This window comes from Sphaerotilus sp. FB-3 (assembly GCF_023706025.1).
GTDB lineage: Bacteria > Pseudomonadota > Gammaproteobacteria > Burkholderiales > Burkholderiaceae_C > Sphaerotilus > Sphaerotilus sulfidivorans.
The window spans coordinates 1-55,130 of sequence record NZ_BQWE01000044.1; the positions used below are offsets into that span (position 1 = coordinate 1).

Sequence of the window (55,130 nt, forward strand, 5' to 3'; positions counted from 1 at the left end):
GACAAGCTCGATGTCATGTTTGCTGCCTTCATTACCGTGGCACTCGTGGCCGAGGCGCTTCGGTTGCGTTAACAGTGCCTAGCGAAACAGATCAACCGATCAACCGATCGACACATCAGCGGATCAGCCCGGCCTGCCGGGCCGCATCGCGCACCGGATCGAAGGCCTCGGGCGGCGCCAGCACGAAGCGGCGGGTGCCGTGGCTGCGCAGGATGTCCTTGCCGCCGGGCACCGCCTCCAGCGCCAGGAAGGCCGCCGCGATCGCGTTGCGGTGGCCTTCGCCGAAATCGCCGCGCACGCTCAGCGAGCGGTCGGCGCGGGGCTCGGTGCTCATCAGCACCCGCCACTGGCGAGCGTCGACGCGCGCGGCCGCGCTCCAGCCCTCCCAGGTGGCCTGGGAGAACGCCGCCGCGTCGACCTGACCGGCCTGCAGCGCCTGCAGCACTGCGTCCTCGCTCTGCGCATGGCTGACCTTGAGGTCGCGGCCGGGCTCGATCCGGGCCGCCAGCAGCGCCGCGCGCGGCATCAGGTGCGCCGCGGCGCTGCTGACCGGCCCGAAGCCGAGCGTGCGCCCCTTCAGGTCCTGCGGCTTGCGCAGGGCCGAATCGGCGCGCACGACGATGACCGAGCGGCTGCGCGCATCCTCGTCACGCTGCACCAGCGGCAGCACCTGGCCGGGCGCCTGCGCCTGCAGCATCACCAGCGTGCCGGCCGGAATCCAGGCCAGGTCGACCTTGCGGGCCAGCAGCGCGGCCGAGAGCTGCGCCTCGGTCTTGAACGGCACCCACTGGGCGCGGGTCTTCAGCCGCTTCGACAGGTACTCGCCCAGCGGCTCGAACTGCTCGGCCTGCTGCTCCGGCGTGCGGCCGTCGGGCGCCGCGCTGATGCGCAGCACGCTCTGCGCGGCGGCGGCGCCGGTCAGGCCGGCCAGCAGCAGGCTGGCGCCCCAGCGCAGCAGGAATCGGTTCATGGCGATCGCTCCTCGTGTCGGGCCGGTTCGGTTCGTCTCAGTGGGGAAAACGCAGTCCCAGCCGCGCCGCGGTGACCACCGCCTCGGTGCGCGAGCCCACGTCGAGCTTGCGGAACAGCGCCAGCAGATGCGTCTTGATGGTGGACTCGGCCAGATCGAGCTCGCGGCAGATGATCTTGTTCGACTGCCCGGCCGCCAGCAGCCGCAGCACGTCGACCTGGCGCGGCGACAGGCCGAGCCGGTCGATGATCTCGGCATTGCGCGCGTCCTGCGACACCGAGGGCACCGAGGCCACCGGCGCAGGCGCCACCGCGTTGTAGACCGCCGGCGGCAGGTAGACGCCCCCGCCCAGCACCACCCGCAGCGCACTCTCGACGCCGCCGCCCCGGGTGGTCTTCGGGATGAAGCCCGCCGCGCCCTCGTTGAGCGCGGCGATCATGGTCTCGGCGTCATCGGTGGCCGACATCACCACGATGGTCAGCTCGTCGGACACCGCACGCAGCTGGCGCAGCGTCGACAGGCCCTGGCTGTCGGAGACGCCCAGATCGAGCAGCACCAGCTCGATGTCGGGCTCGGCCTGCAGGCGCTCGAGCGCCTCGCGCACGCCGCTGGCCTCGCGCATCTCCACCTCGGGAAAACGGGCGGACAGCAGCATCATCAGGCCGGAGCGGAACAGCGTGTGATCGTCGACGAGGAGAGCCTTCATGCAGCGGCCAGCGAATCGGAGGAGCCCCGACTATAGCCAAGCCGGCCTGCGTCCAGCTTGCAGGCGCCTGTGCCGCCCTCCGTGCTGTCACCGGTGTGGTGACAGCGCGTCGGCTGCCTCGGCCAGGCAGCGGCAGCCGGTCAGCGCCATCGCGATCTCCAGCTCGTCGCGCAGCAGGCGCAGCATGTGCGCCACGCCCTGCGCGCCGGCCACCGCCAGCGCGTGCACCTGCGGGCGGCCCACCAGCACCGCAGACGCGCCCAGGCCCAGCGCCTTGAGCACATCGGTGCCACGGCGGATGCCGCCGTCGACCAGCACCGGCAGTCCGTCCGCCGCCGCGACGATGCGCGGCAGCAGCTCGGCGGTGGCCGGCAGGGTGTCGAGCGTGCGCCCGCCGTGGTTGGAGACGACCAGGCCCGCCGCGCCGGCCTCGCGCGCCAGCCGCGCGTCCTCCGGATGCGTGATGCCCTTGAGCAGCACCGGCAGCCGGGTGTGCCCGACCAGCCAGGCCACATCGTCCCAGGTCGGCATGGCCGCCAGCAGACCGTCGAAGAGCGCGCTCTGGCCGGGCTGCAGCGCCGGGGCCGGCGGCGGGCGCAAGCCCTCCAGATGCACCGCACGCACGCCCGGCGGCAGCCGGAAGCCGGTGCGGCGCTCGCGGTCGCGCGCGCCGCTGACGGGGGCGTCCACCGTCAGCACCAGCGCCTCGCAGCCGGCCGCTTCGGCACGGCGCACCAGCGCCAGCGTGAAGTCGCGATCCGGCTGGATGTAGACCTGGAACCACAGCGGCCCCGAGTCCGGATCGCGGCGCATGATGTGCGCCACCGCCTCGACCGGCACGCTCGACTGGGTGCTGAGCACCATGCCCGCCTGCAGCGCGGCCGCCGCCTGCGCGGTGGCGAGTTCGCCCTCCGGATGCGCCAGGCGCTGGTAGGCCACCGGCGCGAGCAGCACCGGATGCGCCAGCGTGCGCCCGAGCAGCTCGACCCGGGTGTGCGCGCCGGCCATCGGGCGCAGCACCCGCGACTGCAGCCCGATCTGCTGCCAGGCGCGCAGATTGGCCGCCAGCGTCAGCTCGTCGGCCGCACCGCCGTCGAAATAGGCGCGGGCCTGGGCCTCCAGCCGCTCGGCAGCAGCGGCGGCATAGTCGGGCAAGGCGACCGGCAGCGCCACCGGCGGCGTCACGGCTCGGGCTGGCTGACGAAGCCGACCTTGCTCAGGCCGGCCTTCGTCGCATCGGCCAGCGTCTGCGCGACATGGCGGTAAGGCACGTCCTGGTCGGCGCGCAGATGGATCTCGGGCTGCACCGGCTTGAGTCCCTCGGACTGGAAGCGCAGGGCCGCCTCCTCGCGGCTGACGCGCTCGCCGTTCCAGTAGCGCTGGCCCTCGGCATCGATGGCGAACTCGATCTTGTCGGGCACCGGCAGGTTCTCCTGGCTGGTGGCCTGCGGCAGCTGCAGCTTGACGGAATGCGTCAGCAGCGGCGCGGTGACGATGAAGATCACCAGCAGCACCAGCATCACGTCGATCAGCGGCACCATGTTGATCTCCGACACCGGGGCGCCGGAGGACTGTCGGTCGAAACTGGCGAAGGCCATCTCGGTTCTCCCGGTTCCGCGCGATCAGGCCGCAGCCGGACGCAGCGGGCGCACCGCACCGGCCTCGGCGCCACGATCGCGGCCGTTGTCGGCCAGCGTCGAGCCGGTCGACAGGAAGGTCAGCAGTTCGAAGGCAAAGGCGTCGAGCTTGGCATTGAGCACCCGGTTGCCACGGTTGAAGGCGTTGTAGGCGATGACCGCCGGAATCGCCACCGCCAGACCGATGCCGGTCATGATCAGCGCCTCGCCGACCGGACCGGCGACCTTGTCCAGCGTGCCCGCACCGCTCATGCCGATGGCCAGCAGCGCGTGGTAGACGCCCCAGACGGTGCCGAACAGGCCGACGAAGGGCGCGGTCGCGCCGACGGTGGCCAGCAGCGTCAGGCCGTTCTCCAGCCGGGTGGTCTCCTCGTCGAGCACCTTCTTGATGGTGCGGGTGACGAATTCCTGGCCGGTGCCGGCCTCCTGCAGCTTGGCCGCGCCGTACTTGGCGTGGTGGGCCTGGGCATGGATCGCATGCGCGGCCAGGTGGCCGAAGGGATCCTGCACGCCATGGGCGCGGATCTCTGCATCCACCTCGTCGAGCGAGCGGGCATTCCAGAAGAAGTTCAGGAACTTCTCGCTGCGGCGACGGCGGATGAACTGCGACAGGCCCTTGATGATGATCAGGGCCCAGGAGGCCACCGACATCAGCACCAGCACGCCCAGCAGCGCCTTGCCGACGAAGTCGGCCTGGGCGATGAAGTGGCCGAAGCCCATGGCCTGGGTGGCGGTGGCGGCAGCGGCATCGGCCGCCGAGGCGGCCAGCGTGGCGGCCGAGGCCGCGGTATCGGTCGTGGACGGGTTCATCGGAGCTTCCGTTTCAGTCTGTTCGTGTTCGGTTCGTGTTCATGTTTCCGGATGCGCTCGGGCGGGCGCCCTCACTCCAGCTCGAAGGCCAGAGGCATCGCGATCCAGAACTCGAAGGGCACGCCGTTCTCGGTGCGCGGCTTGACGCGGGCGGCCATCGCCGCACGCAGCGCCGCCTGGTCGAGGCGGGCATGGCCGGAGGAGCGCTGCAGCAGCACCTGCTTCGGCGCGCCCCGGGTGTCGATCAGCGCGCGCACGATCACGGTGCCCTCCTCCTTGAGCCGGCGCGAGGCCAGCGGGTACTCGATCTCGGGCACCCGCACCCAGTCGCTGTCGGTCAGCACCACGGTGCGCGGCGCCGCCGGTGCGGGCGCCGGCGGCGTCGGCGGTGCAGGAGGAGCCGGCGGTGCCGGGGGCGCGGGCGGCACCGGCGGCGCTTCCGGCGCGGGCAGCGGCGGCGGCTCGGCCGGTGGCGGCGGCGCGACGAAGGCCGGCTGCGGCACCGGCAGCGGCGGCGGCTTGGCCGCCAGCACCGGTGCGGGCGGCGGCGGGGTCTTCGGGCGCGGCTGGGGCGGAGGCGGCGGCTTCGGCGCCTCGGGCGTCGGCGCGATCAGGTCGACCATCATCGGCGCCATCTCGGCGGCGGCCTCGCGCACGGCCGGCACCTGCAGCAGGGCCCAGCCGGCCAGCAGATGCGCGCCCAGCATCGAGCCGACCAGCACGCGGCGCGCGCCCGGGCCCAGCGCATCGGGCGAGGCGCCGCCCAGGCGCAGCGGCGGCAGCGGTGCCGGCGAAAGAGGTGCGGTGGTATCCATCTCGTTCAGGTGTCAGCCCACAGGCGCAGCAGGTTGTGGTACGAGCCGGTCAGGCCGACCACGCCGGCATCGGTCTCGCCGACGGTGCTGCGCAGGTGCATCAGGTGGCGGTCCATGTCGTGCAGCAGGCGGCGCTGCTCGTCGCTGCGCACCATGCTCTCGACCCAGAAGAAGCTGGCGACACGGTGGCCGCGCGTCACCGGCTCGACCCGGTGCACGCTGGTGCCGGGATAGACGACCATGTCGCCGGCGGCCAGCTTGACGCGCTGCTCGCCATAGGTGTCGTCGATCACCAGCTCGCCGCCGTCGTAGTCGGCCGGATCGGCCAGGAACAGCGTGCAGCTGATGTCGGTGCGCACCCGCTCGGGCGGCAGGCCGCCGCGCGCCGGCACATAGCGCACCGCGTTGTCGACATGGGCGCCGTAGGTGTTGGTCCGCCCGCCGTAGCGGTTGAACATCGGCGGGAAGACCCTCTTGGGCAGCGTCGCCGAGAAGAACAGCGGGTGGCGGTCGAGCGCCGACAGGATCAGGCCCTGCAGCGCCTGCGCCACCGCGCTGCCGACCGGCAGCTGCTCGTTGTTCTTGACGGTCAGGGCCTGGGCGCCGGCGGTGACCGCGCCATCGCTCCACGGCGCATCGGCCAGCAGGCGCCGGGCCTGCGCGAGTGCCGCGGCATCGAGCACGGCGGGAATGCGGATCAGCATGGCGCCCGGCCCTTTCCGATCAGAACTTCAGCGAGCCGGTGACCTGGATCAGGCGGCCGGCGCCCGGCACGTAGTGGCCATTGGCATACAGCGAGTCGGCATACCGCTTGTTGGTCACGTTGCTGACATTGGCCTTGACGGTGAAGTCCTCGCTGACCTTGTACTCGGCCATCAGGTCGCCGGTGATGTACTTCGGCGCCGCCCAGCCGGGGTTGCGGTTCGGGGTCTGGCTGCTGCGGGCGTTCAGGCCGCCGCCGACACGCACCTTCGGGGTCAGCTGGTAGGTGGTCCAGACGGTGCCGCTGTGCTTGGGCGTCAGCGACGGACGGGTGCCCTGACCTTCCGAGCCGGCCACGCCGGCATCGATGTTGGCCACCGGCAGCCACATGTACGAGCCGAAGACTTCCCACGCCGGCGTCAGGCGACCCGACAGATCAAGTTCCAGGCCGGCGACATGGCGCTTGCCCGACAGCGTGACCAGCGCGCTGTCCGGATCGGTGTTGCGCTCATGCAGCTTGGTGGTGCGGAAGATCGCGAAGCGGCCGGTGAAGTTGCCGTCGGCCGAGGTCAGGTAGCCACCGAACTCAGCGTTGATCGACTGCTCCGGCGGCACCGCGGCATTGCCCGCGCTCAGCGAGTAGGCATCGCCCGAGGTGTTGAACGAGGTCGCGCCCGACAGGTGGAAGGACATGCGCTCGCTCGGCTGGAAGATCACGCCGGCGCGCTTGCTCCACTCCGAGACTTCCATCTTGTAGCTGGTGGTGGTGACCGGGCTCGGCGAGGCGGTCGGCACGGTGTGGATGTCGTAGTCGCCATCCAGTCGGTCGTAGCGGGCACCGACCAGCACCTTCCACATCGGCGCGACCTGCACCAGGTCCTGGGCATAGAAGCCCACGCCGCGCGAGATGTACTCGTTGCCGGTGCGGAAGCTGCGCAGGCTCTCGTCGACCCAGCCACTGCCGCTGTCGGCGCCGACGGTGGTGTTGGCCTTGGTCGGCACCACGCCGCCCTGGGCCGCGGTGACGGCAGCGTAGACCTTCTTCTTCTCCAGCGCGTAGTCGGCACCGGCGAGCACCTCGTGCTTGACGCCCAGACCCTCGAACTTGCCGCTGAAGTCGGTCTGCGCGTAGATGTTGCGCACGTTCTGCACCTTCAGCTGCGTGCCGCGGGTCAGCACCGTCGCATTGCTGAAGTTGGCCAGGCTGGCCGCGACGCCGCCGGGCTGCAGGGTCGCCGCCGCCAGACGCACGGTGGAGGCACGCTGGTTGCGGTCGTAGTCGCCGATGCGAACCTTGGTGTTCAGCTCCATCGTCGGCGAGAAGCGGTGCACATGACCGAAGCCGACGGTGGTGGCTTCGCCCTGGTTGCGGTCGCTGGTCATGCCGTAGTAGGCGCTCGGATCGACCGGCAGCATCGTGGTCGTGCTGACGGCGGACGTCGCGGTCGGGCGGATCCACGGCAGGCCGTAGTTCATGCCGTTGTCGTTGTCCAGATGGTAGAAGGACAGCGTGAACTCGTCCTTCTCGCCGATGCCGGTGCGGTAGGTGCCGGCCAGGCCGGTCTTGTTGATCGACGAGCCGGCGCCGTTGTTGTCGGCCTTGGTGTCCATCACGCCCAGACGCAGCGCCGAGCTGTCGCCAGTGCGGATGTTGAAGTCGCCCACCACCCGCAGGTAGCTGTGGCTGCCGACGGTCACATCGACCTGGTTCTCGTTGATCAGACGCGGGGTCTTGGTGACCTGGTTGACCGCGCCGCCGGTCGAACCCCGGCCGAACATCATCGACGCCGAGCCGCGCAGCACCTCGATGCGGTCATGGAAGAAGGTGTCGCGGTCATAGAAGGCCGGATCGCGCATGCCGTCGACGAAGACATCGCCGGTCGACTGCAGCGGGAAGCCGCGCAGGCGGATGTCCTCCTCGCCGCCTTCGGCCGCCAGGAAGCTGATGCCGGCGGTGTTCTTCAGCACGTCCTTCATCGTGTCGAGGTTGCGGTCATCCATCAGCTTCTCGGTGACCACGGTGACCGACTGCGCCACGTCGCGCAGTTCCTGCTTGCCCTTGCCGATGGTGGTGGTGGTGGCCTGCAGGCTGTCCTTGCCGCGCTCCTCGTCCTTCTTGCCCTTGACAGTGATCTTGCGCAGCGTCGAGACCTCGGCGGCAGCCGGCTCGGTGGCGGCGGCAGGCGCCTGCTGGGCCAGCACCTGCGGCGCCAGGCAGGCCAGGCCGAAGCCGGCGGCCAGCGCGCCCAGCGGCAGCGCCTGGGCCAGAGAAGGACGGGTTGCGGGAGCTGCTGGCGCAGCAACGGAACGGGAACGACGGCGAGCCATGTCGGGATCCTGATGCAGTGAAGTCGTTGGGGAGAGAGCGATGCATCGACGATCTGCCTGGCTCGCGGCTGGGTGTCATCGTCAGTTCATTAATGATAACGATTCTTATTATTTTGACTGCAACCCTTCTTGATCTTGTTGGAGTGCAGGGGTGCAGAAGGCAAAAACCGTCGCTACAAAGCAACAAGTCATCTCCACCAAAGAAATCGAGACCTGTGGACGTGCGTCAGATCACATCTGATCCAAAAAATAACGCTAACAAGAATCAGTCGTAAAAATATTGCGGCCGGATCGGTGCATGCTGCGCGCAGGTGCCCTTTCCCCCATGCAGTTCCCGCACACCATGCCCACGCCCCTGAACGCCTCCTCGTCGACCCGCAACGGACTGGAGATCCTGCAAGGCCGCAGCGGCTTCGTGCAGCTCGCGCCGGAGTGGCGGCGGCTGGTGGAGACGCAGACGCCGGCGCAGGCCAGCCCTTTCCAGCATCCGGACTGGATCGGCGCCTGGCTGGCATCGATCTGCACCGAGCCGGACGGGCTGCGGCTGCTGGCGCTGCGCCACCACGGCGAGCTGGTTGCGGTGCTGCCGCTGGTGCCGCATGCCTGCCCGCTGGCGCGGCTGCTGCCGCAGTGGACGATGATCCAGGGCCCGCACATGGTGCTGGCCGAGCTGGCCGGCGGCCCCTCGCGCTGGCCCGCGATGCTGCAGGCGCTGCTCAGGCAGCGCACGCTGCGCTGCAGCGCGCTGCAGCTGCCGGCGGTGATCCATGAACTCGCCCCGGCCGCCGAGGCCCTGCCCGCCGGCAGCACGATGCGCCGGGTGCTCCGCAGCGAATCGGCCTGGCTGGACTGCAGCGGCGACACCGAGCAGGCACTGGCGCGGGTGCAGCGCTCCTTCCGGCAGAACCTGCGCCGGCTCGGCCGTCGCGCCGACAGCCAGGGCCAGGTCGCGCTGGAAGTGGCCGACACGCCCGCGGCGCTGGAGGAGGCGCTGACGCATTTCCTCGACATCGAGGCCTCCGGCTGGAAGGGCCGCTGCGGCTCGGCGATCCGCGACGATGCGCGGCTGGTCGGCTTCTACCGCGCGCTGGTGCGCGACTTCGGCGCACGCGGCCAGTGCCGCATCCACCGGCTGACGCTCGACGGCCGCACCGTCGCGGCCCAGTTCGCGCTGCGGGGCGGGCGGCAGCTCAACCTGCTGAAGATCGGCTACGACGAAGCCTTCTCGGCGATCGCGCACGGCCATCTGCTGATGATGCGCATCATCGAGCGCAGCTGCGCCGACCCGGATCTCGACCGGCTCAGCCTGGTCACCCATCCGTCATGGGCACATCTGTGGAAGCCGCAGCTGGCCGAGGTCGATCACCTCACGCTGACCATGCCGGGCTGGGACGGCCGGCTGCTGGGCCGCCTGATGCAGTGGCGCGACCAGCGCCGCGCCCGCACGGCCGCGACTCCGGACGAGCCGGCGGCCAGCTCGGGCCTGCCGACCCGGACTCAGTTCGACGGCACCTGAGCCGCAGCCGTCGAGCTGGCCTGCTCCAGCCCGCGCACCAGACCGCTGGCGCTCGGCCGGTCGACGAAGACGCACTGCTTGCCGGTGCGCCGGCAGTGGTCCTTCACCCGCCAGTAGGCGTTGTGGCTGATGCAGCCGGCCTGGCAGATCACCAGATCGGCCGCCGCCAGATGCGCATCGAGCTGGCCGGCGGCATCCTCCTCGCCGCCGTCATGGTGCAGGAAACGTGCGCCGCGCACCTCCACCAGCTGCCGGTAGACCGGCACGCTGGCGGTGCGGCCGCCCACGCAGAGCACCGCCTTGTCGCGCAGATCCTCGGCGACCAGCACCGCACCACCGGGCGGGACCGCCGCGACCGGCACGGCCACCACCGGCGACGGCACCGGCCGGCTGGCATCGGCCCGCTCGGTCGGCCGTGGCGTCTGCCACTGACGACGGCTGTCCTGCAGCCGCATCTCCAGCTCGCGGATGCGTGCCTGCTGCTGCTCGATCTGGCGCGCCATCGCCTGGCGGCTGCGCAGCGAGGGGGACGCGTCCTCGAGCTGCGCGACCTGGGCGCGCAGCTCGTCGATGGTGGTGTCGCGGGTGATCAGCCGCGCGCGCAGCCGCACCAGCTCGGCCTGCTGGCGCTCGATCTGTGCCGACTTCTCGGCCAGCATCTGGGTGGTGCGCTGCTGCGCGGCAGCCAGCTCGCGGCTCAGCGTGCCGTTCTCGCGCTGCAGCGCGTCCAGGCGCTGCACGTCGGCGCGCACGCCCACGCCGGCCTGATGCTGCAGCATGTGGATGTCGCGCTGCACCTGTTCCTCGAGCGCGGCATCGCAGTCGGGATGGGTCAGCGTGACCCACAGCGCCGCGGCCACCTCGCTGCCCGCGCAGGCCTGGCGCCAGTGTGCGACCAGCGCCGCATGGCCCTTGATGGCACGCGCCTGGCGCACCGCCCGCTCGAAGCGGGTGTCGAGCTCGCGCTGCAGCCGCTCGGACAGCTCGCTGCGGCGCGCGCTCTCGGCGATGGCGCGGCAGTGCAGCTCGTAGTCGTCGACGGCCGCGCAGTCGGGCAGCACCGCCGCCGTCAGCCGGCGCAGCCGGTCGATCGTCAGGCAGGTGCCCAGCACCGGACAGAAGACATTGCGCGGCAGCTCCCAGAGCCGCCGGCGCCGCGACGAGCGCTCGACCGGCACGGGCTCCGTGGCCGCACCGGCTCTGGCCTGGACCTGGCGGGCGACCGCGCGGGCCAGGTCGGAGCCCGCAGCGTCATCGGACGCCGCGAAGCCGCGGCGCAGCAGATCGCTCAGCGGGGTGGAAGAGGAGGTCTGGCACATCGAATCGATCCTGCGTTTCTGCTCGTCTCAGTTCAGCTCGTCTCAGTTCAGCTCGTCTCAGTTCAGCTCTGCTCAGTTCAGCGCCTGCTGCAGCGCCAGGCGCCAGCCGCAGGGATCGCCCCGGTCCGCGCCTGCCGCCGGACCGAGACGCGCCAGCAGCTCGCCACCAGGCCCGCCCAGTTCCAGTCGCTGGTGCAGCCCCCGGGCGCTGGCATGGCCGACCAGCTCCAGACGGGCCAGCCGCATCTCGTCGAGCTGCCAGACCCGCGCCTCGCCCCGCACCGTCAGCCGCCGCCGTCGCATGCACAGCGCGACCTGCTCCGGCATGAAGCCGACCTGCAGGCGGGCGGCCTCGCCACCCACCTCGGCCTGCAGCGCCAGCCGTCGGGCCGACGCCGGCACCCGGCACCACCGCGCATCGACCTCGATGCGGCAGCTCGCGTCGCCGCAGCCGAGCCGGGCCGGACCGAAGGCCTCGATCCGGTCGAACAGCCCGGGCATGTCCTCAGGCAGCCGCACCGCGCGCAGCACCACCTCCTCAGGCCCTCTTTCCATCGCGACTCCTCGGACCGACGACAGGATTCATCGGGAGAAAAAAGCGCGGGCTGGCAGGAACCCGGCCGGGTTCCCTGGTGACAGGCTGGCTGGCGCAGACAAAAGGCAGGCGGACCGCCAGGACCGTTCTGCCACCCTCATTCGAGGACCGGCGACTCGTGTCGCCGATCCGGTCACTTCATCACTTCACTTCATCACTTCACTTCGTCACTTCACTTCGTCAGGATCAGCTTGCCCAGCGCGGTGACACGCAGCCGGTACAGCATGCCCTCATGCTCGATCTCGACCTCGCGGGCCGGGCCCAGCAGATCGCGGCTCGACAGGCGCGGCGCCGACGGCTGGGCCGGCCCGACACCCGAGCTGGCCAGGAGGCGGGCATCGGCGCGTTCGTGGGACATCGGCTGGGGGAGTGCGGAAGTGATCATGGATCGATATTAATGAGAACGATTCTTATGTGCAAGAAAAATCTCGCCAAGGCCTCAGCCGATCGTGCCCCCACCCGGCGGACGCCGGCGCGCGGTCCCGATGCCGGGGCGCTCCTGGCTGCAGCCGCCGCAGATGCCGAACATCGCCAGCCGGTGCTCCACCAGCGAGAAGCCGCGGCTGCGCGCCACCTCATGCTGCAGCGCCTCGATCTGCGGATCGAAGAACTCCTCGACACGGCCGCAGTGCACGCACACCAGATGGTCGTGATGGCCGCCGTGCTCGATCTCGTACACCGCCCGACCGGCATCGAACACATTGCGGCGCACGATGCCGACCTGCTCGAGCTGGCCCAGCACCCGATAGACGGTGGCCAGGCCGATGTCCTCCCCCTGGAGCAGCAGCCGGCGATGGATCTCGTCGGCGCTCAGATGCGCGCGCTCCTCGCGCAGCACATCGAGCACCTTCATCCGCGGCAGCGTCGCCTTCAGGCCGTGAATGCGCAGGTTGTCGTCATGGTTCATGCAGTCATGATAATCATTCCCATTAATAGCGAAAAGCCGTCGACAGCGATCTTGAATAGCAAATGGCTATCTGAAACAAAAAAACAGTCAATTGGCACTATGTGCCGGGTCGGGCCTAAGATTCATCCCGTCGGTGCTGCAGTTCCCGGCCGGTGCCGCCGGCACGCACCGCACCCAGACACCTGTCGATCCATCAACCCAGCTCGAGGAGCGCGATTCATGTCCCTGATCAACACCCCGGTCCAGCCGTTCAAGACCACCGCCTTCGTCAACCGCGCCGGCAAGGGCGAGTTCATCGAGGTCACCGAGGAGAGCCTGAAGGGCAAGTGGTCGGTCCTGATCTTCATGCCGGCGGCCTTCACCTTCAACTGCCCGACCGAGATCGAGGACGCCGCCGACAACTACGCCGCCTTCCAGGCCGCCGGCGCCGAGGTCTACATCGTCACCACCGACACCCACTTCTCGCACAAGGTGTGGCACGAGACCTCGCCGGCGGTCGGCAAGGCCAAGTTCCCGCTGGTCGGCGACCCGACCCACACCCTGACCAACGCCTTCGGCGTGCACATCCCGGAAGAAGGCCTGGCGCTGCGCGGCACCTTCGTGATCAATCCGGAAGGCGTCATCAAGACCGCTGAAGTGCACTCGAACGAGATCGCCCGCGACGTGTCGGAAACCCTGCGCAAGCTGAAGGCCGCCCAGTTCACCGCCGCCAACCCCGGCCAGGTCTGCCCGGCCAAGTGGAAGGAAGGCGCCGCCACCCTGGCCCCGTCGCTGGACCTGGTCGGCAAGATCTGATCCTGCTGCCGTGCCTGCCCCTCGCCGGGGCAGGCCTCGGGCGGGACCGGTTCTCGCTCCCGCCCGCTCGCCTCGATCCCCGGGGCCCCAAAAAAGACCTCAACCCCTCGCCGACGGACCCGAAGGATTGCAGAGCCTGCAGCCCTTCCGGCCTGACACGCCCGTACCCCACCCCCTCTCAAGGAGCACCCACCATGCTGGACAGCAACCTCAAGACCGCACTGAAGGGCTACCTCGAGCGCCTGGTGCAGCCGATCGAGATCGTCACCTTCGCCGACGACGGCGAGAACTCGCGCCAGATGCTCGAGCTGGTCGCCGACATCGCCTCGGTCGCGCCGGCCGGCCGCCTGAGCGTGCGCAGCGGCTCGACCGCCGGCGAGCGCCTGCCCTCCTTCCAGATCACGCGGACCGGCGCCGACACCGGCGTGCGCTTCGCCGGCCTGCCGATGGGCCACGAGTTCACCTCGCTGGTGCTGGCGCTGCTGCAGACCAGCGGCTACCCGGCCAAGGTCGAGACCGACCTGATCGAGCAGATCAAGGCGCTCGAGCCGGCGCAGGAGCTGGTCTTCGAGACCTACATGTCCCTGACCTGCCACAACTGCCCGGACGTGGTGCAGGCGATCAACCTGATGGCGGCGCTGAACCCGAAGATCCGCCACACCACCATCGAAGGCTCGATGTTCCAGGCCGAGGTCGAGTCGCGCCAGATCATGGGCGTGCCCTGCGTGTTCCTGAACGGCGAGATGTTCGCCAGCGGCCGCATGGAGCTGGGCGAGATCCTGGCCAAGATCGACACCGGCGCGGCCGACCGCGAGGCGAAGAAGCTCTCGGCCAAGGACGCGTTCGACGTGCTGGTGGTCGGCGGCGGCCCGGCCGGCGCGGCCGCGGCGATCTACGCCGCCCGCAAGGGCATCCGCACCGGCGTGGCGGCCGAGCGCTTCGGCGGCCAAGTGCTCGACACCCTGGGCATCGAGAACTTCATCTCGGTCAAGGAGACCGAGGGGCCGAAGCTGGCCGCGGCGCTCGAGCAGCACGTCAAGGAATACGACGTGGACATCATGAACCTGCAGCGCGCCACCGCCCTGGTGCCGGCGGCCACGCCGGGCGGCCTGATCGAGGTCAAGCTCGAGAACGGCGCCAGCCTGCGCAGCAAGAGCGTGATCATCTCGACCGGCGCGCGCTGGCGCTCGATGAACGTGCCCGGCGAGACCGAATACCGCAACAAGGGCGTGGCCTACTGCCCGCACTGCGACGGGCCGCTGTTCAAGGGCAAGCGCGTCGCGGTGATCGGCGGCGGCAACTCGGGCGTCGAGGCGGCGATCGATCTGGCCGGCATCGTGGCGCACGTGACGCTGATCGAGTTCGACTCGAAGCTGCGCGCCGACGCGGTGCTGCAGACCAAGCTGCGCAGCCTGCCCAACGTCACGGTCCTGATGTCGGCGCAGACCACCGAGGTGCACGGCGACGGCCAGAAGGTCAACGGCCTGTCGTACAAGGACCGTGTCAGCGGCGAGCTGCGCCGCGTCGATCTGGAAGGCATCTTCGTGCAGATCGGCCTGCTGCCCAACAGCGACTGGCTCAAGGGCACGGTCGAGCTGAGCCCGCGCGGCGAGGTCATCGTCGACAGCCACGGCCAGACCTCGGTGCCGGGCGTGTTCGCCGCCGGCGACGTGACCACGGTGCCCTACAAGCAGATCATCATCGCGATGGGCGAAGGCGCGAAGGCCTCGCTGGGCGCCTTCGACCACCTGATCCGCAGCAGCGTGGCCGGCTGACCCCCCTGCCCCCCCCTGGCTCGCGATGCCGGCGAGCCGACCGGCTGCAGGTGCGGCCGGGCAGAGAGCGCGCAGATCTGAAAGAACGTGACCCCGATCACGAAACGCTCAGACTGCCGGCGCACAGGTCGATAAGCGTGATGGATCCCCGGCCCCGTTCCGGGGGGTTCAGACGACCCGACCCTCTGCCCGAATCATGCCGAACCTAGCATCGCGGTCCATGAAAACCTCTCTTGCGCTGCTGATCGGCGCCCTGCTGCTGGGGGGCGCGGCCGCCGGCGGGCGAGCACAGCAGATCACCACGCTGTCCACCACCTCGAACCTGGTCCCGCAGGGCATCACGCTGCTGTCGCGCACACCGCAGCTGGTGCTGCGGGTACGCGGCTCGCTGGTGCGCGGGGTCGGCCCGCGCATGACGGTGCGCCTGAACGGCCAGCCGCTCGGCACCGTCGCGGTCGACCACACCGACTGGCGCGACCATGCCTTCACCGTGCCGGCCCTGCTCGCCAGCGGTTCGACGCTCGAGGTCGTCTTCGACAACGACGCGGCGGCCGGCGGCGAGGACCGCAATCTCTTCATCGCCTCGGTCGGCCAAGGCAACACCCGCTTCCAGCCCGGCCCGCTGCAGTCGGTCTATGACCGCGGCGCCGGCGCGCTGGCCTTCGACGGCCGGGAGGTGTCGGCCGGCCGCAGCGATCTGCCCTGGGATGGCGCACTGCGCATCACCTGGCCCGAAAGCTTGACCCCGCTGGCCACCACCGCGCGCCTGCAGCGCCAGCAGGCCGCCCGGCTGCTGCTGCAGGCCAGCTTCGGCGCCCTGCCCGGCGAGATCGAGCAGCTCGCCGTCACCGGACTGCCCGCCTGGATCGACCGGCAGCTGGCCCTGCCGGCCTCGGCCGACTTCGTCGGCGCGGTCCAGGCCCGCTACGACCTCGGTCCGGAACACCGGCCGCGCGGCGCGCAATACCACCCGCACCAGGTCGGACACCATTTCTGGCGCCATGCCAGCCAGGCGCCGGACCAGCTGCGCGCGCGCACCGCCTTCGCGCTGCACCAGATCTTCATGGTCTCGCAGCATGACGACAGCCTGTGGCTGCATGCACGCGCCTACGCCAGCTATCTCGACCTGCTGAACCGCCAGGCCTTCGGCAATTTCCGCGACCTGATCGAGGAGATCGCGCTGTCGCCGGCGATGGGCCTGTACCTGTCGCACATGCGCAACCAGAAGGAAGACCCCACCCGCGGCCGCCTGCCCGACGAGAACTTCGCCCGCGAGCTGATGCAGCTCTTCACCATCGGCCTGCATGAGCTGCGCCCGGACGGCAGCGTGGTGACCGACGCCAGCGGACGACCGGTCGAGACCTACGGCAATGCCGACGTGATGGCGCTGGCACGGGTCTTCACCGGCTACGGCTGGGCCTTCCCGGACAGCGAGCTGACCGAGGCGAAGCTGCGCGCCGGCTGGCCCGACTACAGCGCGGCCGGCGACCGGCGCATCGACCTGCAGCGCATGAAGGCCTATCCTGGACAGCACTCGCTGCTGGAGAAGCGCCTGTTCGCCGGCAAGCCCTGGGAGCGCAGCATCGCGGCCGGCGGCAGCGCCGCCAGCGACCTGAAGATCGCGCTCGACACCCTGTTCAACCATCCGAACGTCGGCCCCTTCATCGGCCGGCAGCTGATCCAGCGCCTGGTGCGCAGCGACCCCAGCCCAGCCTATGTGGGCCGCATCTCCGCGGTCTTCGCCAACAACGGCCGGGGCGTGCGCGGCGATCTGGGCGCGGTGGTGCGCGCCATCCTGCTCGACCCGGAGGCACGCAGCCTGCCGGCGGCCGGCACCGGCCACAAGCTGCGCGAACCGGTGCTGCGGGTGGCGCAGTGGATGCGCGCCTTCGAGGCGCGTTCGCAGACCGGCCAGTTCCGCATCGACACCCAGATGGATGCCACCGGACAGCGGGTGATGATGTCGCCCTCGGTCTTCGGCTACTTCCGTCCGGGCCATGTGCCTGCCGGCACGACGATGGGTGCGCAGAACCGCACGCTGCCGGAGTTCCAGCTGGTCAGCGAGACCTCGACCGCGGCCTGGGCCAATCTGGCGCTGCACATGAGCGGCGCCGGCCTGGGCTGGACCGGCTCGAGCGTCGACGTGAGCGCGCGCTATGACGCGCTGGCCGAGCTGGCCGGCCGCGGCGATCTCGAGGGCGTCGTCGACCAGCTCGATCTGCGCCTGTTCGCCGGCGGCATGAGCGCCGGCCTGCGCCAGACCCTGATCGACACCATGGCCGATGTTCGGGGCCATGACGCGACCAGCCATCTGAACCGCGTGCGCGCGGCCGTGCTGTTCGCGCTGGCCTCGCACGAGTACCTGATCCAGCGCTGAATCCAGCACGGAACCCCGCACTGAAGCCGATCGGCCGGAGATTTCCGCATGAGTTCTTCATCTCCCTCTTCCCGCCGCGCCTTCCTGCGCACGCTCGGCCAGCTCGGGCTGCTGGGCGGCCCGGTGGCGGCGGCGCGACCGGCCTTCACGCTCGGCCTGGCCGGCCTGGGCGCGATGGCGGCGCAGTCGTCGAGCGCCGCGCAGCTCGACCGACCCTATCGCGCGCTGGTCTGCCTGTTCATGAACGGCGGCAATGACGCGCACAACTGGCTGGTGCCGCTCGACAGCGCCGAGCATGCGGCCTACACCCGCGCGCGGGGCGATCTGGCGCTGCCGGCCAGCGCGCTGCTCGAGATCGCCAGCCGCAGCCAGCAGGCGGGCCGGCGCTTCGGCCTGGCGCGCGAGCTGCAGCCGCTGAGCACCTGGTACGGGCGCGGGCGCTGCGCCTTCGTCGCCAATGTCGGCCCGCTGAGCCAGCCGACCACGCTGGCCGATGTGCAGGCCGGCCGCGGACTGCCCGCCAAGCTCTACTCGCACAACGACCAGCAGGCGACCTGGCAATCCCTGCAGCCCGAAGGCATCGCGCGCATCGGCTGGGGCGGCCGGATGGCCGACCTGCTGGCCTCGGCCAACCAGAACACGGTGCTGACCACGATTTCCGCCTCTGGCCAGGCGATCTTCCTGAACGGCAGCGGCGTGCAGCCCTACCAGATCGACCCGGAGGGCCTGGTCGACGTGCGTGCGCTGCAGTCCGGCGCCTGGCTGTACGGCAGCGCCGGCGCGCAGGCGCGGCTCGAGGCCCTGCTGCGCAGCAATGGCAGCACCGACCTGCAGGCCGAGCACGCCCGGGTGACCCGCCGGGCGCTCGACACCGCGGCGCAGCTGCGCGGTGCGCTGGCCGGCACGCCGGAGCTGCCGCTGGGCGCGGTCACGCTGACCGACGGCAGCCGGCTCGATCTGGCGAAGGATCCGCTGGCGCGCCAGCTGCGCATGGTCGCGCGGCTGATCGCCGCCGCACCGGCGCTCGGCCTGCGCCGCCAGGTCTTCATGGTCTCGATCGGCGGCTTCGACACCCATGCGCAGCAGGCGGCGCGCCATCCGCTGCTGGGCGCGCGGGTCGCGCATGCGGTCGACGCCTTCCTGAACGGCCTGCAGGGCCTGGGCCGGCTCGACGATGTGCTGCTGTTCAGTGCCAGCGACTTCGGCCGCACCCTCACCAGCAACGGCTCGGGCAGCGACCATGGCTGGGGCGGACACCATTTCGTCGCGGGCGGCGGCATCCGGGGCGGCGACATTCTCGGCCGCTTTCCCACGGTCGCGCTGGGCACCAGCACCGATGTCGGCTCCGGCCGGCTGCTGCCGACCACCTCGCTGACCGAGTACGCCGCCTCGCTCGGGCGCTGGATGGGCCTGAGCCCCAGCGAGCTGCTGACGGTGCTGCCCGGACTGGAGCGCTTCGCCACCGCCGGGCCGGATCTGGGCGGAGGCTGAGCGCCGAGCCCGTGGTCCAGCCCGACAACCACTGGCAGCGCTGGCCTCGGCCGCGCTGAGCGCCAGGCTTCAGCCGGCGAAGCGCGAGAACACCAGCGTCGCGTTGGTGCCGCCGAAGCCGAAGCTGTTCGACATCACGGTGTCGACGCGACCGTCGCGGCGCTCGCGCAGGATCGGCAGGCCTTCGGCGGCCGGATCCAGCGTCTCGATGTGGGCCGAGGCGGCCAGGAAGTCGTTCTGCAGCATCAGCAGCGAGTAGATCGCCTCCTGCACGCCGGCCGCACCCAGCGAGTGACCGGTGATCGACTTGGTCGAGCTGATGAAGGGCACTTCCTCGCCGAAGACCTGGCGCACCGCGCCCAGCTCGGCCAGATCGCCCACCGGGGTGGAGGTGCCGTGGGCGTTGATGTAGTCGATCGGCGTCTTCACGGTCGACATCGCCTGCTGCATGCAGCGCATCGCGCCCTCGCCCGACGGGGCCACCATGTCGTGGCCGTCGGAGGTGGCGCCGAAGCCCACCAGCTCGGCCAGGATGGTGGCGCCGCGCGCCTGCGCATGCTCCAGCGACTCCAGCACCAGCATGCCGCCGCCGCCGGCGATGACGAAGCCGTCGCGGCTGGCGTCGAAGGCGCGCGAGGCGTTGGTGCCCGGCTCGTTGTACTTCGAGGACATCGCGCCCATCGCATCGAACAGCAGCGACAGCTCCCAGCTCTCCTCCTCGCCGCCGCCGGCGAAGACCACGTCCTGCTGGCCCCAGGCGATCAGCTGCGCGGCATGGCCGATGCAGTGCGCGCTGGTGGCGCAGGCCGAGGTGATCGAGTAGTTGACGCCCTTGATGCCGAACGGGGTGGCCAGACAGGCCGACACGGTGCTGCCCATCGTGCGGGTGACCATGAAGGGGCCGACGCGCTTGATGCCCTTGGCACGCAGCGTGTCGGCGGCCCAGACCTGGTTCAGGCTGGAGGCCCCGCCTGAGCCGGCGACCAGGCCGGTGCGCGGGTTGGAGACCTGCTCCGGGGTCAGGCCCGACTGCGCGATGGCCTGCTGCATCGACAGGAAGGCGTAGGACGCGGCATCGCCCTGGAAGCGCAGGTTGCGGCGGTCGATCGCCGCCTCGAGGTCGATGTCCGGGCGGCCGCTGACCTGCGAGCGCATGCCCTTTTCCGCATAGACCGGGTTGAACTTCAGGCCGCTGCGCGCCTCGCGCAGGCTGGCGGTGACTTCCTCGGCGTTGTTGCCGATGCTGGAGACGATGCCCAGGCCAGTGACGACGACACGGCGCATGATCAGAAGTCCTGGGTCGAGGTGAACAGGCCGACCTTCAGGTCGGTGGCGGTGTAGATCTCGCGGCCGTCGACGAACATCTGGCCGTCGGCGATGCCCATGACCAGCTTGCGCTCGATGACGCGCTTCAGGTGCAGGCGGTAGGTGACCTTCTGCGCGGTCGGCAGCACCTGACCGAAGAACTTGACCTCGCCGGAGCCCAGCGCACGCCCGCGCCCCGGGTTGCCGCGCCAGCCCAGCCAGAAGCCGACCAGCTGCCACATCGCGTCCAGGCCCAGGCAGCCCGGCATGACCGGATCGCCCTCGAAGTGGCAGCCGAAGAACCACAGGTCCGGGTTGATGTCGAGCTCGGCCTCGATCAGGCCCTTGCCGTGGTTGCCGCCGGTGTCGTCGATGCGGACGATGCGGTCCATCATCAGCATGTTGGGCAGCGGCAGTCGCGCGTTGCCCGGGCCGAACAGCTCGCCGCGGCCGCAGGCCAGCAGCTCTTCGCGGCTGTAGGCGTGACGACCCAGTTCTCGCTGGCTGGTGGTCGGGGGGGCAGAAGTCATGGTGGGGTCGGTGGAGCGGGTCATCGGACTCTTGCCCGCGAGGGCAAGAGAGAAGGGAAATCGCTGCGGGCGGCCCGGCGCTGCCGGACCTCGCAAAGTTCCCGATCTTATTACGCCCGCTGCCGACCGACCTGACACCCGGCTCCGGGTGGGGTCCCGGAGCGGGTCTGGGAAGGCGGTGAAAGGATCAGTCCGGCCTCAGGCTGCGCTGTCGGCCGCAGCCGCCTTGCGCAGGATGACGTAGAGCTGGTCCTTCAGATGCAGCTTCTCCTTCTTGAGCGTCTCGATCTCCTCATGGGTGCCGCCGACGATGTGGGCCTCCATGTTCTTGATCTTCTGGTCCAGCTCGTTGTGGCGGTCGAACAGGTTCACGAAGTGATGGTCGGTGGTCTTGAGCTGGGTGATCAGGTCGCGGTATTCGGGGAACATCGTTCGGACTCCTGGTGTGTGCGGTGAAGGGGGACGCCTCCAATCTAAGCCCGCGGCGACGGCTCAAACTCGATCCAGGTCAAGGTCTGCTCAGGTGCGGGGCGTCAAGTGCTTGCCACTCGGCATGGGCGCTCCTGAGACAATCCACCCCATGCTGATCTTCCCGCCCACTTGCTTGCACAGGAGCCGCCAATGCTGACACGCCTGCAGATCAAAGGCTTCAAGAATCTGCATGACGTGGACTTGCGCTTCGGTCCGTTCACCTGCATCGCCGGGCGTAACGGGGTAGGCAAGTCGAACCTGTTCGACGCGATCACCTTCCTGAGCGACTTGGCCTCGATGCCCTTGCTGGCGGCGGCCCTGAAGGTGCGGGGAACGGGTGACCGCATCGGCGGCATCGAGAACCTGTTCGCTCGATCGGATGCCGAATCGAAGCAGATGACGCTGATCGCGGAGATGATCGTTCCGGGCGAAGTCACGGACGACTATGACCGCCAGGCCACAGCAAGCGCGACCTTTCTTCAATACACACTGGTCCTGGGCCTAGACACCCAGCGATCTGACGATTTAGGGAGGGATCCGATCTACATAGAAAAGGAAGAACTGATTGCGCGCAGCTCGAGTGACGCGGCAAAGCAGTTGCCTTTCCAGCCGAGCAAGGAGTGGCTGATGCGCCATGTCATTGGCCCGGGCAAACGCACAACCCCGTTCATCGCCACCGAAGGCATCGAAGAGCCCGCCATCAAGATTTACGGCGAAAAGACCAGCGCCCGTCGCCCGTCGACAGTTCCTGCCAAAAAGTCACCTCAGACCGTCTTGTCAGGCGTCAATGCCTCGTCACACCCGACTGCGCTGGCGGCTCGCCGTGAAATGCAGTCGTGGCGACTGCTGCAGCTTGAACCCAGCGCACTGCGCGCGCCCGACGAGTATCGTGGTCCGGCACGCCTGAGCGCCACCGGCGGCCATCTGCCCAACACGCTGATGCGCATCGGCAGCCAGAACGAAGTGGCTGAGCAACTGGCCGAACTGATTCCGGGCATCGTCTCGGTGGATGTGGACAGCGACGACGTCCGCCAGCAGCGCACGCTGGGCGTCACGATGCGCAACCGGGAGCGCTATGCGGCCAGTTCATTGTCTGACGGCACGTTGCGCTTCCTGGCACTGGCCGTGCTGGCTTCGGATCCACAGGCCTCTGGACTGACCTGCCTGGAAGAGCCAGAAAACGGCATCCACCCTCAACGCATTCCAGAAATGCTTCGGCTGGTGCGCCGGCTGGCCGAGGAGGTCGAGCCAGAGGAGAAGCACTTGGTGCCCCCGTTGCGCCAGGTGATCATCAACACGCACTCACCTCTGGTGGTCGCCGAATTGCACGATGGCGATCTGCTGATGGCCGAAACCCTTCGAGCTCGCCGAGCAGAGTGGATCCACTTCAAGCCTCTGGGCAACACCTGGCGCGCCACGGGTCTGGAGCCCACGGAACTGATCAGCAAGGGTGAGCTTCAGGCCTACCTGGGCGGCCCGACCACACGTGCTCCCGGCACGCAGCGGAGGGTGCTCGATCATTACAACCAGCAGTTGGACATGTTCAATGCACCCGCCGATCGGAGCGCCTGATGCACGCCACACGGCACAAGCCGCTGACCTGCACGCTGGTCGCTGATGGCAGTTCCGACCGAGTGCTTGTTCCACTGATCGAACTGCTGCTCGACGAGCACTGTGATCGCGCCTATCGATCACCCCACTTCGCAGAACTGCCTGCAGGAACTCCGCTGGAACAACGCATAGCCAGCGCACTGGACCAGTTTCCGTGCGATCTGCTGTTCGTCCACCGCGACGCAGAAAAGCAAAGCCCGGCGCACCGAAACGAAGAAATCAAGCAGGCCATGGCCTCGCTGAAGACGCCTCCCGACTTCGTGGCTGTCATCCCGGTGCGCATGACAGAGTCCTGGCTGCTGGTCGACGAAAAAGCCATCCGGACCGCAGCCGGCAACCCGTCCGGCAAGGTGCGACTCGATCTGCCGACGCTGGCCCGGATCGAATCCTTGCCCGATCCCAAGCAGGTCCTGTTCGACGCCCTGCGCACGGCCAGCGAGCTGTCTGCCAACCGGCTTCGCAAGTTCAACCCCGAAGAGAAGCGGCATCGGGTCTCCGACCTGATGGACAGCCTGGACCGGCTACGCCAGATTCCCTCGTTCGCGCACCTGGAAGACCAGATCCGCGCCCATTTCGCCGCCTGAATTTCCCCATGCTGCAATTCGACCTCCTCGCCACCGAAGGCCATGCCCGCCGCGGCCGCCTGACCCTGAACCACGGCGTCATCCAGACGCCGATCTTCATGCCCGTGGGCACCTATGGCACCGTCAAGGGCGTGATGCCGCGCGACCTGGAGGCGATGGGCGCGCAGATCATCCTGGGCAACACCTTCCACCTGTGGATGCGCCCCGGGCTGGACGTGATGAAGCAGTTCGGCGGCCTGCACAAGTTCGAGAACTGGAACAAGCCGATCCTCACCGACTCCGGCGGCTTCCAGGTCTGGTCCTTGGGCGACATGCGCAAGATCAGCGAGGAAGGCGTCAAGTTCGCCTCCCCCGTCAACGGCGACAAGCTCTTCATGACGCCCGAGGTCTCGATGCAGATCCAGACGGTGCTCAACTCCGACATCGTCATGCAGTTCGACGAGTGCACGCCCTACTGGCAGGGCGCCAAGGGCTCGGGCCACATCACCAGCGAACGGGAAGCGCGCAGCTCGATGGAGCTGTCGATGCGCTGGGCCAAGCGCTCGAAGGCCGAATTCGAGCGCCTGGGCAATCCGAACGCACTCTTCGGCATCGTGCAGGGCGGCATGTTCGAGAACCTGCGCGAGGAATCTCTGGCCGGCCTGGTCGAGATGGACTTTCCCGGCTACGCGATCGGCGGCGTCTCGGTGGGCGAGCCGAAGGACGAGATGCTGCGCATCATGAACCACACGCCGCACCGCCTGCCCGCGCACAAGCCGCGCTACCTGATGGGCGTGGGCACGCCCGAGGATCTGGTCGACGGCGTGGCCGCCGGCGTCGACATGTTCGACTGCGTGATGCCGACCCGCAACGCGCGCAACGGTCACCTCTTCACCCGCTTCGGCGACCTGAAGATCCGCAACGCCCGCCACCGCAGCGACGAGCGCCCGATCGACGAGACCTGCAGCTGCCACACCTGCCAGAACTTCAGCCGCGCCTACCTGCACCACCTCGACCGCTGCGGCGAGATGCTCGGGCCGATGCTGACCAGCATCCACAACCTGCACTACTACCTGAACCTGATGCAGGAGGTGCGCGACGCGCTCGACGCCGGCCGCTTCGAGGCCTTCCGCGCCCAGTTCAAGGCCGACCGCGCCCGCGGCGTCTGAATGCGCATGAGCGACACACACGCCGCCCTCGAGGCCGGTCTGGCCGCGCTGGCCGCCGCGCTGGGGCAGCCGCTGCCGGCCGACTACCTGGCGCTGCAGCGCGCGCCCGGCCCGGTGCCCGGCCCCTTCGGCGCCCATGAATGGCTGCGCCCGGCCGCCGCCCTGGCGCAGTGGCAGCTGAACCAGGAACTGCACGGCAGCGGCACGCTGCGCGCGCTGCCGGTGGCGGCCGATGCCGGGGTGCGGGCCCAGGCCTGGCATCCGGGCTGGCTGCCGCTGACGCACGACGGCGCCGGCACCCTGGCCGCGCTCGATCTCGCCCCGGCCGAGGGCGGCCAGGCCGGACAGGTCATCCTGGTCGATGCCGAGGGCGGACGGCGGCGCCGGCTCGGCCGCGATCTGGCGGACTGGCTGGCCCGCCCTGGCGCCGGACTGGCGGACGACGCGGGCTGAGCGCCCGGCTCAGCTCGCCAGCAGCTCGTCGATCACCTCGATCCAGTGCCGCACCGGCGTCGGGGTGCCGCTCTGCAGATGCTGGATGCAGCCGATGTTGCCCGAGACGATCAGCGGCGCCTCGCGCGCGGCCAGGGTCTCGAGCTTGCGGTCGCGCAGCCGGTAGGCGATGTCGGGCTGCAGCACCGAGTAGGTGCCGGCCGAGCCGCAGCACAGCGCCGCGTCCTGCAGCGGCAGCCGCACCTCGAAGCCGAGCGCGCCCAGCGCTGCCTCGACCTGGCCGCGCAGCTGCTGGCCATGCTGCAGCGAGCACGGCGGGTGATAGGCCAGCACCCCACTGGCGCGCCGGTTGCCGAGCGCCGACTTCAGCGCCCCGGTCAGCCCGGGCAGCAGCTCGGAGAGATCGCGGGCGGTCTCGCTGACGCGCCGCGCCTTGTCGGCATAGTCCGGATCATGGGCCAGCGCGCGGCCGTAGTCCTTGACCGACACGCCGCAGCCGGAGGCGTTGACGACGATCGCCTCGACCGGATCGAGCCCGCCCAGGCCCTCGACCTGCGGCCACCAGGCATCGATGTTGCGGCGCATGTCGACCAGCGCACCCTCATGGTCGCCGAGGTGGTCGCGCACCGCGCCGCAGCAGCCCGCCTCGTCCGAGACCAGGGTCTGGATGCCGCAGGCGTCGAGCACGCGGGCGGTGGCGCTGTTGATGTTGGGCGCCAGCGAAGGTTGCACGCAGCCCAGCAGCATCAGCACCTTGCGGGCATGCTGGCGGGTCGGCCAGCGCTGCGCATGGGCCAGCGCGCGGGCGCTCGGCTTCGGCGGCACCTTGTTCTTGAGCATCGCCGGCAGCAGCGCGCGCACGTTCTGGCCGGCACGCAGCGCCGGACCGAAGCTCGGCGAGGTCATGCCCTCGCGCAGCATCCAGCGCACGCCGCGCTCGGCACGGCTGCGCTCGACCTTGCGATCGACGACCTTGCGGCCGATCTCGAGCAGGTCGGCGTACTCGACGCCCGACGGGCAGGTGGTCTCGCAGCTGCGGCAGGTCAGGCAGCGGTCCAGATGCTCCTGGGTGCGGCGGGTGGGCATCGCGCCCTCCATCACCTGCTTGATCAGGTAGATGCGCCCGCGCGGGCCGTCGAGCTCGTCGCCGAGCAGCTGGTAGGTCGGGCAGGTCGCGGTGCAGAAGCCGCAGTGCACGCAGCGGCGCAGGATCTCCTCGGCGCGTTCGCCTTCGGGGGTGTCCTGGAATTCGGGAGCCAGATGGGTCTGCATGCGTCTCAGAGCCCCGGATAGAGGCGGCCGGGATTGAACACGCCGTCGGGATCGAAGGCCTGCTTCAGCTCCTGGTGAATGCGGTCGAGCGGTGCCTTCAGCGGCGTGAACACGCCCAGCCCGCTGGAGGCGACAGCCTTGTCGCGGGCCCGGAACAGCGTGGCATGGCCGCCGCTGGCCGCGGCGATCTGGCGCACCCGCGCAGCCGACTCGCGGGTGACCCACCAGCGCTGCGCCCCGCCCCACTCGATCAGCTGCTCGCCGGGCAGCGGCACCGGCGGCGCCCCGGCCGGCAGCGACAGCCGCCACAGCGCCGCGCCCTCGGCCAGCGAGCGTCGGGCATCGACGAAGAAATCGTCGGTCTGGTCGCGCATGCCCAGCCAGAAGCGCTGCGCCAGCGCGTTGTCGATCGGCTCGCCGCCCATCTTCTGGTTGGCCGAGGCCACCGCTGCGGTGGCACCCGCCAGGCGCACCACCAGCGCGCCCTGCCACCAGGCGGTGGCGTTGACCGGCAGCGGCTGGCCGGCCCAGCGCTGCATCAGGTCGAGCGCCTCGCCCTCCGAGCAGTCGAAGCGCAGCGTGCTGGTGTAGGACGGCACCGGCATGACCTTCAGCGAGACCTCGCAGATCACGCCCAGGATGCCCAGCGAGCCGGTGACCATGCGCGCCACGTCGTAGCCGGCGACGTTCTTCATCACCTGGCCGCCGAAGCTCAGCACCTCGGCCTTGCCGGTGAGCAGGGTCAGGCCGAGCACATAGTCGCGCACGCCGCCCACCGCAGCGCGCGACGGCCCGGCCAGGCCGGTGGCGACCATGCCGCCGATGGTGCCGCCGCGCTGGCCGGGACGCTCGATGTCGGGGTAGCGCGGCGGCTCGAAGGCCAGGTACTGGTTGCGCCGCGCCAGCTCGGCCTCGACCTCGGCGATCGGGGTGCCGGCGCGCGCGGTGATGACCAGCTCGCTGGGCTCGTAGCGGGTGATGCCGCTCAGGCAGCGCACGTCAAGCAGGCGCCCCTGGACCGGCTCGCCGTAGAAGGACTTGGTGCCGCCGCCACGGATCGCCAGCGTGCCGCGCGCCTCGCGGGCCACGCGGACCCGCTCGATCAGGCTGTCGAGTGCCTTGATGCTCATGGGAGGTGTGTTCTGTGTTCTTCGGTTCGTCGTCGGGTGCGGTGCGGCGGCCGGGCTCAGAAGCGCGGCAGCTCGCTGAAGGGCAGCAGCCCGCGGCGCACATGCATCTTGCCGTATTCGGCACAGCGGTGCAGCGTCGGGATCGCCTTGCCGGGATTGAGCAGGCCGGGCGCATCGAAGGCATGCTTGACCGCGATCATCATCGCCAGCTCCTCGGGCGAGAACTGCACGCACATCGAGTTCAGCTTCTCGACGCCCACGCCGTGCTCGCCGGTGATCGTGCCGCCCATCTCGACGCTGAGCTCGAGGATCTCGGCGCCGAAGGCCTCGGCGCGGCGCAGCTGGTCGGGATCGTTGGCATCGAAGAGGATCAGCGGATGCAGGTTGCCGTCGCCGGCGTGGAAGACATTGCAGCAGCGCAGGCCGTGCCTGTCCTCCATCGCGGCGATCGCGCGCAGCATGTCGGCCAGGCGACGGCGCGGAATGGTCGAGTCCATGCACATGTAGTCGGGGCTGATGCGCCCCGAGGCCGGAAAGGCGTTCTTGCGGCCCGACCAGAACTTCAGGCGCTGCGCCTCGTCGCGGCTGACCTCGATGCCGCTGGCGCCGCAGCGCGTCAGCACCTCGGTCATGCGGCCGATCTCCTCCTCGACCTCCTCGGGCGTGCCGTCGCTCTCGCACAGCAGGATCGCGGCCGCGTCCAGGTCGTAGCCGGCATGCACGAAGTCCTCGACCGCGGCGGTCATCGGCTTGTCCATCATTTCCAGCCCGGCCGGAATGATGCCGCTGGCGATGATCTCGGCCACCGCCTCGCCGGCGGTCTCGACGGTGGGAAAGCTCGCCATGATGCAGCGCGCCAGCTGCGGGCGCGGGATCAGCCGCACCACCACCTCGGTGACGACCGCCAGCATCCCTTCGCTGCCGATGACCACGCTCAGCAGGTCCAGCCCCGGCGCATCCAGCGACAGGCCGCCGAACTCGACCGCCTCGCCGTCGATGGTGTAGCCGCGCACCTTCAGCACGTTGTGCAGCGTCAGGCCGTACTTCAGGCAGTGCACGCCGCCGGAGTTCTCGGCGACATTGCCGCCGATGGTGCAGGCGATCTGGCTGGACGGATCGGGCGCGTAGTAGAGGCCGTAGGGCGCCGCCGCCTCGCTGATGGCGAGGTTGCGCACGCCGCACTGCACGACGGCGACGCGCTCGCGCGGATCAACCTTCAGGATGCGGCTGAACTTCGCCAGCGACAGCGTGACGCCGTCGCGGTGCGGCATCGCGCCGCCGGACAGGCCGGTGCCGGCGCCACGCGCCACCACCGGCACCGACAGCTCGCGGCAGGTCCTGAGCACCGCGGCGACCTGCGCCTCGGTCTCGGGCAGGGCCACCAGCAGCGGACGCTCGCGGTAGGCGCTCAGGCCATCGCACTCGTAGGGAATCGTGTCTTCGGCATGCCACAGCAGCGCGTGGGCCGGCAGCACGCCGCTCAGCGCCGAGACCAGACGCTGCTGGCGCTCGCGGCGGGCCGACAGGGTCTGAGCGGTATCAGGTCGCACGCTGCCAGCGGCCGGGCCGGCGGCCAGCGCATCCTGCGGCAGGGGGGCATTCATCGGACATCTTCTCCAGCTGGGGCGGGCAGCTCGCCGGCTGCCTCGCATGGGGGCGCACTGTAATGGCTTGACCCCCTGTTTTGCGGGCTTGCGCTCAATATTCCACGAAGACCGTGAGAACTCCGGTGTACCCGTACAGATGGCGCCGGGCGATCTCGCCCCCCGCGAAGAAGCCGACCAGCGGCACCTCGCCCAGCGCATGGCGCAGGATCTGCAGCTCGGCCGACGGTCCGCCGAAGTGCGGGCCGCCCCGGCCGGAGCAGCTGACATAGATCGCGCCGAGAATGCGGCCCGGCGCACTGCCGTCCTCGGGCGAGAGCTCCTCGCGGATCTCGGCGCAGATGCGCATCAGGTCGCGCCGCGCCGCCTCGGCATCGCGCCGGCAGAAGGTCATCGACATGCCCGCCTCGACCCGGTCGGCGATCGCCACCGCCGAGCGCATCGGATCGAGGCCGATCAGGTGGCGCACCCGGGTGTCAGCACCGAACTGGCCGCGCGAGAGCACATCGTCGCCGGCGTCGGTCAGGCCGACCAGCGTGGAACGCAGCCGGGGCACCGCCTCGCGCGGACGGCCCAGGTCGATGCCGAGATCGTCGAGCAGGCACTGCAGCGCGCTCTGGCCGTCGAGCTTCAGCACGATGTTGTCCTGCGCGGCCTCGACCCGGCGCACCGGACCGACCGGCTGGCAGCCCTGGGTGACCCGCGACAGCAGCGCGACCTCGGCGGTGAAGGCGACGCCGGACATGCCGCTGTCGTAGAGGCCGGCCGGCGCCGGCAGCCCGGCAGGCGGCACCGGCGCGCAGAACTGCACCCCGCGCCGGCGCGAGGCGCTCAGGCCGCCGAACAGGTAGCCGCTGCCGACCCGCCCGGCCAGCTCGCCCACCAGCTCGCCGATGTCGGGCATCGCCCCGTCGGCATGCACCAGAGCGGCGTGCAGATCGTCGCGCAGCAGCGGACGCTCGCCGCTGAACAGCTCGAAGCTGCCCGGCGGCAGCTCGGCCAGCATCAGCACCAGCGCCGGCTCGTCGAAATACTCGACCCCGCAGACCGCAACCCCGATGCCGACCGAGCCGACCCAGGGCACGCCCGGCCAGCGCAGCTTCAGCTCGGCCAGCAGCGCGTCGGCCTGGTCGGCATGGTGGTCGGTGATGTAGATGAAGCCCAGCGGCGCCAGACGCCCACGATCGACCGGCGCACGCGAGGCGCGCTGGCCGTCGAGCTGGGCGGCCGCCAGCGCCAGCGCCATCGTCGCGTCGGGATGGGTGGCATGGGCGATCAGGAAACCGGGGGTCGGCACGCGGGACACCTGCTGCTCGGGGCCGGCCACCGCTCAGGTCTTGCGCGACGCGGCCGCGGTCTTGCGGGCGGCCTTCCTGGCCGGCGCCGGCGCCGATCCGGGATCTGCCGCCGGGCTGCGGCGCGCGGCAGCCTTCTTCGCCGCGGCGGGCGCCGGCTCCGGTGCGGCCGGGGGCGTGACGGCGGCCGCGGCCACGCTGCTCATCACATCCTGCATCGCGCCGGCGGCACGGGCCTGGGCCTCGGCAGCGGCGCTCGAGGTGGCCTGCACGGTCTGGGTGGCCAGCTCGGTGAACTGCTGGGTGAGCGCACCCCACCACTGCATCGGATCGACCGCCGGCGGCGCCGGCTCGGCGGCGGCCGGGGCCGCTGCGGCCGGAGCGGGCGCCGGGGCCGGGGCGGATGCCGGCGCCCGGGCCGGAGCGGCCGCGGCCGCGGCCGCTGCCGCGCTGAAGACATCGGGCACCCGCACCTTCAGCGCCTCGCCGAGATCGGCCATCGGCACGTTCATCGTGCGCAGCGTGCCCAGCGTCATGCGCTGGACCTCCAGCGCCTGCACGGTGGCGGCGATCATTCGCGCGTTCTGCTCGAGCCAGAACTGCACGGTGCGCAGCTCGCCGATGCGCTTGTCGAGCTCCTGCGGATCCAGGGTCGGCGCCACCCACTGCCCGATGCTGGGCAGGGTCTGGCCGGCGTTCTTCACCAGGCCCTGCAGAAAGTCGAAGCCGGGCACGAACTTGGCGAAGGCCTCGGTGCAGGCCTGCGAGTAGGTGTTGCCGAACGGGTTGCTGCTGTCGCTCATCGGATGCTCCTCATGTCTTCGTGCCGTCGTGTTCGTGTGTCTTCAGGAGCCGCAGGATGCCTGCATTTCCTTCATTTCCACCGCGCCGGCCCATTGTGCCGACCGATGCCGGACGTGTCACTGACGTCGCCGACGTCAATGACGCCCCGCCTGCGGCAGCAGCAGCTCGACCTGGAAGCCGCGCCGGGCCAGCAGCGCCGGCAGCCCCTCGGGGCCGGTCATGTGCAGGGCGCCGACCGCGGCGAAGACCCGCGCGCCGCGCTGATGCAGCGTGGCGATGCGCTCGGCCATGGCGGGATTGCGCGCCAGCACGCCCGCCTGGTGCGCCTGGCGCTCGGCCTCGCTCTCGAGGCAGCCGCACCACTGCGCGAAGTTCTCGATCGCGGCCAGATCCGACGCGGCCCAGTGCTCGGCCAGCCGCAGCGCCACCCGGCGGGTGGCCGGATCCTCCAGCTCGTCGAGGCCGCGGCGCACCACCGTCGCCACCTCGGCGGGACGCGGCGCCACCAGGAGCGCGACCTGCTGCTCCGGCGTCTCCAGCGACAGCACCGTCTGGCGACGCGCATGGGCCAGCCGCGCCAGCCAGCCGTCGATGCCCCAGGCCGGATCGAGCCCGTCGCCGCGCAGCGACAGCGACACCAGCGTGATCACCTGCAGCTCGGGCCTCAGGCCCTCGAGCAGGCTGCCGACGCAGGCCAGCGAGCGCTGCTGCGCCAGGCGCTCGGCCAGAGCGTCAGGCAGACGGGGCTGACCGGCCGGCGCACGGGCGGCGCGCTGCAGGCGCTGCAGCACATCCGGATCGAGCAGATCCAGCTCGAAGGCGACCCGGTCGGCAGCCGCCAGCGCCGCCATCACCTGCGGCCCCGGCGAGATCCAGTCCGGACGACCGACATGCACCGTGCCGTAGAGATGCGAGACGCGCCCGTCCTTCTCGATGCGCCACAGCAGGCCGCGATCGACCGGGCCGGGCAAGGCCTGCAGCCACTGCGCCTGCGCCGGCGGTTCGGCCAGCGGCGGGCACAGCGCCTCGGCGGCCAGCGGCGCCTCGAGCGCCTGAGCCCGCAGCAGACCCGGTGCCATCAGCATCGGCACGGACAGCAGCACGGCCAGCAGCCGGCGCGCAAGCAGCTTGGCGAGCATCCGCCTCGGCCCTCAGTCGCGCCGCAGCCGGCGCAGGCCGACGTCCAGCGTGCCAAGCGGCATCTGGCCACGCGGCGCCAGCGGCGTCAGCACCAGCCGCTCGACCTCGCCCAGCGGCTGCGCCGCCGGACCCAGCGCCAGCAGCGTGCCCGCACGCACGCCCCGCGCCCGGGCCAGCCGGGCCAGCAGCGGTCCGATCGGCGGCGAGGGCTGCACCGGCGCGCCGGCCGGTGGCAGGCCCTCGGGCGCCAGGCTGGGCGTCAGGCTCAGCGCCAGCCGGCTGCGCCCCTCGCCCCGCTCGCCCGCCTGCAGCGCGTCCGGCGTCATCAGCACCGGCGCCAGGCTCAGCCACGGGCGCGGACAGGCCTCGTCCTGCTGCTGCCACTGCAGGCCGGCACCGACCAGACGCACGCTGCCCAGCGCCTGCTCCGGCGAGGCCCCGACCGGCAGCTCGCCGCTCAGCACGATCCAGCGGGGCGCCACCGCCAGCGTGGCCGCCGGGCCCGCCAGCGTCACCTCGTCGCAGGCGCCCAGCAGACCGTCGCCCGGCAGCGGCTGCCAGGTCTGGGCCTCGTCCCCGCCCGATTCGTCGCCAAGCTGCACCTCGACCGCCCGGCAGGCGCGCGGCAGCGGCGCCATGCACATGCGCGGATCGAAGGGAAAGGCATGGCGGGCCCGGCCCTCGTCGAGCGTGCGCGCCAGATCCTGCAGCTGCGGTAACAGGAAGGACCAGTCATCGAGCACCTGCTGCAGCCGCGAGGCGATCGCGCTGGCATGGTGGGCGGTGGTCAGATCGGACGAGACGACGACGAGCTGGCCGTCGCGCGAGCCGTCCTTGTAGGTCGCGAGCTTCATGGGCGCAATGATCGCAGACGTGGCAGACTGGGGCGAACGCCACTTGAATGCGTCACGGAGGTCCGCCGCTTGCTGCCCGATCGCCCTGCCCTTGCGGCCCCGCGCCGCGCCGTGCGCTCCCGACGGGCGCTGGCCGGCCTGCTGGCGCTCAGCGCCGGGCTGCATCTGTGGCTGATCGACCGCTGGCAGCCGGCAGCGGCGACTTCTTCCTCTGCATCTGCCACCGCCCCTGCCCCTGCATCCGTTGCGGCTGCGCCTCCCGCACCGGCCCGCCCGGTCGAGCTGCTGTCGATCCCGGCGCCGCTGCCTCCGCAGGCAGCGCCCGTGCCGCCCGCACCGGCTGCGGCCCTCGTCACCCAGGCGCAGGTTCAGGCCCCCGCGCCGATGCCGGCGCCCCGCGCGCCTGCCGCCCCCGCACGATCGGACCCGCCGGTCCAGGCCCTGCCCGCCCCGATACAGACAGCCGCCACCCAGTCCGAGACCCCGCCAGCCGAGCTGCTGGCCGTGGCGGCCCGGCCGCTGGTGTCGCTGCCAGCGGCCGGACCGGTCGTGCCGCCTTCGGTCCGGCTCGACTACCGCATGAGCCGCGGCGCGCTGGTCGGCCGGGGTCAGATCGACTGGGACAGCGACGGCCAGCGCTACCGCATGCGGCTGGAGGCCCGCGTGCCGGTGGTCGGGCTGATCCTGGCGCAGAACAGCAGCGGCCGCATCGATGCACAGGGCGTCGCGCCCGAACGCCACACCGAGCGGCGACTGCGCCGCAGCGAGCGCGCGGTCAGCTTCGTGCGCGAGGGTGCCAGCCCGCATGTGAGCTTTTCCAGCCGCGAGGGCCAGGCGCCGCTCGAGCCGGGCATGCAGGACCGGCTGAGCTGGATCGCGCAGCTGACCGCACGACTCGATGCCCCCGGCCTGAAGCCGGGCGGGCAGATTCTCATGCCGGTGGCCGGCACCGGCGGCGAGGTGCAGCACTGGGTCTTCACGCTGATCGAGCGCGACGAGGCCGGCCGCTGGCACCTGCGCCGCGAGCCTGAGGGCCCCTTCGACACCCGCGCCGAGGTCTGGACGCTGCCACAGGCACCGCACTGGCCCCAGCGGCTGCGCCTGAGCGAGGCCGACGGCGACGCGCTCGAGCTGCTGCTGCTCGCGTCTTGAATCCCGCCGCGCCTGCCCCAGATTTCCACCAACCGTCACTCAACCGTTCCTCAACCGTTTCCCAAGGAGATCACGATGCACATGCTCTACAACTCCGAGAACTTCGCGGTGATGCAGCACATGGGCGACGGCCATCCGCACGGCGGCTTCGAGATCGTCGACAAGACCTCGCGGCGCGAGATCTATCTGGCGGGCCTGCTGGCCGAGCATTTCCAGGCCGGCGTCGAGCGGCTGATCGGCGACGAGGTCGACGAGATGCACATCGACGACTTCCTGTCGGCCTACACCACGCTGGCCCACCATCCCGTGGTGCTGCACTGAGCCTCGGGCGTCGGGCCGGTCGCGCGCCGTCGCCCCATCACCCCCGGACCGCGTCGGGGCGCGCGGTCCGGCCTTGCATGTCTCGCCCGGTTGGCGCGAAGATGGCAGACCAGCAGGCCGAAGAAGGCCTCGAGATGGCCCGAGAATTTCCCGAGATCGCGAGGAGACCGCATGCGCAAGGAAGTGTCCCGCCCCGAGCCGGTCCGCCGCTCGCGCAGCCGCAAGGGCGGCGCGCCGGTGCTGCTGTCGCCGGGCCTGCTGGACTCGCCGGTGCTCGATCAGCTCTGCACCCATTTCGTGCTGACGCTGACGCTGCGCCAGGCCGGCCGCTTCGCCGGGCGACGCGACTGGAACAGCCTGCTGTCGCTGACCGCGCGGCATCTGGTCTGGCCGGTCAGCGTGCTGCAGCGGCTGCGCGAGTTCCTGGGCCGCCGGGTGCGCGACCATGAGGCCTGGGCGGACCATGCGCAGCTCGACGACGCGGCCTTCCTGGAGCGCCACGGCTGGTGGGGCGGCCCCTACGAGGAAGGCACGCTCTACTTCTACCTCGACGAATACATCAAGGACGCGCCCAAGGACCTGATGGCGATCCTGGGCACCACCGGCGACTGGCTGGCGCAGCACCTGCGGCAGAACGACACGCTGGTCGAGAAGAACGTCGAGCTGCTGGCCGGCCTGCTGCAGCTCAATCCGGCCGAACGTGCGCTGATCCTGTACGGCACGCTGGCGCGCTACCAGCGCGACCTGCGCGGCCTGCTGGTCGAGTTCAAGGTCGCCAGCGCCCAGGAGGCCTACGCGACGCTGGCCGAGGTGGCCGGCGTCGACCAGCGCGATGTGGCCGAGGCACTGCGCGCCGGCAGCCGGCTCGAGCGCATCGGCATGATCGAGAACCTGATCTCCGAGCACAACATCACCGACCTGGCCGACCTGATGAAGGTCTCCGACCAGCTCCCCCCCGTGCTGATGCGCGAGTACCGCGACCCGCAGGACCTGATGGCGGTCTTCACCCGGCCCTCGGTCAAGAGCGAGCTGACGGCGGCGGACTTCCACTTCGTCGCCGACGAGGTCGAGGTGCTGACCGCGCTGCTGAGGAACGCGGTCGCGCGGCGCGAATGCGGCGTCAACGTGCTGATGTACGGTCCGCCCGGCACCGGCAAGACCGAACTCGCCCGGGTGGTGGCGCAGCAGGCCGGGCTCGAGCTCTACGAGGTCGAGCATGCCGACCGCGACGGCAATTCGCTGTCGGGCCGCGACCGCTACCGCTCGCTGCAGATCAGCCAGGTCTTCCTGAAGGCCAGCCCGGAGGTCGCGCTGCTGTTCGACGAGGTCGAGGACGTGTTCCCGCCGATCTCCTCGGACGCGGCGCAGCTGATCGCCCGGCTCGAGAGCAGCGGCGACGGCGGCGCCTCCGGCTCGGTCAACGGCAAGGCCTGGGTCAACCAGATCCTCGAGAGCAATCCGGTGCCGGTGATCTGGGTCACCAACCGCATCGAGCAGATCGACCCGGCCTTCCGGCGCCGCTTCCAGTACCACCTGGAGCTGAAGTCGCCGCCGCCGGGCGCGCGCGAGGCGCTGGTGCGCCGGGCGCTGGGCCCGGCCGAGGTCAGCGCCGAGTTCATCGAGCGGCTGACGCAGCGCAAGGCGCTGACGCCGGCGCAGATCCGCACCGCGGTGCGCTTCGCCCGGCTGGTCGGCGAGACGACACCCGGCGACGCCACGGCGCTGGAGCGCCTGATCGAGCGCCAGATCGCGCATGCCGACCTGGCGCTGGGCAACACCGACGCAAGCCGCCCGGCCGCGCGCCCGGCGGTGACCGGCTACGACCTGGGCCTGCTGAATGTCGAGAGCCGCTTCGAGGTGCCGCGCATCGTCGAGGCGCTGCGCCGGCGCGGCCACGGCGCGCTGTGCTTTCACGGCGCACCCGGCACCGGCAAGACCGCGCTGGCCGAGCACATCGCGCAGGCCCTGGGCCGCCCGCTGATGATCCGCCAGGCCAGCGACCTGGTGAGCAAGTTCGTCGGCGAGACCGAGCAGAACATGGCGCGCATGTTCGCCGAGGCCGGCGCCGAGCAGGCGGTGCTGCTGCTCGACGAGGCCGACAGCTTCCTGCGCACCCGCCGCCGCGCCGAGCGCAGCTACGAGGTGACCGAGGTCAACGAGATGCTGCAGGGCATGGAGCGCTTCGGCGGCGTCTTCATCTGCACCACCAACCTGTTCGAGGACCTGGACGAGGCGGCGCTGCGGCGCTTCACCTTCAAGATCCGCTTCCTGCCGCTGCGCGCCGAGCAGCGCGAGCGCATGTTCGTCGCCGAGGCCCTGGGCGGCGCGGCCGAGCGGCTGAGCGACGAGCAGCGCCGACGCCTGGCCCTGCTCGACCAGCTCGCCTGCGGCGACTTCGCCGCGGTGCGCCGCCAGGTCGACATTCTCGGCGAGGCCTTCGAGCCCGACGAGTTCCTGGCCCAGCTCGAGAGCGAGCACCGGGTCAAGCCGCAGGTGCGCGAGCGCCGCTCGATCGGCTTCACGCACTGAGCGCCCCCGGGAGACTGCGCCGCCGGGCGCGTCCCGGCCGGCGGGGCCCGGCCTCAGCGGCGCACGCCGCCCTTGAGCTCGGCGGCCAGCGCGGCGAAGCCGGTGATGCCGGCTTCCTTCGCCAGCATCTGCTGTGCGGCCTGCACCGGCTCGAAGTCCTGTGTCGTGTCCATCCGTTCCTCTTTCTCTTCCTCTTCAGAGATCATCGAAAGCACGCTTCCCGCATTGAATCACCCTTGTCCTGCGGCACTGTTGCATCCCCGCCGCAGCGGCACGATTACCTACAATCTGCCGCCATGACCGCCCCGACCCCCGCCTATACCCGCGCCGTCCGCCTGCCCGAGCTGCTCCAGCAGCGCATCGTCATCCTCGACGGCGCGATGGGCACGATGATCCAGCGCTACAAGCTCACGGAAGCCGACTTCCGCAGCGAGCGACTGAAGGACCACCCGAAGGACCTCAAGGGCAACAACGACCTGCTGGTGCTGACCCGCCCGGACGTGATCGGCGAGATCCACCGCCAGTACCTGGCCGCCGGCGCCGACCTGATCGAGACCAACACCTTCGGCGCCAACCGGGTCGCGCAGGACGACTACGACCTGGGCGCGCTGTCCTACGAGATGAACGTGGCCGCCGCGCGGCTGGCGCGCCAGTGCTGCGACGAGTTCAGCACGCCGGAGAAGCCGCGCTTCGTCGCCGGCGCGATCGGCCCGACGCCGAAGACCGCCTCGATCAGCCCGGACGTCAACGATCCCGGCGCGCGCAACACCAGCTTCGACGAGCTGCTCGAGGCCTACAAGGAGCAGGCCCGCGGCCTGCTCGACGGCGGCGCCGACCTGTTCCTGATCGAGACCATCTTCGACACGCTCAACGCCAAGGCCGCGATCTTCGCGGTCGACGAGCTGATGGAGGAGACCGGCGAGCGCCTGCCGGTCATCATCTCCGGCACCGTCACCGACGCGTCCGGGCGCATCCTGTCGGGCCAGACGGTGGGCGCGTTCTGGAACAGCGTGCGCCACGCCCGCCCGATCGCCATCGGCCTGAACTGCGCGCTGGGCGCCACGCTGATGCGGCCGTATGTGGAAGAGCTGTCGAAGATCGCCGGCGACACCTTCATCTCCTGCTACCCGAACGCCGGCCTGCCCAACCCGATGAGCGACACCGGCTTCGACGAGACGCCCGACATCACCGGCCGGCTGGTCGAGGAGTTCGCGCAGGCCGGCTTCCTCAACATCGCCGGCGGCTGCTGCGGCACCACGCCGGACCATATCCGCGAGATCGCCAAGCGGGTCGGCAAGTACCAGCCGCGCTGCCGCCATGCCGCGCCGTTCACCTCCCTCATCGGCGACTGAAGCCTGCAGGACCACAAGAACATGAACACCTCCCTCACCCCGCCGCCGATGCGCCTGTCGGGCCTGGAGCCGGTCGAGATCGGCCAGGGCAGCCTCTTCGTCAACGTCGGCGAGCGCACCAACGTCACCGGCAGCCGCGTCTTCGCGAAGATGATCCTGGCCGGCGAGTACGAGAAGGCGCTGGCCGTCGCGCGCCAGCAGGTCGAGAACGGCGCGCAGATCATCGACATCAACATGGACGAGGCCATGCTCGACAGCAAGGCCGCGATGGTGCGCTTCCTCAACCTGATCGCCGGCGAGCCGGAGATCGCGCGCGTGCCGGTGATGATCGACTCCTCCAAGTGGGAGGTGATCGAGGCCGGCCTGAAGTGCATCCAGGGCAAGGGCATCGTCAACTCGATCTCGCTGAAGGAAGGCGAGGCCGAGTTCAGGCGCCAGGCCACGCGGGTGCGCCGCTACGGCGCCGCGGCCGTCGTGATGGCCTTCGACGAAAAGGGCCAGGCCGACACCTTCCAGCGCAAGATCGAGATCTGCGAGCGCGCCTACCGGGTGCTGGTCGACGAGGTCGGCTTTCCCCCTGAGGACATCATCTTCGACCCGAACATCTTCGCGATCGCCACCGGCATCGAGGAGCATGACAACTACGCGGTCGACTTCATCGAGGCCACCCGCTGGATCAAGCAGAACCTGCCCGGCGCCAAGGTCTCGGGCGGCGTCTCGAACGTGAGCTTCTCGTTCCGCGGCAACGAGCCGGTGCGCGAGGCCATCCACACGGTGTTCCTGTACCACGCGATCCAGGCTGGCATGGACATGGGCATCGTCAACGCCGGCATGGTCGGCGTCTACGACGATCTGGAGCCCGAGCTGCGCGAGCGCGTGGAAGACGTGGTGCTCAACCGCCGCAAGGACGCTGGCGAGCGCCTGATCGAGATCGCCGACCGCGCCAAGAGCGCCGGCAAGGACGAATCGGCCCGGCTGGCCTGGCGCGGCACGCCGGAACAGCCCGCGCCGGTCGAGCAGCGCCTGTCGCACGCCCTGGTGCACGGCATCACCGACTTCATCGAGGCCGACACCGAGGAGGCCTGGCAGGCGATCCGCGCCCGGGGCGGCCGTCCGCTGCATGTGATCGAGGGCCCGCTGATGGCCGGCATGAACATCGTCGGCGACCTGTTCGGCGCGGGCAAGATGTTCCTGCCGCAGGTGGTCAAGTCGGCGCGCGTGATGAAGCAGGCGGTGGCCCACCTGCTGCCCTACATCGAGGCCGAGAAGAAGGCGCTGCAGGACGCCGGCGGCGACGTGAAGCCCAAGGGCAAGATCGTCATCGCCACCGTCAAGGGCGATGTGCACGACATCGGCAAGAACATCGTCACGGTTGTGCTGCAGTGCAACAACTTCGAGGTGGTCAACATGGGCGTGATGGTCCCGTGCCAGGACATCCTCAGGAAGGCCAAGGAGGAAGGCGCGGACATCATCGGCCTGTCGGGCCTGATCACGCCGAGCCTGGAGGAGATGCAATACGTCGCCGCCGAGATGCAGCGCGACCCCTACTTCGCCGAGCGGGCCACGCCGCTGCTGATCGGCGGCGCGACCTGCTCGCGCGTGCACACCGCGGTGAAGATCGCCCCGAACTTCAGCGGCCCGGTGGTGTATGTGCCCGACGCCTCGCGCGCGGTGGGCGTGTGCTCGGACCTGCTGAGCGAGGAGCGCGCGCCCCAGTACATCGCCGAGCTGAAGGCCGACTACGACCGGGTGCGCGAGCAGCACGCCAACAAGAAGGCCACGCCGATGGTCACGCTGGCCGAGGCGCGCGCCAACAAGACGCCGCTCGACTGGACGACCTACACGCCGCCGGCGCCGAAATTCCTCGGCCGGCGCGAGTTCCGCAACCAGGATCTGGCCGAGCTGGCCGCCTGCATCGACTGGGCGCCCTTCTTCCAGACCTGGGACCTGGCCGGCAAGTACCCCGACATCCTGAGCGACGAGGTGGTCGGCGAGCAGGCCACCCGCGTGCTGGCCGACGGCCGCCGGATGCTGCAGCGCCTGATCGACGGCCGCTGGCTGCAGGCCAACGGCGTGATGGGCTTCTGGCCCGCCAACACGGTCGACGACGACACGATCGAGATCTACGCCGACGAGTCGCGCAGCCAGGTGCTGATGCGCTGGCAGCCGCTGCGCATGCAGACGGTGCGCCCGGTGATCGACGGCGTGGCGCGGCCGAACCGCTCGCTGGCCGACTTCATCGCCCCGAAGGGCACGAAGCCGGACTACATCGGCCTGTTCGCGGTCACCGCCGGCCTGAACGTCGAGAAGAAGGAGGCGCAGTTCATCGCCCAGCACGACGACTACAGCGCCATCATGCTCAAGGCCCTGGCCGACCGCCTGGCCGAAGCCTTCGCCGAGCGGCTGCACCAGCGGGTGCGCACCGAGCTGTGGGGCTATGCGGCCGACGAGGCGCTCTCCAACGAGCAGCTGATCGCCGAGGCCTACCGCGGCATCCGTCCGGCGCCCGGCTACCCGGCCTGCCCCGACCACCTCGTCAAGCGCGCGATGTTCGAGGTGCTGGATGCGCCGGCCATCGGCATGGGCCTGACCGAGAGCCTGGCGATGACGCCGGCCGCCTCGGTCAGCGGCTTCTATCTGGCCCACCCGCAGGCGACCTACTTCAACGTCGGCCGCATCGGCGAGGACCAGCTCGCCGACTACGCCACCCGCGCCGGCCTCGATCTGGCCGACGCGCGGCGTGCCCTGGCCCCGGTGCTGGGCTGATCCGAGCCGGCGCCAACAGCCGGCCGCAAGCAGAAAGCAGAAAGGGCACCCCGAGGGGTGCCCTTTTGCAAGGAACGCACCGCGGACATCGTCCGCGGAAGACGCTCGCCGCGGTGACTCAGCCCAGGCGAGCCGCGCCCTTGCGGCGACGCGACATGAAGCCCAGCGCGCCCAGACCGGCCAGCATCATCGCGTAGGTCTCGGGCTCCGGCACCGGTGCCGAGATCGCGACGTTGTCGAGGGTCACGCCCGAGCCGAAGCCCGAGAAGTACAGATGGTAGGAGGTGCCGGCCACGCCATTGAAGTTGTAGCTGGCGGTCACCGGGGTCGAGCCCCAGTCGGTGACCTCGTTGAGCACCGTGCCGCTGGTAGCCACCGGCGTGGTGAAGTTGCTCAGGCCGACATCGCTCGACAGGAACAGGCGCGAGCGGCCTTCGCCGGCCACGGTGAAGCTGATCTGGTAGACCGCCGTGCTCAGCACCGAGAAGGACTGGTAGACCGAGTCGCCTGCGTCCAGATCCAGCAGGCCGCCGACCAGCTCGGGCGTGCCCGAGCCGATGCTCCAGGAACCGTTGGCATAGCCGAGATCCGAGGCGCTGAAGGTCGGGTCGAGCAGAGAAATGGACTGGGCCTGGGCGGCGCCCGCCAGGGCGGTCAGCAGGGCGGCGGCCAGCGGCAGGCGCTTCAGGAATCGGGTGGTCATCGGGGAAATCTCCTGGACATGGATCGGCAGACGCGATTGCTGCCGTGGTTTTCCAGTCTAGGCAAGCCCTGCGAACACGCCACCCTCATTCACGGGGTAGGTCGCGAAGACCGTCAGGCAATTCACCGACTTATTTCATGTTCCCCCGGAAACCGGGGGGACACCCCCGGGAACTCCTCGGGATTCAGAGCCGGACCAGGTTGTCGCGATGGATCAGCTCGGGCTCGTTGGCATAGCCCAGCAGCCCCTCGATCTGCGACGAGGGCTTGCGCGCGATGCGCCGGGTCTCGCTGGCGGCGTAGTTGGCCAGACCGCGTGCGATCTCGGCGCCGGCAGCAGTGCGCACCGCGATGACATCGCCGCGCGCGAACTCGCCGCTGACCTCGATCACGCCGATCGGCAGCAGGCTCTTGCCCTCGTCGCGCAGCTTCAGCGCCGCGCCGTCGTCGACGACGACCGCGCCGCGCAGCTGCAGGTGATCGGCCATCCACTGCTTGCGTGCGGCGACCTTCTGCGTCGCCGCCACCAGCAGCGTGCCGATCGATTCGCCCTCGACCAGGCGCAGCAGCGCGTCCTGCTCGCGGCCCCAGGCGATCACGGTGCTGGCACCGCTGCCGGCTGCGCGCTTCGCGGCCAGGATCTTGGTGATCATGCCGCCCTTGCCGATCGAGCTGCCGGCGCCGCCCGCCATCTGCTCGAGCTCCGGCGTGCCGGCCACCGCCTCGTGGATGAACTTTGCGTCCGGATCCTTGCGCGGATCGGCCGAGTACAGGCCCTTCTGGTCGGTCAGGATGACCAGCGCATCGGCCTCGATCAGATTGGCCACCAGGGCGCCGAGCGTGTCGTTGTCGCCGACCTTGATCTCGTCGGTGACCACCGTGTCGTTCTCGTTGATCACCGGCACCACGCCCAGGCCGAGCAGCGTCAGCAGCGTCGAGCGGGCGTTGAGATAGCGCTCGCGGTCGGCCAGGTCGGCGTGCGTCAGCAGCACCTGAGCGCTGCCCAGGCCCTGCTCGCGCAGCGAGGTCTCGTAGATCTGCGCCAGGCCCATCTGGCCGACGGCAGCCGCGGCCTGCAGCTCGTTGATCTCCTTGGGCCGGGTCGCCCAGCCCAGGCGCTTCATGCCCTCGGCGATCGCGCCCGAGGACACCATCACCACCTCGCGGCCCTGGCGCACCAGCGCCGCCAGCTGCACGCACCAGGCGTGGATCGCGGCGGCGTCGAGCCCGCGCCCCTCGTTGGTGACCAGGCTGGAGCCGACCTTGACGACGATGCGGCGGGCGTTCTTCAGGACATCACTCATGGCAGCGGGCCGCGGCGACCGCGGACGAAGAGGTGGAGACGGAATCAGCGGAAGCGGGGATCGTCGGAGTCGGGCACGTAGGCGGCCTCGTCGTCCTTCGGCGCAGTCGGCTTCGACGGGGCCTTGGCACGTCGGCGCGGCGCGGGCGCGGCGGCCTCGACCGGCGCCGGCTCGGCCGACTCCTCGATGAAGCGCACATCCGGGGCCTCGATCGGCGGCGCATTCAGCTTCGAGACATGGTCATAGAGCGCATGCACCAGCGGATCGCAGCCCTCGCGGGTCAGCGCGGAGAGCTCGAACACCGGGCCCTTCCAGCGCAGCCGGCGCACGATGTCCTTCACCCGCGCCTTGCGCTCGACCGGATCGGGCAGCATGTCGAGCTTGTTGAGCACCAGCCAGCGCGGCTTCTCGTAGAGCGCCTTGTCGTACTTCTTCAGCTCGCGGGCGATCGCGCGGACCTCGGCGACCGGGTCGACGTTCTCGTCGAAAGGCACCGCATCGACCAGGTGCAGCAGCACGCGGGTGCGCTGCAGATGGCGCAGGAACAGGTGGCCCAGGCCGGCGCCCTCGGAGGCGCCCTCGATCAGGCCCGGCACGTCGGCGACGACGAAGCTCTGGCTCGGACCGACGCGCACGACACCCAGGTTCGGATGCAGCGTGGTGAAGGGATAGTCGGCGATCTTCGGCCGCGCGTTCGAGATCGCGGTGATCAGCGTCGACTTGCCGGCGTTGGGCATGCCCAGCAGGCCGACGTCGGCCAGCACGCGCAGCTCGAGCTTGAGCGCCTTGATCTCGCCGGGCCAGCCCGGGGTCTTCTGGCGCGGCGCGCGGTTGGTGCTGGACTTGAAGTGCAGGTTGCCGAAGCCGCCGTCGCCGCCCTTGGCCAGGACGATCTTCTCGCCGTGCTCGAGCAGCTCGGCGATGATCTCCTCGGTCTCGGCGTCGCGGATGATCGTGCCCACCGGCATGCGCAGCACCACGTCCTCGCCGGCGGCGCCGAACTGGTCCGAGCCGCGACCGGCCTCGCCATTGCGCGCCTCGTGGCGGCGGGTGTAGCGGAAATCGACCAGCGTGTTCAGGTTGCGGTCGCCCAGCGCGTAGACATGGCCGCCACGGCCGCCGTTGCCGCCATCGGGGCCGCCAAAGGGAATGAACTTCTCGCGCCGGAAGCTCGCGCAGCCGGCACCACCGTTTCCGGCGGCCACGTCGATCGTGACCTCATCGACAAATTTCATGCGTGTTCTCCGGACGAGAGATCTTTGCAATGCAAAAAGCCCCGGCACGCCGGGGCTTCATGCGCATGAGGCGAAAGGACAGGTGTGTCCGTTCGCTCAGACCGGCGTGACGACGACGGTCTTGCGGTTCTCGGCGCCCTTGACGGCGAACGAGATCGTGCCATCGACCAGCGCGAACAGCGTGTGGTCACGGCCCATGCCGACGCCCGGACCGGCGTGGAAACGGGTGCCGCGCTGACGCACGATGATCGAACCGGCGCTCACGACCTGGCCACCGTAGGCCTTGACGCCGAGCATCTTCGGCTGGGAATCACGGCCGTTCCGTGTGGAACCGCCGCCTTTTTTCTGTGCCATGTTTCAGCTCCTGGGAGATCTGGAATGAGGACCGGGGATCAGGCCACGACCGCGCTGATCTGCAGCTCGGTGTAGTTCTGGCGATGGCCCTGGCGCTTCTGGTAGTGCTTGCGGCGACGCATCTTGAAGATGCGGACCTTGTCGTGACGACCGTGCGAGACGACGGTGGCCGTCACCGAGGCGCCATCCACCAGGGGTGCACCGACCTTGAGCTCAGCGCCGTTGCCGACGGCGAGCACCTGGTCGATCACGATCTCCTGACCGACGTCCGCAGTGATCTGTTCTACCTTGATTTTTTCGCCGGCTGCAACCTTGTATTGCTTGCCACCGGTTTTTATGACCGCGTACATGTCAACCCTTTCGTGGGGAAAAGAACTTCCTGATCGCGCGCCGTGGCCTGCCTGCCTTGTGAAGCAGCAGACCCGTTCCGCGCGAAGCCGAAGATTGTAGCACGGCTCATGCAAGCAGTCCGCAATCCTGTCGGATCGGGCCGACGCGCCCGCGCCGCCGGACTGTCGGGCGATACCGTCACGGGCAGGCGGGGGCCGCAGGCTTCCTATAATCCACGGATTGTGCCCTCCCGACCTGAGAAGTCCTCCCTCGTGAGCCTCGCCACCGATTCCTCGAACAACCAGGCCGCCATCACCGAACTGATGGCCGGCGAGATGGCGCAGGTTGACGCCGTGATCCACCGTCGGCTCGCCTCCGAGGTGGTGCTGATCAACCAGATCTCGCACTACATCGTCAGCGCGGGCGGCAAGCGGCTGCGCCCGATGCTGGTGCTGCTGTTCTCGCGCGCGCTCGGCTTCGAGCAGCCGGCCCGCTTCGAGCTGGCCGCCACCGTCGAGTTCATCCACACCGCGACGCTGCTGCATGACGACGTGGTCGACGAGTCCTCGCTGCGACGGGGCCGCCAGACCGCCAACGCGCTGTTCGGCAATGCCGCCAGCGTGCTGGTGGGCGACTTCCTGTACTCGCGCGCCTTCCAGATGATGGTGTCGGTCGACAGCATGCGGGTGCTCGAGGTGCTGGCCGACGCAACCAACGTCATCGCCGAGGGCGAGGTGCTGCAGCTGCTGAACATGCATGACCCCGACATCTCGGTCGAGGACTATCTGCGTGTCATCCGCTACAAGACCGCCAAGCTCTTCGAGGCCAGCGCCCGCATCGGCGCGGTGCTGGCCGGCAGCGACAGCCCGCTCGAGGAGGCCTGCGCGGCCTACGGCCAGGCGCTGGGCACCGCCTTCCAGATCGTCGACGACCTGCTCGACTACGAGGGCACCACCGCTGCGCTGGGCAAGAACGTCGGCGACGACCTGCGCGAAGGCAAGCCCACGCTGCCGCTGCTGGCGGCGATGAGCCGCGGCACGCCCGAGGAGCGCGAGCTGATCCGCCATGCGATCCAGAACGGCGAGGTCGAGCGCCTGGACGAGATCGTCGCCATCGTGCGCCGCACCGGTGCGCTGGACATCACCCGCGAAGCCGCCCGGGCCGAGGCCGAACGCGCTCGCGAACATATTTCTGCGCTCCCCTCTTCCCAATTCAAGGATGCGCTGCTAAGATTGACAGTCTTGGCGGTTGACAGAACTTCCTGAGCAATCAGACGAGTTCACGACTGAAGAGCACACGGGGTGTAGCTTAGCCTGGTAGAGCGCTACGTTCGGGACGTAGAGGCCGGAGGTTCGAATCCTCTCACCCCGACCAGCTTCTTCAGCATCCATGTCAGCCAGACGCCAGATTTCGGGGTGTAGCTTAGCCTGGTAGAGCGCTACGTTCGGGACGTAGAGGCCGGAGGTTCGAATCCTCTCACCCCGACCAGACATTGCCTTGCACGACAAGGACGCATGAAAGCCCCACTTGCTGGGGCTTCGTCGTTTCAGGCCCCGAGCGCTGTCGATCCTCGGGCGCCGCGGGCCAACGGAGTCAGAATCCCCCCATGACCCACGCCCCCTGCACGACCCTGCCCTCGTGGCCCCACGCCTATCCGGCCAGCGGCGCCCGCGCCACGCTGAAAGCCCTCAACGAGGACTTCATCGTGACCGAGCTGCCGCTGCAGCTGCCCTGCGGCACAGGCGAACACCTCTGGCTGGATGTCGAGAAGAACGGCGCCAACACCGCCTTCGTCGCGCAGCAGCTGGCGGCCGCCGCGGGCGTGACCGAGCGCGACGTCGGCTACGCCGGCCTGAAGGACCGCCACGCGATCACCCGCCAGTGGTTCAGCATCTACCTGCCGACCGGCAAGGCCGGCGAGACGCCCGACCTGACGACACTCGAGCACCCGGAATTCAAGGTGCTGGCCCAGAGCCGCCATGTGAAGAAGCTGCGTCCCGGAGATCTGCAGGGCAACCGCTTCCGCATCGTGCTGCGCGACGTGAAGGGCGAGCGCGAGGCCATCGAGGCCAACCTGAAGGCGGTGGCCGCGCAGGGCGTGCCCAACTACTTCGGCGCGCAGCGCTTCGGCTTCGACGGCGGCAATGTCGAGCAGGGCCGGGCCATGCTGGCGCGCGAGATCCGCGTGCGCAACCCGAAGAAGAAGGGCATCTACCTGTCGGCGGTGCGCTCATTCGTCTTCAACGAGGTGCTGGCGCAGCGCATCGCGCAGGGCCTGTGGGGCCGGACGCTGCCCGGCGACGTGATGGACGAGGCCGGCCGCCCGACCGGGCCGCTGTGGGGCCGTGGCCGCGTGATCACCACGGACGAGGCGCAGGTGCTGGAGAACGGCGTGGCCGAGCGTCACGCCACGCTGTGCAGCGGCATGGAATTCGCCGGGCTGGACCAGGAGCGCCGTGCCCTGGTGGCGCTGCCGGCCGACATGACCTGGGAATGGCCGCAGGCCGACCAGCTGGTGCTGAGCTTCAGCCTGCCCGCCGGCAACTACGCCACCTCCGTGCTCGACGAGATCCTGCACACCACCGAGCCCGAGCGGCACGCCGAGAACGAGCCCGAAGCCGAAGCGCCATGACCGCCGCCGCCCGCCTGCTCGCCCTGCCCGTGCTGCTGCTGCCGCTGGCCGCGGCGGCCCAGACGCCACCGAACGCCGCGCCCGAAGCCGCGCTGCAGGCCTGCTTCGCCGAATTGCAGCCTGCCGCCCGCGCAGCCGGCGTCACGCCCGAGACCTGGCGGCGCCACACCGCCGGCCTGACCGCCCTGCCCGACGTGCTGGACAAGCTCGACCAGCAGCCCGAGTTCCGCACGCCGATCTGGGACTACCTGGCCGCGCTGGTCGACGACGAGCGAGTCGCGCAGGGCCTGGCGATGCTGGAGCAGCACCGCCAGGTGCTGGACGAGGTGGCGCGGCGCCACGGGGTCGACCCGGCCACCGTGGTCGCCGTCTGGGGCGTCGAGAGCAACTTCGGCCAGACCTTCGGCAAGTACCCGCTGGTGCAGGCGCTGGGCACGCTGTCATGCTGGGGGCGGCGCCAGACCTTCTTCCGCGGCGAGCTGTTCGCGGCGCTGCGCATCCTGCAGGCCGGTCATGTCGCGCCGGAGCGGCTGGTCGGCTCCTGGGCCGGCGCCTTCGGCCACACCCAGTTCATGCCGACCACCTACGAGCGGCTGGCGGTCGACTTCGACGGCGACGGCCGCCGCGACCTGATCGACAGCGTGCCCGACGCGCTGGCCTCGACCGCGAACTTCCTGACCCGCGCCGGCTGGAAGGACGGACTGCCCTGGGGCTTCGAGGTGCGGCTGCCGGCCGGCTTCTCCACCGAGGGCCAGGGCCGCAAGGTGCGCCAGCCGATGGCGCGCTGGCGCGATCTGGGCCTGCGCCGCGCCGACGGCTCGCCGCTGCCGGAACTCGAGCAGCCCGCCGGCCTGATGACGCCGGCCGGCGCGCGCGGCCCGGCCTTCCTGGTGCTGAAGAACTTCGACGCGATCTACAGCTACAACGCCGCCGAGAGCTACGGGCTGGCGATCGCGCATCTCGCCGACCGGCTGCGCGGCGGCGGCCCCTTCGTGACGCCGTGGCCGACCGACGACGCCGGCCTGTCGCGCGCCGAGCGCCGCGAGCTGCAGCAGCTGCTGGCCGGACGCGGGCACGACATCGGCACGATCGACGGCCTGCTGGGCGAGCGCAGCCGTGCGGCGATCCGCGCCGAGCGCCAGCGCCTGTTCGGCGAGCGCACCCCGGACGGCCGCGCCGGCCAGAAGCTGCTGCGCACGCTGCGCGCCGAGGCGCTGCTGCCGGCGACCGACAGCGCCGCGCCGGCCTCGCCCGACATGCCGATCAGCCAGTGACGGTGAACAGCGCGCGGTGGGCGTCGCGCAGCAGGTTCTTCTGCACCTTGCCCATCGCGTTGCGCGGCAGCTCCGTCACCACGAAGGCGCGCTTGGGCACCTTGTAGCCTGCGATCTGCGTCTTCAGCCGCGCCACCAGCGCGTCGGCGTCGAGCGCGGCACCCGCCTTGGGCACGATCAGCGCGATCACGCCCTCGCCGAAGTCCGGGTGCGGCACGCCCACCACCGCCGACTCGGCCACGCCGGGCATGTCGTTCAGCCAGCCCTCGATCTCGGCCGGGTAGACGTTGTAGCCGCCGCTGATGATCAGGTCCTTGCTGCGGCCGACGATGGTCAGGTAGCCCTGCGCGTCGAAGCGGCCGACGTCGCCGGTCCTGAACCAGCCGTCCGCGGTGAACTCCTCGGCCGTCTTTTCCGGCATGCGCCAGTAGCCGCCGAAGACGTTGGGGCCGCACACCTGCACGTTGCCGATCTCACCCACGGGCAGCGCCACGCCCTGGTCATCGACGACGCGCACGCCCACGCCCGGCAGCGCCGGCCCGACCGTGCCACCCAGGCGACGCGGCTCCGGCTCGCCATCGGCGGCGCGGCAGGGGTTCGACGTCAGCATGATCGTCTCGCTCATGCCGTAGCGTTCCAGGATGGTGTGACCGGTGCGCGCCTGCCAGTCGCGGAAGGTCTCGATCAGCAGCGGCGCCGAGCCGGAGATGAACAGCCGCATGCGCGCGCAGGCCTCGCGCGTCAGCCCGGCCTCCTGCAGCAGCCGCACGTACAGCGTCGGCACGCCCATGAAGACGGTCGCGCGCGGCAGGCGCTCGACCACCGCCTTCGGATCGAACTTCGCCAGCCACAGCATCTTCGAGCCGTTCAGCAGCGCGCCGTGGCTGGCGACGAACAGGCCGTGGACGTGGAAGATCGGCAGCGCGTGGATCAGCACGTCGCCTTCGCGCCAGTCCCAGAAGTCCTTCAGCACCTGCGCGTTCGACAGCAGGTTGCCGTGGCTGAGCATCGCGCCCTTGCTGCGGCCGGTGGTGCCGGAGGTGTAGAGGATCGCGGCCAGATCGTCGGCCGCCTTCGGCGCGATCTCGTGCGTGTCGGGAAAATGCGCGGCGCGGTCGAGCAGCGTGCCGGTGCGATCGTCGTTCAGCGTGAAGACATGTGCCACGCCTTTCTGGAAGGCGAGCTGGCTGATCCACGGGAAGTTTCTGCCGGCGCAGACCACCACCGCCGGCTCGGCGTTGCCGATGAAGTAATCCAGCTCGGCCGCCTGGTAGGCGGTGTTCAGCGGCAGGTAGACGAAGCCGGCGCGCAGGGTCGCCAGGTACAGCATCAGCGCCTCGACCGACTTCTCGGTGTGCGCGGCCACCCGGCTGCCGGCCGGGATCTCCAGCGACTGCAGCAGGTTGGCCAGCATCGCGGTGGCGCGGTCGAGGTCGCGCCAGGAGTAGTCCAGCCCGCTGTCGGTCTCGATCGCGATCGCGTCGAGGTCGGCGGGAAAGGCGGCGCGCAGGGCGGCGAAGAGGTTGGGGTTGGCGGCGGGGCTCATGGGCGGCGGGCGTGGGTCCCCGCCTGCGCGGGGATGACGGAAGGAATGGGCGCGCTCAGGCGCTGGTGAATCAGGCGCCGGTGAACTTCGGGGCGCGCTTCTCGATGAAGGCGGTGATGCCTTCGCGGTGGTCGGGACCGCTGGCATAGGCGGCGAGCTGCTGGCGCTGGGCCTCGGAGAACGCGAACTGCGGCGCGACCAGACGCAGCGCCTGCTTGTTCAGGCGCGCGGCGCGCGGAGCGCCGGCGGCGATGCGCCGCGCGGTGGCCTCGGCCTCCTGCGCGACCTCCTCGTCGGGCATCACCCGCTGCACCAGGCCGCGCTGCAGCGCGACCTCGGCCTCGAGCAGCCGCGCCTCCAGCAGGATCTCCGCGGCGGTGGCCAGCCCGGCCACCCGCGCCACGCCGGCAAGCTCGTCGATCGCCATCGGGAAGCCCAGCCGGGCGATCGGCGCGCCGAAGCGGCTCGAGCGCCCGGCGATGCGGAGGTCGCACTGGCAGGCGATCTCCAGCCCGCCGCCGACGCAGGCGCGCTCGATCTGCGCCACCAGCGGGATGTCGCAGCGGTACATCGCGTCGAGCGCCGGCGCGACGATGTTCTCGTGGAAGTCGCGCACCGTGTCCGGCTCGAAGCGGAAGGCCGGGAACTCCTCGATGTCGCCGCCGGAGACGAAGGTGCCGCCCTCGCCGCGCACGATCACGCAGCGCAGGTCGGGCTCGCGCGCGTCCAGGCCGTCGAAGATCTGGCGCAGCTCGCGCCACATCGCGACGTTGACGGCATTGAGCTTGCCCGGGTTGGACAGCGTGAGCACCGCCACGCCCGACAGCGTGGCGTGGGGTTCGAGGCGGACGGCGGACGGGGCCGGGACCAGGGCCGGGGCATTCATGCGGGACGATCTCCAGAGAAGTCCTGAAAGGACGGATGCACAGGCATCGGGGGCGACGATGCTAGGCCGGCTCGCTGACCGCAGGCTTGAGCGGGGCCGGGCTCACTCCAGCGCATCCCACAGCAGCTTGACCCCAGTCAGGAACATGCCCCACTGCACCAGCCGGTAGAACCAGCGCGGCGAGACATGCTTCGTCGCCTGGATGCCGAGCAGCACGCCGGCGGCAGCCACCGGCATCAGCGCCGCCGAGGTGGCGAGCTGCCCCCAGTCGAGCAGGCCCAGCAGCCCGTAGGGCACCCACTTGGCGGCGTTGATCGCGGCGAAGAACACCGCCGAAGTGCCGGCATAGGCCAGCGGCGCCATGTGGCGCGGCAGCAGCGCCATCACGATCGGCGGGCCGCCGCTGTGCGCGATGAAGCTGGTGAAGCCGGAGGTCAGCGCCAGCGCGCCGCTGGCCGCCGCGCCGGGCGGCGCGGCATCGGCCTGCGGCGGGAACTTCAGGTTCCAGGCCAGGAAGATCAGCGTCACCAGGCCGGTCAGCCCGCCCACCAGGTGCGGCGACAGCACGCCGAAGCCGATCCAGCCCAGCACGATGCCGATCAGGCCGGCGGGCAGCAGCTGGCGCAGCACCGTCCAGTCCGCATGACGGCGCAGCGTCATCAGACCCATGAGGTCGGACAGGCACAGCAGCGGCAGCACCAGCGCGGCGGCCTGCGGCACGGTCACGCTCATCGCCAGCAGCGGCGTGGCCAGCGCGCCGATCCCGGAGGCGAAGCCGGACTTGGAGATGCCCACCAGCAGCGCGGCCGGCACCGCGACGGCGTAGAACGCCGGATCGGTGATCACAGGATGCGGCAGGCGTCGTCGAAGTCCAGGCGCGCGGCACGCGGGCGCAGGCCGGCCGGGTCGCCGTGGCCGAGGTTGCACACCAGCAGCGTCTTCACCGCGGTGCCGTCCCAGAAGGCGGCGTCCACGCCGGCGGCGTCGAAGCCGGCCATCGGGCCGCAGTCCAGCCCCAGCGAGCGTGCCGCCAGGATGAAGTAGCCGGTCTGCAGCGTGGCGTTGAAGCGCGCCATCTGCTCGACCTTGGCCGGCTGGCCCGCGAAGGCGGCAGCAGGCACATGCGGCGCCAGCCGGCCCATCGTCGCGGGAAAGTCGAGGTCGGCGCCCAGCACCGCCACCACCGGCGCAGCGGCGGTCTTGGCACGGTTGCTCTCGGCCATCAGCGGCAGCAGCGCAGCGCGCGCCTCGGCCGAGACGATGAAGCGCACCCGCAGCGGGCCGCAGTTCATCGCCGTCGGCGCCCATTTCAGGCGCTCGTGCAGCTCGCGCAGCAGCTCGGGCGCGACCGGGCGGTCCTGCCAGGCGTTGTGGGTGCGTGCCGCCGAGAAGAGCTGAGCGGGGGTGAGCGGGGTCGTTTCCGGCGAGGTCGTCATGGCGGGGCCGTCCGGCCCGCAGCCGGCAGCGACAGTGGAAAAAGGCCACAATTGTCGGATGTTTGCCCCCAGCCAGAACGACGTCCGGACATTCTTCTGCGAGGCCTGGCGCAAGTCGCGCGCCGGCGAGCCGCTCTCGCCGATCGAGACCCTCGCGTCGCAGTGGATCGAGCTCCACCCCGAATACCATGCCGAACTGGCCGACCTGCCCGCCGCGCTGGCCGCCGTCTACCAGGTCGAGGACGGCCGCACCAATCCCTTCCTGCACCTGTCGATGCACCTGAGCATCAGCGAGCAGGTCTCGATCGACCAGCCGCGCGGCATCCGCCAGGCGGTCGAGCTGCTGGCCGCGAAGCGCGGTGACCTGCACGCGGCGCAGCACGAGGTGATGGAGTGCCTGGGCGAGATGATCTGGGCCTCGCAGCGCAGCGGCCAGCCGCCCGACCCGCACGCCTACCTCGACGGGGTGCGCCGCCGCGCCACCGCCGACCGCGGCTGAAGCGGCAGATCGCCCCATGAGCGCCACCTCCCACGCCGCCACCGCCGTGGCCCGCCCGGCCGACCTGATCATCGCCATCGCGCTGGCGCTGCTGCTGGGCCTGCAGCCGGTCTCGACCGATCTCTACCTGCCGGCGCTGCCCGGCATCAAGGCCGAACTGGGCGCCTCGATGGCCGCCACCCAGCAGACCATGGCCGCGCTGCTGCTGGCCTTCGGCTTCGGCCAGCTGGTCTGGGGGCCGGTGGCCGACCGCTTCGGCCGCCGGCCGGTGCTGCTGGTGTCGCTGTCGGCCTATCTGCTGTCCAGCCTGGCGGCGGCCACTGCGGCCGACATCCAGGCGCTGATCCTCACCCGCATCGTGCAGGGCGCGGCGATGTCGGGTGCGGTGGTGGTGGCCCGCGCGATGGTGCGCGATCTCTACCAGCCCAGCGAGGGCATGCGCATCATGTCGCTGGGCATGTCGGGGCTGGGGCTGATCGCGCTGTCCAGCCCGCTGCTGGGCGGTCTGGTGACCGGCTGGTTCGGCTGGCGCGCCAGCTTCGTGACGATTGCGCTGATCGTGCTGAGCGCGCTGCTCTTCGTCGCGCTGCGCCTGCCCGAGACGATCCGCGAGCGCAATCCACACGCACTGCAGCCGGGTCCGCTGCTGCAGGGCTGGTCGCGCATCCTGCGTCATCCGACCTTTCTCGGCTGGTCCGGGCTGACCGCGGCGACCTACGGCGGCCTGTTCCTGTTCCTGTCGGGCTCGTCCTTCGTCTACATGCAGGTGCTGGGCCTGAGCGCGACCCAGTACGGCCTGGCGCTGTGCAGCAGCTCGGTGGCCTATCTGGCCGGCACGGTGGTGTGCCGGCGCTGGCTGGTGCGCCACGGTCCGACCGGCGCGGTGCGCCGCGCGGCGCTGATCTCGCTGGCCGGCGGCCTGTCGATGGCCGCGCTGGCGCTGGCCGGCGTGCAGACGGTCTGGGCGGTGCTGCTGCCGCAGCTGGCCTATGCCTTCGGCCACGGCACGCACCAGCCCTGCGGGCAGGCCGGCGTGGTCGGGCCCTTCCCGCAGCAGGCCGGCATGGCCTCGGCGCTGTCGGGCTTCATTCTGGCGGCGACCGCCTTCCTGCTCGGCCAGTGGCTGGGCGGCGCGCTCGACGGCACGACCCGGCCGCTGGCCTGCGGCGTGGGCGCGGCCTCGGTGGCGGTGGCGCTGATCGGCTGGACCGTGGTGCAGCGCCACGGCCTGTCGGCGGAGAAGCACGCATGAGCGCCGCCCCGGTGCTGGTGATCGCCGGCCCCACCGCCTCGGGCAAGACCGGCGCGGCGCTGGCGCTGGCGCGTGCGGCGCGCGCGCTCGGCCTGCCGCCGGTGGAGATCATCAGCGTCGACTCGGCGCTGGTCTACCGCGGCATGGACATCGGCACCGCCAAGCCCACGCCGGCCGAGCGGGCCGAGGTGCCGCACCACCTGATCGACCTGATCGAGCCGACCGCCGCCTACTCGGCCGCCGAGTTCGTCGCCGACACGCGCCGGCTGATCGGCGAGATCCGCGCACGCGGCGCCGAGCCGGTGCTCGCCGGCGGCACGATGCTCTATCTGAAGGCGCTGTTCGACGGCCTGGACACACTGCCGCCGGCCGACGCCGCGCTGCGCGCCGAGCTCGATGCGCAGGCCGCGCAGATCGGCTGGCCGGCGATGCACGCGGAGCTGGCGCGCATCGACCCGATCACCGCCGCGCGGCTGGCCCCGAACGACGCGCAGCGCATCCAGCGCGCGCTGGAGGTCTGGCGCCTGAGCGGCCAGCCGCTGTCGGCCTGGCACACCGGCCGCTTCGACCGCGCGCGGGTGGCCGAGGCCGCCCGGCCCGACGAGTTCCGGCTGCT

51 protein-coding genes and 2 tRNA genes (1 of these 53 running past the window's edge) are annotated in these 55,130 nt (G+C 70.5%); 22 read left to right on the forward strand and 31 right to left on the reverse strand.

Annotated features, from left to right (window positions below):
- Positions 1–115: 115 nt before the first annotated feature.
- The 8 genes from NFT33_RS15000 to NFT33_RS15035 form a co-directional block, all read right to left on the reverse strand.
- The gene (locus tag NFT33_RS15000) at positions 116–970 is read right to left on the reverse strand and encodes a phosphate/phosphite/phosphonate ABC transporter substrate-binding protein (RefSeq protein WP_251676554.1); all 855 of its coding nucleotides are present in this window, start codon (positions 968–970) and stop codon (positions 116–118) included.
- 37 nt (positions 971–1,007) lie between these two features.
- Positions 1,008–1,676: a LuxR C-terminal-related transcriptional regulator gene (locus NFT33_RS15005; RefSeq protein WP_251676556.1), complete on the reverse strand. Its 669-nt coding sequence runs from the start codon at positions 1,674–1,676 to the stop codon at positions 1,008–1,010.
- 87 nt (positions 1,677–1,763) lie between these two features.
- A complete protein-coding gene (locus tag NFT33_RS15010) occupies positions 1,764–2,861 on the reverse strand; it encodes an alpha-hydroxy acid oxidase (RefSeq protein WP_251676558.1) in 1,098 nt (365 codons plus the stop codon).
- Complete coding sequence (locus tag NFT33_RS15015; protein ID WP_220784915.1) at positions 2,858–3,274, reverse strand: ExbD/TolR family protein; 417 nt, start codon at positions 3,272–3,274, stop codon at positions 2,858–2,860. The genes NFT33_RS15010 and NFT33_RS15015 overlap by 4 nt, the downstream gene beginning before the upstream one ends.
- 24 nt (positions 3,275–3,298) lie before the next feature.
- The gene (locus NFT33_RS15020) at positions 3,299–4,123 is read right to left on the reverse strand and encodes a MotA/TolQ/ExbB proton channel family protein (RefSeq protein ID WP_376744172.1); all 825 of its coding nucleotides are present in this window, start codon (positions 4,121–4,123) and stop codon (positions 3,299–3,301) included.
- A 71-nt stretch (positions 4,124–4,194) separates the two neighbouring features.
- Complete coding sequence (locus NFT33_RS15025) at positions 4,195–4,938, reverse strand: energy transducer TonB (protein ID WP_251676561.1); 744 nt, start codon at positions 4,936–4,938, stop codon at positions 4,195–4,197.
- A 5-nt stretch (positions 4,939–4,943) separates the two neighbouring features.
- Positions 4,944–5,642, reverse strand: a complete 699-nt coding sequence (locus NFT33_RS15030) for a Fe2+-dependent dioxygenase (protein ID WP_149502921.1) — start codon at positions 5,640–5,642, stop codon at positions 4,944–4,946.
- Between the two features lie 19 nt (positions 5,643–5,661).
- Positions 5,662–7,968: a TonB-dependent receptor gene (locus tag NFT33_RS15035; protein ID WP_251676562.1), complete on the reverse strand. Its 2,307-nt coding sequence runs from the start codon at positions 7,966–7,968 to the stop codon at positions 5,662–5,664.
- 343 nt (positions 7,969–8,311) lie between these two features.
- On the opposite strand from NFT33_RS15035, the gene NFT33_RS15040 reads away from it, so the two are divergent.
- A complete protein-coding gene (locus NFT33_RS15040) occupies positions 8,312–9,484 on the forward strand; it encodes a GNAT family N-acetyltransferase (protein ID WP_251676565.1) in 1,173 nt (390 codons plus the stop codon).
- On the opposite strand, the gene NFT33_RS15045 is transcribed toward NFT33_RS15040, so the two are convergent.
- The 4 genes from NFT33_RS15045 to fur all read right to left on the reverse strand — a co-directional run bounded on the left by NFT33_RS15045 (position 9,466) and on the right by fur (position 12,305).
- A complete protein-coding gene (locus NFT33_RS15045; RefSeq protein WP_251676567.1) occupies positions 9,466–10,803 on the reverse strand; it encodes a DUF2325 domain-containing protein in 1,338 nt (445 codons plus the stop codon). The two genes, NFT33_RS15040 and NFT33_RS15045, sit on opposite strands and share 19 nt — an antisense overlap.
- Positions 10,804–10,875: 72 nt before the next feature.
- The gene (locus NFT33_RS15050; RefSeq protein WP_220784922.1) at positions 10,876–11,358 is read right to left on the reverse strand and encodes a hypothetical protein; all 483 of its coding nucleotides are present in this window, start codon (positions 11,356–11,358) and stop codon (positions 10,876–10,878) included.
- Positions 11,359–11,570: 212 nt separating this feature from the next.
- Positions 11,571–11,756 carry a hemin uptake protein HemP gene (gene hemP / locus NFT33_RS15055; protein WP_251676569.1) on the reverse strand — a complete coding sequence of 62 codons (186 nt, stop codon included), beginning with the start codon at positions 11,754–11,756 and terminating at the stop codon, positions 11,571–11,573.
- Between the two features lie 81 nt (positions 11,757–11,837).
- Positions 11,838–12,305 (reverse strand): ferric iron uptake transcriptional regulator, encoded by a 468-nt coding sequence (gene fur / locus NFT33_RS15060; RefSeq protein WP_149502915.1) that lies wholly within the window; start codon positions 12,303–12,305, stop codon positions 11,838–11,840.
- A 219-nt stretch (positions 12,306–12,524) separates the two neighbouring features.
- Here fur and ahpC point away from each other — a divergent pair, with 219 nt between their 5' ends.
- The 4 genes from ahpC (at position 12,525) to NFT33_RS15080 (ending at position 18,743) form a co-directional block, all read left to right on the forward strand.
- A complete protein-coding gene (gene ahpC, locus NFT33_RS15065; RefSeq protein ID WP_149502914.1) occupies positions 12,525–13,100 on the forward strand; it encodes an alkyl hydroperoxide reductase subunit C in 576 nt (191 codons plus the stop codon).
- Between the two features lie 194 nt (positions 13,101–13,294).
- Positions 13,295–14,875: an alkyl hydroperoxide reductase subunit F gene (ahpF, locus tag NFT33_RS15070; protein ID WP_251676572.1), complete on the forward strand. Its 1,581-nt coding sequence runs from the start codon at positions 13,295–13,297 to the stop codon at positions 14,873–14,875.
- 220 nt (positions 14,876–15,095) lie between these two features.
- Positions 15,096–17,252: a DUF1800 family protein gene (locus tag NFT33_RS15075; RefSeq protein ID WP_251676574.1), complete on the forward strand. Its 2,157-nt coding sequence runs from the start codon at positions 15,096–15,098 to the stop codon at positions 17,250–17,252.
- 48 nt (positions 17,253–17,300) lie between these two features.
- Complete coding sequence (locus tag NFT33_RS15080) at positions 17,301–18,743, forward strand: DUF1501 domain-containing protein (protein WP_251676576.1); 1,443 nt, start codon at positions 17,301–17,303, stop codon at positions 18,741–18,743.
- A 69-nt stretch (positions 18,744–18,812) separates the two neighbouring features.
- Here the strand turns inward: NFT33_RS15080 and fabB are convergent, their stop codons facing one another.
- The 3 genes from fabB to NFT33_RS15095 all read right to left on the reverse strand — a co-directional run bounded on the left by fabB (position 18,813) and on the right by NFT33_RS15095 (position 21,007).
- Positions 18,813–20,027, reverse strand: a complete 1,215-nt coding sequence (fabB, locus tag NFT33_RS15085) for a beta-ketoacyl-ACP synthase I (RefSeq protein ID WP_251676578.1) — start codon at positions 20,025–20,027, stop codon at positions 18,813–18,815.
- Between the two features lie 2 nt (positions 20,028–20,029).
- Entirely contained in the window at positions 20,030–20,578 is a 549-nt protein-coding gene (fabA, locus tag NFT33_RS15090; RefSeq protein WP_180692725.1) for a 3-hydroxyacyl-[acyl-carrier-protein] dehydratase FabA, read from the reverse strand.
- A 198-nt stretch (positions 20,579–20,776) separates the two neighbouring features.
- Positions 20,777–21,007, reverse strand: a complete 231-nt coding sequence (locus NFT33_RS15095) for an HP1242/YdcH family protein (protein ID WP_149502908.1) — start codon at positions 21,005–21,007, stop codon at positions 20,777–20,779.
- A 192-nt stretch (positions 21,008–21,199) separates the two neighbouring features.
- Here NFT33_RS15095 and NFT33_RS15100 point away from each other — a divergent pair, with 192 nt between their 5' ends.
- The 4 genes from NFT33_RS15100 to NFT33_RS15115 are packed head-to-tail and all read left to right on the forward strand — an operon-like array spanning position 21,200 to position 24,845.
- Positions 21,200–22,621 (forward strand): AAA family ATPase, encoded by a 1,422-nt coding sequence (locus NFT33_RS15100; protein WP_149502907.1) that lies wholly within the window; start codon positions 21,200–21,202, stop codon positions 22,619–22,621.
- Entirely contained in the window at positions 22,621–23,244 is a 624-nt protein-coding gene (locus NFT33_RS15105) for a DUF4276 family protein (RefSeq protein WP_149502906.1), read from the forward strand. The genes NFT33_RS15100 and NFT33_RS15105 overlap by 1 nt, the downstream gene beginning before the upstream one ends.
- 8 nt (positions 23,245–23,252) lie before the next feature.
- Positions 23,253–24,392 (forward strand): tRNA guanosine(34) transglycosylase Tgt, encoded by a 1,140-nt coding sequence (gene tgt, locus NFT33_RS15110; protein ID WP_251676580.1) that lies wholly within the window; start codon positions 23,253–23,255, stop codon positions 24,390–24,392.
- A 6-nt stretch (positions 24,393–24,398) separates the two neighbouring features.
- A complete protein-coding gene (locus tag NFT33_RS15115; protein WP_251676582.1) occupies positions 24,399–24,845 on the forward strand; it encodes an SMI1/KNR4 family protein in 447 nt (148 codons plus the stop codon).
- Positions 24,846–24,854: 9 nt separating this feature from the next.
- Here NFT33_RS15115 and glcF read toward each other — a convergent pair whose 3' ends face one another.
- The 7 genes from glcF to NFT33_RS15150 form a co-directional block, all read right to left on the reverse strand.
- The gene (glcF, locus tag NFT33_RS15120; RefSeq protein WP_251676584.1) at positions 24,855–26,117 is read right to left on the reverse strand and encodes a glycolate oxidase subunit GlcF; all 1,263 of its coding nucleotides are present in this window, start codon (positions 26,115–26,117) and stop codon (positions 24,855–24,857) included.
- A 5-nt stretch (positions 26,118–26,122) separates the two neighbouring features.
- Positions 26,123–27,247 (reverse strand): glycolate oxidase subunit GlcE, encoded by a 1,125-nt coding sequence (gene glcE / locus NFT33_RS15125; protein ID WP_149502902.1) that lies wholly within the window; start codon positions 27,245–27,247, stop codon positions 26,123–26,125.
- 56 nt (positions 27,248–27,303) lie between these two features.
- The gene (locus tag NFT33_RS15130) at positions 27,304–28,851 is read right to left on the reverse strand and encodes an FAD-linked oxidase C-terminal domain-containing protein (protein ID WP_149502901.1); all 1,548 of its coding nucleotides are present in this window, start codon (positions 28,849–28,851) and stop codon (positions 27,304–27,306) included.
- 94 nt (positions 28,852–28,945) lie between these two features.
- A complete protein-coding gene (locus NFT33_RS15135) occupies positions 28,946–30,097 on the reverse strand; it encodes an FIST signal transduction protein (RefSeq protein ID WP_149505165.1) in 1,152 nt (383 codons plus the stop codon).
- 84 nt (positions 30,098–30,181) lie between these two features.
- Entirely contained in the window at positions 30,182–30,949 is a 768-nt protein-coding gene (locus NFT33_RS15140) for a PhaM family polyhydroxyalkanoate granule multifunctional regulatory protein (protein WP_251676588.1), read from the reverse strand.
- 135 nt (positions 30,950–31,084) lie between these two features.
- A complete protein-coding gene (locus NFT33_RS15145) occupies positions 31,085–32,089 on the reverse strand; it encodes a TraB/GumN family protein (RefSeq protein ID WP_251676590.1) in 1,005 nt (334 codons plus the stop codon).
- Positions 32,090–32,101: 12 nt separating this feature from the next.
- Entirely contained in the window at positions 32,102–32,944 is an 843-nt protein-coding gene (locus NFT33_RS15150) for a fumarylacetoacetate hydrolase (protein WP_251676593.1), read from the reverse strand.
- Between the two features lie 111 nt (positions 32,945–33,055).
- Here NFT33_RS15150 and NFT33_RS15155 point away from each other — a divergent pair, with 111 nt between their 5' ends.
- The 5 genes from NFT33_RS15155 to metH all read left to right on the forward strand — a co-directional run bounded on the left by NFT33_RS15155 (position 33,056) and on the right by metH (position 41,064).
- Positions 33,056–34,096 carry a DUF3108 domain-containing protein gene (locus NFT33_RS15155; protein ID WP_251676595.1) on the forward strand — a complete coding sequence of 347 codons (1,041 nt, stop codon included), beginning with the start codon at positions 33,056–33,058 and terminating at the stop codon, positions 34,094–34,096.
- A gap of 75 nt (positions 34,097–34,171) precedes the next feature.
- Positions 34,172–34,417 carry a BTH_I0359 family protein gene (locus NFT33_RS15160; RefSeq protein WP_037478767.1) on the forward strand — a complete coding sequence of 82 codons (246 nt, stop codon included), beginning with the start codon at positions 34,172–34,174 and terminating at the stop codon, positions 34,415–34,417.
- Positions 34,418–34,588: 171 nt separating this feature from the next.
- Complete coding sequence (locus tag NFT33_RS15165) at positions 34,589–36,946, forward strand: ATP-binding protein (protein WP_251676598.1); 2,358 nt, start codon at positions 34,589–34,591, stop codon at positions 36,944–36,946.
- A gap of 296 nt (positions 36,947–37,242) precedes the next feature.
- Complete coding sequence (locus NFT33_RS15170; RefSeq protein ID WP_251676601.1) at positions 37,243–38,298, forward strand: homocysteine S-methyltransferase family protein; 1,056 nt, start codon at positions 37,243–37,245, stop codon at positions 38,296–38,298.
- Between the two features lie 21 nt (positions 38,299–38,319).
- Positions 38,320–41,064 carry a methionine synthase gene (metH, locus tag NFT33_RS15175; RefSeq protein ID WP_251676603.1) on the forward strand — a complete coding sequence of 915 codons (2,745 nt, stop codon included), beginning with the start codon at positions 38,320–38,322 and terminating at the stop codon, positions 41,062–41,064.
- 118 nt (positions 41,065–41,182) lie between these two features.
- Here metH and NFT33_RS15180 read toward each other — a convergent pair whose 3' ends face one another.
- The 5 genes from NFT33_RS15180 to rplU all read right to left on the reverse strand — a co-directional run bounded on the left by NFT33_RS15180 (position 41,183) and on the right by rplU (position 45,009).
- Positions 41,183–41,767: a PEP-CTERM sorting domain-containing protein gene (locus tag NFT33_RS15180; RefSeq protein WP_246606979.1), complete on the reverse strand. Its 585-nt coding sequence runs from the start codon at positions 41,765–41,767 to the stop codon at positions 41,183–41,185.
- A 184-nt stretch (positions 41,768–41,951) separates the two neighbouring features.
- Complete coding sequence (gene proB, locus NFT33_RS15185; RefSeq protein ID WP_220784946.1) at positions 41,952–43,070, reverse strand: glutamate 5-kinase; 1,119 nt, start codon at positions 43,068–43,070, stop codon at positions 41,952–41,954.
- A 44-nt stretch (positions 43,071–43,114) separates the two neighbouring features.
- Entirely contained in the window at positions 43,115–44,305 is a 1,191-nt protein-coding gene (gene obgE / locus NFT33_RS15190) for a GTPase ObgE (RefSeq protein ID WP_251676605.1), read from the reverse strand.
- A gap of 96 nt (positions 44,306–44,401) precedes the next feature.
- Positions 44,402–44,659 carry a 50S ribosomal protein L27 gene (rpmA, locus tag NFT33_RS15195; RefSeq protein WP_037478753.1) on the reverse strand — a complete coding sequence of 86 codons (258 nt, stop codon included), beginning with the start codon at positions 44,657–44,659 and terminating at the stop codon, positions 44,402–44,404.
- A 38-nt stretch (positions 44,660–44,697) separates the two neighbouring features.
- Complete coding sequence (gene rplU / locus NFT33_RS15200) at positions 44,698–45,009, reverse strand: 50S ribosomal protein L21 (RefSeq protein ID WP_149502888.1); 312 nt, start codon at positions 45,007–45,009, stop codon at positions 44,698–44,700.
- A 252-nt stretch (positions 45,010–45,261) separates the two neighbouring features.
- Between rplU and ispB the strand changes: the two genes are divergently transcribed.
- The 5 genes from ispB (at position 45,262) to NFT33_RS15225 (ending at position 48,895) form a co-directional block, all read left to right on the forward strand.
- Positions 45,262–46,254: an octaprenyl diphosphate synthase gene (gene ispB, locus NFT33_RS15205; RefSeq protein WP_259373213.1), complete on the forward strand. Its 993-nt coding sequence runs from the start codon at positions 45,262–45,264 to the stop codon at positions 46,252–46,254.
- A gap of 32 nt (positions 46,255–46,286) precedes the next feature.
- Positions 46,287–46,363, forward strand: a tRNA-Pro gene (locus NFT33_RS15210).
- Between the two features lie 37 nt (positions 46,364–46,400).
- Positions 46,401–46,477 (forward strand) — tRNA-Pro (locus tag NFT33_RS15215).
- 118 nt (positions 46,478–46,595) lie between these two features.
- Complete coding sequence (truD, locus tag NFT33_RS15220) at positions 46,596–47,621, forward strand: tRNA pseudouridine(13) synthase TruD (RefSeq protein WP_251676607.1); 1,026 nt, start codon at positions 46,596–46,598, stop codon at positions 47,619–47,621.
- Positions 47,618–48,895: a lytic murein transglycosylase gene (locus tag NFT33_RS15225; protein WP_251676609.1), complete on the forward strand. Its 1,278-nt coding sequence runs from the start codon at positions 47,618–47,620 to the stop codon at positions 48,893–48,895. The genes truD and NFT33_RS15225 overlap by 4 nt, the downstream gene beginning before the upstream one ends.
- Here NFT33_RS15225 and NFT33_RS15230 read toward each other — a convergent pair.
- The 4 genes from NFT33_RS15230 to NFT33_RS15245 all read right to left on the reverse strand — a co-directional run bounded on the left by NFT33_RS15230 (position 48,885) and on the right by NFT33_RS15245 (position 52,763).
- Entirely contained in the window at positions 48,885–50,441 is a 1,557-nt protein-coding gene (locus tag NFT33_RS15230; protein WP_251676613.1) for a malonate--CoA ligase, read from the reverse strand. The two genes, NFT33_RS15225 and NFT33_RS15230, sit on opposite strands and share 11 nt — an antisense overlap.
- Positions 50,442–50,511: 70 nt before the next feature.
- A complete protein-coding gene (locus NFT33_RS15235) occupies positions 50,512–51,327 on the reverse strand; it encodes an enoyl-CoA hydratase/isomerase family protein (RefSeq protein ID WP_251676615.1) in 816 nt (271 codons plus the stop codon).
- Positions 51,328–51,429: 102 nt separating this feature from the next.
- Complete coding sequence (locus tag NFT33_RS15240; protein ID WP_251676617.1) at positions 51,430–52,173, reverse strand: sulfite exporter TauE/SafE family protein; 744 nt, start codon at positions 52,171–52,173, stop codon at positions 51,430–51,432.
- Entirely contained in the window at positions 52,170–52,763 is a 594-nt protein-coding gene (locus NFT33_RS15245; RefSeq protein WP_251676619.1) for a malonic semialdehyde reductase, read from the reverse strand. Before NFT33_RS15245 ends, NFT33_RS15240 begins: the two co-directional genes overlap by 4 nt.
- 58 nt (positions 52,764–52,821) lie before the next feature.
- On the opposite strand from NFT33_RS15245, the gene NFT33_RS15250 reads away from it, so the two are divergent.
- The 3 genes in view from NFT33_RS15250 to miaA are tightly spaced (at most 16 nt apart) and all read left to right on the forward strand, a layout consistent with a single transcriptional unit that may run on beyond the window.
- On the forward strand, positions 52,822–53,262 hold the full coding sequence (locus NFT33_RS15250) for a DUF1841 family protein (protein WP_149502881.1): 441 nt from the start codon (positions 52,822–52,824) through the stop codon (positions 53,260–53,262).
- 16 nt (positions 53,263–53,278) lie between these two features.
- Positions 53,279–54,514, forward strand: coding sequence for a multidrug effflux MFS transporter (locus NFT33_RS15255; protein WP_251676621.1), 1,236 nt, complete (start codon positions 53,279–53,281; stop codon positions 54,512–54,514).
- Positions 54,511–55,130, forward strand: partial view of a tRNA (adenosine(37)-N6)-dimethylallyltransferase MiaA gene (miaA, locus tag NFT33_RS15260; protein ID WP_251676623.1) — the 5' portion only. 361 nt of this gene lie beyond the right edge of the window; the window shows 620 of its 981 coding nt (coding positions 1–620); it begins with the start codon at positions 54,511–54,513; its stop codon lies beyond the right edge, outside the window. The genes NFT33_RS15255 and miaA overlap by 4 nt, the downstream gene beginning before the upstream one ends.

What these genes read in the sequence shown, in the direction of transcription:
- proB (WP_220784946.1), bottom strand. Translation starts at nt 43,070, where the DNA reads ATGAGTGATGTCCTGAAGAACGCCCGCCGCATCGTCGTCAAGGTCGGC.
- NFT33_RS15025 (WP_251676561.1), bottom strand. Translation starts at nt 4,938, where the DNA reads ATGGATACCACCGCACCTCTTTCGCCGGCACCGCTGCCGCCGCTGCGC.
- NFT33_RS15030 (WP_149502921.1), bottom strand. Translation starts at nt 5,642, where the DNA reads ATGCTGATCCGCATTCCCGCCGTGCTCGATGCCGCGGCACTCGCGCAG.
- NFT33_RS15165 (WP_251676598.1), top strand. Translation starts at nt 34,589, where the DNA reads ATGCGCAAGGAAGTGTCCCGCCCCGAGCCGGTCCGCCGCTCGCGCAGC.
- obgE (WP_251676605.1), bottom strand. Translation starts at nt 44,305, where the DNA reads ATGAAATTTGTCGATGAGGTCACGATCGACGTGGCCGCCGGAAACGGT.
- NFT33_RS15245 (WP_251676619.1), bottom strand. Translation starts at nt 52,763, where the DNA reads ATGACGACCTCGCCGGAAACGACCCCGCTCACCCCCGCTCAGCTCTTC.
- glcE (WP_149502902.1), bottom strand. Translation starts at nt 27,247, where the DNA reads ATGAGCATCAAGGCACTCGACAGCCTGATCGAGCGGGTCCGCGTGGCC.
- NFT33_RS15045 (WP_251676567.1), bottom strand. Translation starts at nt 10,803, where the DNA reads ATGTGCCAGACCTCCTCTTCCACCCCGCTGAGCGATCTGCTGCGCCGC.
- fabB (WP_251676578.1), bottom strand. Translation starts at nt 20,027, where the DNA reads ATGCGCCGTGTCGTCGTCACTGGCCTGGGCATCGTCTCCAGCATCGGC.
- ahpF (WP_251676572.1), top strand. Translation starts at nt 13,295, where the DNA reads ATGCTGGACAGCAACCTCAAGACCGCACTGAAGGGCTACCTCGAGCGC.
- NFT33_RS15180 (WP_246606979.1), bottom strand. Translation starts at nt 41,767, where the DNA reads ATGACCACCCGATTCCTGAAGCGCCTGCCGCTGGCCGCCGCCCTGCTG.
- NFT33_RS15015 (WP_220784915.1), bottom strand. Translation starts at nt 3,274, where the DNA reads ATGGCCTTCGCCAGTTTCGACCGACAGTCCTCCGGCGCCCCGGTGTCG.
- NFT33_RS15080 (WP_251676576.1), top strand. Translation starts at nt 17,301, where the DNA reads ATGAGTTCTTCATCTCCCTCTTCCCGCCGCGCCTTCCTGCGCACGCTC.
- NFT33_RS15145 (WP_251676590.1), bottom strand. Translation starts at nt 32,089, where the DNA reads ATGCTCGCCAAGCTGCTTGCGCGCCGGCTGCTGGCCGTGCTGCTGTCC.
- rpmA (WP_037478753.1), bottom strand. Translation starts at nt 44,659, where the DNA reads ATGGCACAGAAAAAAGGCGGCGGTTCCACACGGAACGGCCGTGATTCC.
- NFT33_RS15005 (WP_251676556.1), bottom strand. Translation starts at nt 1,676, where the DNA reads ATGAAGGCTCTCCTCGTCGACGATCACACGCTGTTCCGCTCCGGCCTG.
- NFT33_RS15100 (WP_149502907.1), top strand. Translation starts at nt 21,200, where the DNA reads ATGCTGACACGCCTGCAGATCAAAGGCTTCAAGAATCTGCATGACGTG.
- NFT33_RS15250 (WP_149502881.1), top strand. Translation starts at nt 52,822, where the DNA reads ATGTTTGCCCCCAGCCAGAACGACGTCCGGACATTCTTCTGCGAGGCC.
- NFT33_RS15170 (WP_251676601.1), top strand. Translation starts at nt 37,243, where the DNA reads ATGACCGCCCCGACCCCCGCCTATACCCGCGCCGTCCGCCTGCCCGAG.
- NFT33_RS15230 (WP_251676613.1), bottom strand. Translation starts at nt 50,441, where the DNA reads ATGAGCCCCGCCGCCAACCCCAACCTCTTCGCCGCCCTGCGCGCCGCC.
- NFT33_RS15075 (WP_251676574.1), top strand. Translation starts at nt 15,096, where the DNA reads ATGAAAACCTCTCTTGCGCTGCTGATCGGCGCCCTGCTGCTGGGGGGC.
- NFT33_RS15160 (WP_037478767.1), top strand. Translation starts at nt 34,172, where the DNA reads ATGCACATGCTCTACAACTCCGAGAACTTCGCGGTGATGCAGCACATG.
- hemP (WP_251676569.1), bottom strand. Translation starts at nt 11,756, where the DNA reads ATGTCCCACGAACGCGCCGATGCCCGCCTCCTGGCCAGCTCGGGTGTC.
- NFT33_RS15255 (WP_251676621.1), top strand. Translation starts at nt 53,279, where the DNA reads ATGAGCGCCACCTCCCACGCCGCCACCGCCGTGGCCCGCCCGGCCGAC.
- NFT33_RS15095 (WP_149502908.1), bottom strand. Translation starts at nt 21,007, where the DNA reads ATGTTCCCCGAATACCGCGACCTGATCACCCAGCTCAAGACCACCGAC.
- NFT33_RS15225 (WP_251676609.1), top strand. Translation starts at nt 47,618, where the DNA reads ATGACCGCCGCCGCCCGCCTGCTCGCCCTGCCCGTGCTGCTGCTGCCG.
- NFT33_RS15115 (WP_251676582.1), top strand. Translation starts at nt 24,399, where the DNA reads ATGAGCGACACACACGCCGCCCTCGAGGCCGGTCTGGCCGCGCTGGCC.
- NFT33_RS15050 (WP_220784922.1), bottom strand. Translation starts at nt 11,358, where the DNA reads ATGGAAAGAGGGCCTGAGGAGGTGGTGCTGCGCGCGGTGCGGCTGCCT.
- fabA (WP_180692725.1), bottom strand. Translation starts at nt 20,578, where the DNA reads ATGACTTCTGCCCCCCCGACCACCAGCCAGCGAGAACTGGGTCGTCAC.
- NFT33_RS15130 (WP_149502901.1), bottom strand. Translation starts at nt 28,851, where the DNA reads ATGAATGCCCCCCTGCCGCAGGATGCGCTGGCCGCCGGCCCGGCCGCT.
- NFT33_RS15000 (WP_251676554.1), bottom strand. Translation starts at nt 970, where the DNA reads ATGAACCGATTCCTGCTGCGCTGGGGCGCCAGCCTGCTGCTGGCCGGC.
- NFT33_RS15040 (WP_251676565.1), top strand. Translation starts at nt 8,312, where the DNA reads ATGCCCACGCCCCTGAACGCCTCCTCGTCGACCCGCAACGGACTGGAG.
- NFT33_RS15020 (WP_376744172.1), bottom strand. Translation starts at nt 4,123, where the DNA reads ATGAACCCGTCCACGACCGATACCGCGGCCTCGGCCGCCACGCTGGCC.
- NFT33_RS15135 (WP_149505165.1), bottom strand. Translation starts at nt 30,097, where the DNA reads ATGGCGCTGGCGCTGGCGGCCGCCCAGCTCGACGGCCAGCGCGCCTCG.
- NFT33_RS15105 (WP_149502906.1), top strand. Translation starts at nt 22,621, where the DNA reads ATGCACGCCACACGGCACAAGCCGCTGACCTGCACGCTGGTCGCTGAT.
- NFT33_RS15035 (WP_251676562.1), bottom strand. Translation starts at nt 7,968, where the DNA reads ATGGCTCGCCGTCGTTCCCGTTCCGTTGCTGCGCCAGCAGCTCCCGCA.
- NFT33_RS15150 (WP_251676593.1), bottom strand. Translation starts at nt 32,944, where the DNA reads ATGAAGCTCGCGACCTACAAGGACGGCTCGCGCGACGGCCAGCTCGTC.
- NFT33_RS15235 (WP_251676615.1), bottom strand. Translation starts at nt 51,327, where the DNA reads ATGAATGCCCCGGCCCTGGTCCCGGCCCCGTCCGCCGTCCGCCTCGAA.
- metH (WP_251676603.1), top strand. Translation starts at nt 38,320, where the DNA reads ATGAACACCTCCCTCACCCCGCCGCCGATGCGCCTGTCGGGCCTGGAG.
- NFT33_RS15140 (WP_251676588.1), bottom strand. Translation starts at nt 30,949, where the DNA reads ATGAGCGACAGCAGCAACCCGTTCGGCAACACCTACTCGCAGGCCTGC.
- truD (WP_251676607.1), top strand. Translation starts at nt 46,596, where the DNA reads ATGACCCACGCCCCCTGCACGACCCTGCCCTCGTGGCCCCACGCCTAT.
- glcF (WP_251676584.1), bottom strand. Translation starts at nt 26,117, where the DNA reads ATGCAGACCCATCTGGCTCCCGAATTCCAGGACACCCCCGAAGGCGAA.
- ahpC (WP_149502914.1), top strand. Translation starts at nt 12,525, where the DNA reads ATGTCCCTGATCAACACCCCGGTCCAGCCGTTCAAGACCACCGCCTTC.
- rplU (WP_149502888.1), bottom strand. Translation starts at nt 45,009, where the DNA reads ATGTACGCGGTCATAAAAACCGGTGGCAAGCAATACAAGGTTGCAGCC.
- fur (WP_149502915.1), bottom strand. Translation starts at nt 12,305, where the DNA reads ATGAACCATGACGACAACCTGCGCATTCACGGCCTGAAGGCGACGCTG.
- tgt (WP_251676580.1), top strand. Translation starts at nt 23,253, where the DNA reads ATGCTGCAATTCGACCTCCTCGCCACCGAAGGCCATGCCCGCCGCGGC.